The organism is Acidovorax facilis, from assembly GCF_050626955.1.
GTDB classification, from domain to species: domain Bacteria; phylum Pseudomonadota; class Gammaproteobacteria; order Burkholderiales; family Burkholderiaceae_C; genus Acidovorax; species Acidovorax facilis.
Genome location: NZ_CP192460.1, coordinates 4,651,585 through 4,706,286, shown reverse-complemented (window position 1 = coordinate 4,706,286; position 54,702 = coordinate 4,651,585). Strand labels below are relative to the sequence as shown.

Annotated in this window: 55 protein-coding genes and 3 pseudogenes (1 of these 58 only partly in view); 31 read left to right on the top strand and 27 right to left on the bottom strand. The window is 61.2% G+C overall.

Translation table 11 applies throughout. The features are described 5' to 3' along the window. Positions 1–66: 66 nt before the first annotated feature. From ACQ4MJ_RS21605 to ACQ4MJ_RS21590, 4 genes are all read left to right on the top strand, one after another. Complete coding sequence (locus ACQ4MJ_RS21605) at positions 67–360, top strand: DUF4148 domain-containing protein (RefSeq protein WP_431151314.1); 294 nt, start codon at positions 67–69, stop codon at positions 358–360. Positions 361–636: 276 nt separating this feature from the next. Continuing rightward, on the top strand, positions 637–1,440 hold the full coding sequence (locus tag ACQ4MJ_RS21600; protein ID WP_431151315.1) for a DNA/RNA non-specific endonuclease: 804 nt from the start codon (positions 637–639) through the stop codon (positions 1,438–1,440). A gap of 70 nt (positions 1,441–1,510) precedes the next feature. Beyond that, positions 1,511–1,822, top strand: coding sequence for an HU family DNA-binding protein (locus ACQ4MJ_RS21595; protein ID WP_056057356.1), 312 nt, complete (start codon positions 1,511–1,513; stop codon positions 1,820–1,822). Between the two features lie 147 nt (positions 1,823–1,969). Continuing rightward, complete coding sequence (locus tag ACQ4MJ_RS21590) at positions 1,970–2,422, top strand: helix-turn-helix domain-containing protein (RefSeq protein ID WP_431151316.1); 453 nt, start codon at positions 1,970–1,972, stop codon at positions 2,420–2,422. A 36-nt stretch (positions 2,423–2,458) separates the two neighbouring features. On the opposite strand, the gene ACQ4MJ_RS21585 is transcribed toward ACQ4MJ_RS21590, so the two are convergent. Both ACQ4MJ_RS21585 and ACQ4MJ_RS21580 read right to left on the bottom strand, forming a co-directional pair. Then, positions 2,459–3,652 carry a hypothetical protein gene (locus tag ACQ4MJ_RS21585; RefSeq protein WP_431151317.1) on the bottom strand — a complete coding sequence of 398 codons (1,194 nt, stop codon included), beginning with the start codon at positions 3,650–3,652 and terminating at the stop codon, positions 2,459–2,461. Positions 3,653–4,272: 620 nt separating this feature from the next. Further along, positions 4,273–4,665 carry an S-adenosylmethionine decarboxylase family protein gene (locus ACQ4MJ_RS21580; RefSeq protein ID WP_431151318.1) on the bottom strand — a complete coding sequence of 131 codons (393 nt, stop codon included), beginning with the start codon at positions 4,663–4,665 and terminating at the stop codon, positions 4,273–4,275. Between the two features lie 175 nt (positions 4,666–4,840). Here ACQ4MJ_RS21580 and ACQ4MJ_RS21575 point away from each other — a divergent pair, with 175 nt between their 5' ends. Then, positions 4,841–5,836, top strand: coding sequence for a Bug family tripartite tricarboxylate transporter substrate binding protein (locus ACQ4MJ_RS21575; RefSeq protein WP_431151319.1), 996 nt, complete (start codon positions 4,841–4,843; stop codon positions 5,834–5,836). On the opposite strand, the gene ACQ4MJ_RS21570 is transcribed toward ACQ4MJ_RS21575, so the two are convergent. Both ACQ4MJ_RS21570 and ACQ4MJ_RS21565 read right to left on the bottom strand, forming a co-directional pair. Next, on the bottom strand, positions 5,821–6,885 hold the full coding sequence (locus ACQ4MJ_RS21570; protein ID WP_431151320.1) for an AMP-binding protein: 1,065 nt from the start codon (positions 6,883–6,885) through the stop codon (positions 5,821–5,823). The genes ACQ4MJ_RS21575 and ACQ4MJ_RS21570 overlap by 16 nt on opposite strands. Positions 6,886–6,898: 13 nt before the next feature. After that, positions 6,899–7,777: a hypothetical protein gene (locus tag ACQ4MJ_RS21565; RefSeq protein WP_431151321.1), complete on the bottom strand. Its 879-nt coding sequence runs from the start codon at positions 7,775–7,777 to the stop codon at positions 6,899–6,901. 132 nt (positions 7,778–7,909) lie between these two features. Here ACQ4MJ_RS21565 and ACQ4MJ_RS21560 point away from each other — a divergent pair, with 132 nt between their 5' ends. The 3 genes from ACQ4MJ_RS21560 to ACQ4MJ_RS21550 all read left to right on the top strand — a co-directional run bounded on the left by ACQ4MJ_RS21560 (position 7,910) and on the right by ACQ4MJ_RS21550 (position 11,629). Then, the gene (locus tag ACQ4MJ_RS21560; RefSeq protein ID WP_431151322.1) at positions 7,910–8,893 is read left to right on the top strand and encodes a hypothetical protein; all 984 of its coding nucleotides are present in this window, start codon (positions 7,910–7,912) and stop codon (positions 8,891–8,893) included. A gap of 12 nt (positions 8,894–8,905) precedes the next feature. Then, positions 8,906–9,940, top strand: coding sequence for a formylglycine-generating enzyme family protein (locus tag ACQ4MJ_RS21555; RefSeq protein ID WP_431173676.1), 1,035 nt, complete (start codon positions 8,906–8,908; stop codon positions 9,938–9,940). 339 nt (positions 9,941–10,279) lie between these two features. Next, the gene (locus ACQ4MJ_RS21550) at positions 10,280–11,629 is read left to right on the top strand and encodes a coproporphyrinogen-III oxidase family protein (protein ID WP_431151324.1); all 1,350 of its coding nucleotides are present in this window, start codon (positions 10,280–10,282) and stop codon (positions 11,627–11,629) included. 689 nt (positions 11,630–12,318) lie between these two features. Here the strand turns inward: ACQ4MJ_RS21550 and ACQ4MJ_RS21545 are convergent. From ACQ4MJ_RS21545 to ACQ4MJ_RS21515, 7 genes and pseudogenes are all read right to left on the bottom strand, one after another. Then, positions 12,319–12,648, bottom strand: a pseudogene (locus tag ACQ4MJ_RS21545) (DUF1428 domain-containing protein). A gap of 815 nt (positions 12,649–13,463) precedes the next feature. Next, positions 13,464–14,633, bottom strand: a complete 1,170-nt coding sequence (locus ACQ4MJ_RS21540; protein WP_431153159.1) for a potassium channel family protein — start codon at positions 14,631–14,633, stop codon at positions 13,464–13,466. Positions 14,634–15,479: 846 nt separating this feature from the next. After that, positions 15,480–15,809, bottom strand: coding sequence for a helix-turn-helix domain-containing protein (locus ACQ4MJ_RS21535; protein WP_431151326.1), 330 nt, complete (start codon positions 15,807–15,809; stop codon positions 15,480–15,482). A 414-nt stretch (positions 15,810–16,223) separates the two neighbouring features. Beyond that, on the bottom strand, positions 16,224–16,538 hold the full coding sequence (locus tag ACQ4MJ_RS21530; RefSeq protein ID WP_431173675.1) for a hypothetical protein: 315 nt from the start codon (positions 16,536–16,538) through the stop codon (positions 16,224–16,226). Positions 16,539–16,684: 146 nt separating this feature from the next. Further along, positions 16,685–16,987, bottom strand: coding sequence for a hypothetical protein (locus ACQ4MJ_RS21525; RefSeq protein ID WP_431153166.1), 303 nt, complete (start codon positions 16,985–16,987; stop codon positions 16,685–16,687). A gap of 28 nt (positions 16,988–17,015) precedes the next feature. Continuing rightward, the gene (locus tag ACQ4MJ_RS21520) at positions 17,016–17,591 is read right to left on the bottom strand and encodes an HAD domain-containing protein (protein ID WP_431173674.1); all 576 of its coding nucleotides are present in this window, start codon (positions 17,589–17,591) and stop codon (positions 17,016–17,018) included. 430 nt (positions 17,592–18,021) lie between these two features. Beyond that, the gene (locus ACQ4MJ_RS21515) at positions 18,022–18,693 is read right to left on the bottom strand and encodes a helix-turn-helix transcriptional regulator (RefSeq protein ID WP_431173714.1); all 672 of its coding nucleotides are present in this window, start codon (positions 18,691–18,693) and stop codon (positions 18,022–18,024) included. 229 nt (positions 18,694–18,922) lie between these two features. Between ACQ4MJ_RS21515 and ACQ4MJ_RS21510 the strand changes: the two genes are divergently transcribed. From ACQ4MJ_RS21510 to ACQ4MJ_RS21490, 5 genes and pseudogenes are all read left to right on the top strand, one after another. After that, complete coding sequence (locus ACQ4MJ_RS21510) at positions 18,923–20,017, top strand: hypothetical protein (protein WP_431151329.1); 1,095 nt, start codon at positions 18,923–18,925, stop codon at positions 20,015–20,017. Between the two features lie 136 nt (positions 20,018–20,153). Beyond that, a pseudogene (locus tag ACQ4MJ_RS21505) lies at positions 20,154–20,735 on the top strand (DUF6988 family protein). An 832-nt stretch (positions 20,736–21,567) separates the two neighbouring features. After that, positions 21,568–23,130 carry a recombinase family protein gene (locus ACQ4MJ_RS21500; RefSeq protein WP_431151330.1) on the top strand — a complete coding sequence of 521 codons (1,563 nt, stop codon included), beginning with the start codon at positions 21,568–21,570 and terminating at the stop codon, positions 23,128–23,130. Continuing rightward, the gene (locus ACQ4MJ_RS21495) at positions 23,127–24,029 is read left to right on the top strand and encodes a ParB/RepB/Spo0J family partition protein (protein WP_431151331.1); all 903 of its coding nucleotides are present in this window, start codon (positions 23,127–23,129) and stop codon (positions 24,027–24,029) included. The genes ACQ4MJ_RS21500 and ACQ4MJ_RS21495 overlap by 4 nt, the downstream gene beginning before the upstream one ends. Further along, positions 24,026–24,907, top strand: coding sequence for a plasmid partitioning protein RepB C-terminal domain-containing protein (locus ACQ4MJ_RS21490; RefSeq protein ID WP_431151332.1), 882 nt, complete (start codon positions 24,026–24,028; stop codon positions 24,905–24,907). Before ACQ4MJ_RS21495 ends, ACQ4MJ_RS21490 begins: the two co-directional genes overlap by 4 nt. A 55-nt stretch (positions 24,908–24,962) precedes the next feature. Here the strand turns inward: ACQ4MJ_RS21490 and ACQ4MJ_RS21485 are convergent, their stop codons facing one another. Genes ACQ4MJ_RS21485 through ACQ4MJ_RS21470 form a run of 4 tightly spaced genes read right to left on the bottom strand, consistent with a single transcriptional unit; the run spans position 24,963 to position 27,237 of the window. Next, positions 24,963–25,250 carry a hypothetical protein gene (locus ACQ4MJ_RS21485; protein ID WP_431151333.1) on the bottom strand — a complete coding sequence of 96 codons (288 nt, stop codon included), beginning with the start codon at positions 25,248–25,250 and terminating at the stop codon, positions 24,963–24,965. Positions 25,251–25,298: 48 nt separating this feature from the next. Next, a complete protein-coding gene (locus tag ACQ4MJ_RS21480; protein ID WP_431151334.1) occupies positions 25,299–25,784 on the bottom strand; it encodes a hypothetical protein in 486 nt (161 codons plus the stop codon). Positions 25,785–25,805: 21 nt separating this feature from the next. Further along, a complete protein-coding gene (locus ACQ4MJ_RS21475; RefSeq protein WP_431151335.1) occupies positions 25,806–26,924 on the bottom strand; it encodes a HigA family addiction module antitoxin in 1,119 nt (372 codons plus the stop codon). 16 nt (positions 26,925–26,940) lie between these two features. After that, a complete protein-coding gene (locus ACQ4MJ_RS21470) occupies positions 26,941–27,237 on the bottom strand; it encodes a type II toxin-antitoxin system RelE/ParE family toxin (RefSeq protein WP_431151336.1) in 297 nt (98 codons plus the stop codon). Between the two features lie 260 nt (positions 27,238–27,497). Here ACQ4MJ_RS21470 and ACQ4MJ_RS21465 point away from each other — a divergent pair, with 260 nt between their 5' ends. After that, positions 27,498–27,881 (top strand): TOTE conflict system archaeo-eukaryotic primase domain-containing protein, encoded by a 384-nt coding sequence (locus ACQ4MJ_RS21465; protein WP_431151337.1) that lies wholly within the window; start codon positions 27,498–27,500, stop codon positions 27,879–27,881. A gap of 166 nt (positions 27,882–28,047) precedes the next feature. Here the strand turns inward: ACQ4MJ_RS21465 and ACQ4MJ_RS21460 are convergent, their stop codons facing one another. Then, positions 28,048–29,028: a hypothetical protein gene (locus ACQ4MJ_RS21460; protein WP_431151338.1), complete on the bottom strand. Its 981-nt coding sequence runs from the start codon at positions 29,026–29,028 to the stop codon at positions 28,048–28,050. 849 nt (positions 29,029–29,877) lie between these two features. Here ACQ4MJ_RS21460 and ACQ4MJ_RS21455 point away from each other — a divergent pair. The 5 genes and pseudogenes from ACQ4MJ_RS21455 to ACQ4MJ_RS21435 all read left to right on the top strand — a co-directional run bounded on the left by ACQ4MJ_RS21455 (position 29,878) and on the right by ACQ4MJ_RS21435 (position 32,575). Further along, positions 29,878–30,735, top strand: coding sequence for a DUF3800 domain-containing protein (locus ACQ4MJ_RS21455; RefSeq protein WP_431151339.1), 858 nt, complete (start codon positions 29,878–29,880; stop codon positions 30,733–30,735). A 204-nt stretch (positions 30,736–30,939) separates the two neighbouring features. Continuing rightward, positions 30,940–31,353, top strand: coding sequence for a YkgJ family cysteine cluster protein (locus ACQ4MJ_RS21450; protein WP_431151340.1), 414 nt, complete (start codon positions 30,940–30,942; stop codon positions 31,351–31,353). Between the two features lie 141 nt (positions 31,354–31,494). Further along, complete coding sequence (locus ACQ4MJ_RS21445; protein ID WP_228897090.1) at positions 31,495–31,707, top strand: hypothetical protein; 213 nt, start codon at positions 31,495–31,497, stop codon at positions 31,705–31,707. A gap of 47 nt (positions 31,708–31,754) precedes the next feature. Next, positions 31,755–31,841, top strand: a pseudogene (locus ACQ4MJ_RS21440) (4Fe-4S binding protein); the annotation flags it as partial. Positions 31,842–32,137: 296 nt separating this feature from the next. Then, a complete protein-coding gene (locus ACQ4MJ_RS21435) occupies positions 32,138–32,575 on the top strand; it encodes an OsmC family protein (protein WP_055401254.1) in 438 nt (145 codons plus the stop codon). A gap of 55 nt (positions 32,576–32,630) precedes the next feature. Here the strand turns inward: ACQ4MJ_RS21435 and ACQ4MJ_RS21430 are convergent, their stop codons facing one another. The 4 genes from ACQ4MJ_RS21430 to ACQ4MJ_RS21415 form a co-directional block, all read right to left on the bottom strand. Beyond that, the gene (locus tag ACQ4MJ_RS21430) at positions 32,631–33,953 is read right to left on the bottom strand and encodes a serine hydrolase domain-containing protein (RefSeq protein WP_431151341.1); all 1,323 of its coding nucleotides are present in this window, start codon (positions 33,951–33,953) and stop codon (positions 32,631–32,633) included. Between the two features lie 82 nt (positions 33,954–34,035). After that, a complete protein-coding gene (locus ACQ4MJ_RS21425; protein ID WP_431151342.1) occupies positions 34,036–34,617 on the bottom strand; it encodes a thioredoxin family protein in 582 nt (193 codons plus the stop codon). A 25-nt stretch (positions 34,618–34,642) separates the two neighbouring features. Further along, entirely contained in the window at positions 34,643–35,356 is a 714-nt protein-coding gene (locus ACQ4MJ_RS21420) for a cytochrome c biogenesis CcdA family protein (RefSeq protein WP_431151343.1), read from the bottom strand. Between the two features lie 2 nt (positions 35,357–35,358). Continuing rightward, complete coding sequence (locus ACQ4MJ_RS21415) at positions 35,359–35,886, bottom strand: DUF2147 domain-containing protein (protein ID WP_431151344.1); 528 nt, start codon at positions 35,884–35,886, stop codon at positions 35,359–35,361. Between the two features lie 178 nt (positions 35,887–36,064). Between ACQ4MJ_RS21415 and ACQ4MJ_RS21410 the strand changes: the two genes are divergently transcribed. The 3 genes from ACQ4MJ_RS21410 to ACQ4MJ_RS21400 all read left to right on the top strand — a co-directional run bounded on the left by ACQ4MJ_RS21410 (position 36,065) and on the right by ACQ4MJ_RS21400 (position 39,022). Next, positions 36,065–36,838, top strand: coding sequence for a response regulator (locus tag ACQ4MJ_RS21410; protein WP_176887632.1), 774 nt, complete (start codon positions 36,065–36,067; stop codon positions 36,836–36,838). Next, positions 36,835–38,148 carry an ATP-binding protein gene (locus tag ACQ4MJ_RS21405; RefSeq protein WP_431151345.1) on the top strand — a complete coding sequence of 438 codons (1,314 nt, stop codon included), beginning with the start codon at positions 36,835–36,837 and terminating at the stop codon, positions 38,146–38,148. Before ACQ4MJ_RS21410 ends, ACQ4MJ_RS21405 begins: the two co-directional genes overlap by 4 nt. A gap of 76 nt (positions 38,149–38,224) precedes the next feature. Continuing rightward, positions 38,225–39,022 (top strand): DUF72 domain-containing protein, encoded by a 798-nt coding sequence (locus tag ACQ4MJ_RS21400; protein WP_431151346.1) that lies wholly within the window; start codon positions 38,225–38,227, stop codon positions 39,020–39,022. An 11-nt stretch (positions 39,023–39,033) separates the two neighbouring features. On the opposite strand, the gene ACQ4MJ_RS21395 is transcribed toward ACQ4MJ_RS21400, so the two are convergent. Then, a complete protein-coding gene (locus ACQ4MJ_RS21395; RefSeq protein WP_431151347.1) occupies positions 39,034–39,336 on the bottom strand; it encodes an acylphosphatase in 303 nt (100 codons plus the stop codon). 70 nt (positions 39,337–39,406) lie between these two features. Between ACQ4MJ_RS21395 and ACQ4MJ_RS21390 the strand changes: the two genes are divergently transcribed. The 3 genes from ACQ4MJ_RS21390 (at position 39,407) to ACQ4MJ_RS21380 (ending at position 41,388) form a co-directional block, all read left to right on the top strand. Next, entirely contained in the window at positions 39,407–39,652 is a 246-nt protein-coding gene (locus ACQ4MJ_RS21390; protein ID WP_121421715.1) for an ATP-binding protein, read from the top strand. A gap of 71 nt (positions 39,653–39,723) precedes the next feature. Then, complete coding sequence (locus ACQ4MJ_RS21385) at positions 39,724–39,870, top strand: hypothetical protein (protein ID WP_158603283.1); 147 nt, start codon at positions 39,724–39,726, stop codon at positions 39,868–39,870. 126 nt (positions 39,871–39,996) lie between these two features. Continuing rightward, positions 39,997–41,388, top strand: coding sequence for a homoserine dehydrogenase (locus tag ACQ4MJ_RS21380; protein WP_431151348.1), 1,392 nt, complete (start codon positions 39,997–39,999; stop codon positions 41,386–41,388). Between the two features lie 180 nt (positions 41,389–41,568). Here ACQ4MJ_RS21380 and ACQ4MJ_RS21375 read toward each other — a convergent pair whose 3' ends face one another. Further along, complete coding sequence (locus ACQ4MJ_RS21375) at positions 41,569–42,195, bottom strand: FMN-binding negative transcriptional regulator (protein WP_431151349.1); 627 nt, start codon at positions 42,193–42,195, stop codon at positions 41,569–41,571. A 1-nt stretch (position 42,196) separates the two neighbouring features. Next, entirely contained in the window at positions 42,197–42,676 is a 480-nt protein-coding gene (locus tag ACQ4MJ_RS21370; RefSeq protein WP_431151350.1) for an OsmC family protein, read from the bottom strand. Between the two features lie 108 nt (positions 42,677–42,784). Here ACQ4MJ_RS21370 and ACQ4MJ_RS21365 point away from each other — a divergent pair, with 108 nt between their 5' ends. After that, complete coding sequence (locus tag ACQ4MJ_RS21365; RefSeq protein WP_121508069.1) at positions 42,785–44,245, top strand: PLP-dependent aminotransferase family protein; 1,461 nt, start codon at positions 42,785–42,787, stop codon at positions 44,243–44,245. A gap of 1 nt (position 44,246) precedes the next feature. Here the strand turns inward: ACQ4MJ_RS21365 and ACQ4MJ_RS21360 are convergent, their stop codons facing one another. Beyond that, positions 44,247–45,356 carry an MBL fold metallo-hydrolase gene (locus ACQ4MJ_RS21360; RefSeq protein ID WP_431151351.1) on the bottom strand — a complete coding sequence of 370 codons (1,110 nt, stop codon included), beginning with the start codon at positions 45,354–45,356 and terminating at the stop codon, positions 44,247–44,249. A gap of 152 nt (positions 45,357–45,508) precedes the next feature. Here ACQ4MJ_RS21360 and ACQ4MJ_RS21355 point away from each other — a divergent pair, with 152 nt between their 5' ends. The 3 genes from ACQ4MJ_RS21355 to ACQ4MJ_RS21345 all read left to right on the top strand — a co-directional run bounded on the left by ACQ4MJ_RS21355 (position 45,509) and on the right by ACQ4MJ_RS21345 (position 48,919). Then, positions 45,509–46,246 carry a TetR/AcrR family transcriptional regulator gene (locus tag ACQ4MJ_RS21355; RefSeq protein ID WP_431151352.1) on the top strand — a complete coding sequence of 246 codons (738 nt, stop codon included), beginning with the start codon at positions 45,509–45,511 and terminating at the stop codon, positions 46,244–46,246. An 87-nt stretch (positions 46,247–46,333) separates the two neighbouring features. After that, positions 46,334–46,861: a gamma carbonic anhydrase family protein gene (locus ACQ4MJ_RS21350; protein WP_055401191.1), complete on the top strand. Its 528-nt coding sequence runs from the start codon at positions 46,334–46,336 to the stop codon at positions 46,859–46,861. A 189-nt stretch (positions 46,862–47,050) separates the two neighbouring features. Further along, complete coding sequence (locus tag ACQ4MJ_RS21345; protein WP_431153160.1) at positions 47,051–48,919, top strand: B12-binding domain-containing radical SAM protein; 1,869 nt, start codon at positions 47,051–47,053, stop codon at positions 48,917–48,919. 15 nt (positions 48,920–48,934) lie between these two features. On the opposite strand, the gene ACQ4MJ_RS21340 is transcribed toward ACQ4MJ_RS21345, so the two are convergent. Beyond that, positions 48,935–50,014: an ankyrin repeat domain-containing protein gene (locus ACQ4MJ_RS21340; protein ID WP_431151353.1), complete on the bottom strand. Its 1,080-nt coding sequence runs from the start codon at positions 50,012–50,014 to the stop codon at positions 48,935–48,937. Positions 50,015–50,063: 49 nt separating this feature from the next. Here ACQ4MJ_RS21340 and ACQ4MJ_RS21335 point away from each other — a divergent pair, with 49 nt between their 5' ends. After that, on the top strand, positions 50,064–50,753 hold the full coding sequence (locus ACQ4MJ_RS21335) for an HAD family hydrolase (protein ID WP_431151354.1): 690 nt from the start codon (positions 50,064–50,066) through the stop codon (positions 50,751–50,753). A gap of 64 nt (positions 50,754–50,817) precedes the next feature. On the opposite strand, the gene ACQ4MJ_RS21330 is transcribed toward ACQ4MJ_RS21335, so the two are convergent. Together ACQ4MJ_RS21330 and ACQ4MJ_RS21325 are read right to left on the bottom strand one after the other, a co-directional pair. Further along, positions 50,818–51,117: a hypothetical protein gene (locus ACQ4MJ_RS21330; RefSeq protein WP_121508061.1), complete on the bottom strand. Its 300-nt coding sequence runs from the start codon at positions 51,115–51,117 to the stop codon at positions 50,818–50,820. A 105-nt stretch (positions 51,118–51,222) separates the two neighbouring features. Beyond that, positions 51,223–52,593, bottom strand: a complete 1,371-nt coding sequence (locus ACQ4MJ_RS21325) for a hypothetical protein (protein WP_431151355.1) — start codon at positions 52,591–52,593, stop codon at positions 51,223–51,225. A 228-nt stretch (positions 52,594–52,821) separates the two neighbouring features. On the opposite strand from ACQ4MJ_RS21325, the gene dinG reads away from it, so the two are divergent. Beyond that, a protein-coding gene (gene dinG / locus ACQ4MJ_RS21320) for an ATP-dependent DNA helicase DinG (RefSeq protein WP_431151356.1) crosses the window boundary here: on the top strand, positions 52,822–54,702 show its 5' portion. The gene runs 282 nt beyond the window's last position; only the first 1,881 of its 2,163 coding nucleotides appear in the window; it begins with the start codon at positions 52,822–52,824; its stop codon lies beyond the right edge, outside the window.

The following is a 54,702-nucleotide window of genomic DNA, read 5'->3' as shown; positions in this document are numbered from 1 at the left end:
CGGTTCAGGAATGGTTTTTTGACCCGGCTTTTTTGAGACGCTTTTTAACTTCCAAGGATTTCCATCATGAACAAGACCGCCCGTTTCCTCTCCGTCGCTGCTGTTGCCGCTTTCGCTTCTTTTGGCGCCTACGCTGACGAAGCCGATGCTTCGCAATTCGCCACCAAGTTTGAAACGAACCGCACCCGCGCTGAAGTGCAAGCCGAAGCCGCTACCGTGGCCCAGACCCGCAGCATCGAGCCAGCTGGTTCGCGCGTCGTGACCTACAAGAGCACCGCTGACCGCGCTGCCGTGCGTGCCCAGGCTGCGGAAGCCCTGCGCACCGGCCAGATCCCCCACGGCGAATTCAGCGCCATGTAATTGGTAGACCAACTGCTTGAGTTGGATAGAAGCAGTTGCGGGACTTCCCATGGCGGTGGCACTTTGCATTTGCGGGTGCTGCTGCCATGGGGAGTGTTAACTGAACCGCAGGGGCGGGCAGGAAGATCGGGCTCCCTTTGGGAGCCCTTTCTGTTTGTGGGCCCCATCTCTGCAAGCAGCTGTAAAACCCTGCGGGATCCGAGCATTCGGGCCAGAGGCGAGAGATGAACGGTGCTCCAATCGGGCTCCGTTTTGTTCCACTCGCTCGTCTCTTCTGTGAATCGTTTCTTCTCTTGGCCAGGCCGTGTGCGCCTGGCGGCTGTGCTGGCCCTGACTCTTGCCAGCGTTGCTCTCCCGAATCTTTCCTGGGCCCGGTCTCCGCAGTTCGACAGCGCAGCCCTGCTCACGCCCGAGCCCACTTCCTTTGCGCAATGCCCGCAGTTCTTTGCGAATGGCACACCACCGGCCATCACACCCCGGCCGCAGCTGCGCGAGCTTTGTTATGAGGCCTTTGCGGTGCTGCACTCCGGCACCACCAAGACACCGGTGTTTGTGGCCCAGCGGTTGAACCGCAGGCTCATCGAGGATGCGGACGAGAAGCGGGCCAAGCGCTTCTTTGCAGATGCACGTTTGCCCAGTGGCGAGCGGGCGGAGCTGGAGGACTACAAGAACTCCGGATACAGCCGTGGGCATATGGCACCTGCGGGAGACATGCCGACGCCCACGGCGATGGCGCAGAGCTTCAGTCTCGCGAACATGGTTCCCCAGAATGCCCAGCACAACGGGGGCGCCTGGAACAAGATCGAGCAGGACACGCGGCACTATGTGAAGCGGGCCAAGGGGGATGTGTTTGTGATCACCGGGCCGGTGTTCACGGATGCGGGGCCACGCATTGGGGCCAATGGGGTGAAGGTTCCGACCTATCTGTACAAGCTGGTCTATGACGCCACAACCAACAAGGCTTGGGCGCACTGGCAACAGAATCGGGAAGGAGAGACGGTGGGGCGGCCGATCAGCTATCAGGAGCTGGTCAAACGCACGGGCGTGGAGTTTTTGCCAAGAAGTGCACTGCAGCAGTGAGTGGTCGCAAGGGCTGTGTCTGCGGTGGCGTTATAAATCGGTCCTTTCCAACCTCTACACGTGAGCATCTATGAACCGCGCAGAACTCGTTGAAATCCTGGCTTCCAAGAATGATCTGTCCAAGACCGCAGCCAATGCGGTGCTGGAAACGCTGATCGATACCATCCAGACCGCCGTCAAGAAGGGCGATGCCGTGCAGCTCGTGGGCTTTGGGACCTTCAAGTCGGCAAAGCGTGCAGCACGCACGGGCAAGAACCCTTCGACCGGTGCCGCGCTGAAGATCCCTGCAAGCACGGTGCCCAAGTTTGTGGCCGGAGCCAAGTTCAAGGCCGTGGTGGATCCCAAGGCTGCCAAGCGCAAGGCGGACAAGGCTGGGAAGTAAGTACCGCTCGTTCGACCTCCACCGGAACAAACCGCCACGGGATCAGGCCTCTGGCGGTTTTGTTTTTGGGGACGAAGAACGTTTGCGATTCGGCGATGCGTCTGCCCCCCAAGTGCGCGATGAGGCGGCAAAGTTACCATTGGGCCTATGAATACGTTTTCTAATGCCTTTCGCGCTGAAGTTGTTCGCATGGCCCGCAAGGAGCTCAAACCTGAACTTCAGGGCATGCGCAAGGCAATCACTGGCCACCGCTCGGAGATCGCGGCACTGAAACGTGAGGTCAAGGCGCTGACCTCACAGCTCAAAGCGACTCAACGGCAGGTCAAAGCAACGGATGCACCCAAAGCCAGTGTGATCGTTGAAAAGGCCACTCCCAAGAAGTCAAAGCAGATCCAGTTCGATGCTCAGGTGTTGATCGACAAACGCGCGGCGCTCGGTATCACACAGAAGCAGATGGCCCACCTGCTGGGTGCTTCCTCGCTGTCCGTCTACAAGTGGGAGACGGGTCATGTTCATCCACGGTCAGCGCAACTGGAGCGCATTGCTGAAGTGCTCAAGCTGGGTAAGCGCAAGGCGCTCGCACTGCTCAATCCGCAGTAAGCAGTGGACGGTGGTCTGGTCTGCCCCACCATGCACTCAGCGGCGGCGGTACTGCTCTCCTGGTGACGAGTCATTGCGCTCGTCCGCCAGTTCGAACAGACACTGCATGTAGGGCTGGACTTCGCTCCATTGGGCGCGGACTTCATAGAAGCGCGATAGATTGCGCGTGGCCTCCACCGCATCTGGCCACCTGTCTGCAGCGCTTACGCGCGTCATGGCTTCCCGGCTGTCTTGCTCGTCATGCAGGCTTCCGTCTTGAGCGCCATAGGTGTGGAATTCCACGATCCGCCTGGGCTGCGTAAGGTCAGTGCCCTGACACATGCCACTTGGCTGTGAGTTCTCTCGCGAGGCATGGGCTCCGGCGAACGAGTCCTGGACCGTGTGGAGCACTGAGCCGAATGCCACGTGGTGCAAGTACGGAAGCAGCTTGTCTTGCCGCCCGAGGATGTAGAGGTCCGAGACCCGCCACTGTGTGCATCCGAAGTGCTCCTTCAGGGTGGCGTTGTCGATGTCTCGAAGAAAGGCATCGGGCTTGATTTCGCGCGAGGACACTTTCCAGGCGAACTCCAGCCAATCCAGCACTTTGGCGCGGGTCGCACCAGGGTGAACACCCTCTTCACTGGCCATGGCATGCAGGAACTGCAAGTCGCCGAAGTGCGAGCGGGTCATCACATTGCCGTGAAGACTACCCTTGGTCTTGCTGCACCCAACGATCGGCTGGGTCTGGGCTTTCTTCTCCGCATCCTTGAAGAGGCAGTACCAACACAGCGGCTGCGTGGAGAACCGTATGGTCTGGGACACGTTGCAGGACTTGCCCAGGTAGGTGCAGTTGCCCTCATCGGGTGAAAGCTTGAACGGGGGGAGATCGTTCCAACGAACACCGTAGATGACATAAGGCGTGGCAAAGGGCAGATCCCGGGAGCTGCAGCTGACGTCTTGCGCAAGGGTGCCGGACTCTATCGGGCAGCCCATCCCAATCTGGGTGATCTCTTCATGGACGCGGCCCTTGATGAGGACACCCAGGCGCTCAGCCACCTTCGCCAGAGAGTCCTCTTTTTCGTTGGTCAACTTGGATTCAAAGGCTGAGCCCATGGGGGCGATCTGGAAGGCCATGGCCGAATTCGAGAGAACCAGAACACCCGCAGCGACTGAAACAAGACGCGCGATAGAACGCACTGAAAGCGATGACTCGTGACTATGCACGGCTGTCGTGTCGATTGCGGCGTGCATATTCCCTCCTAAGGCCGCACTCTAGATGGAGGACAGTTTTAGGCAACAGAAAATGTGCATGGCGACTTTGTGATCGCAAGGCTAGTCTGAGAGGCTCTTTCTGCTTCAGGCTGATTGATGTCACCCAGAATCCCTGCCCAATGGCTGCTGCCGGCGGCAACGGTCATTGAACGGTTCGCCGGCTGAGCGACTGCTGGACCGCCGGGAACTGCCATTCGCCGACACTCGGGCCTGGGACGACCACACTCCCGGAACAGTGGGTTGGCAAGGACAGCTCTTGCGAGCGACGAGCTGGCGGTCTCGGCCCAAAGTTGACTATCGGTCGGCGGCAAAGTGGACACACGGCAGCAACATTGCACACTTGTCGAGCTCATTCCGACAGCCAGAATGCTCGCGAATCCACATCGCCAATCGATTTACAACCTATGGGTTGTGAGAGGATTACAGACTTGCCCATTGTGGTCAAAGCGGATCGACAGTACGCTGCTACGTCAGCTGCATTGCGGACTGAGGAAGAACGGGCTTTGCGGAGTTCGGCTACAAGCAGGCGCTGCCGCCGATCACCTATCGACTGCAGGCGCTCACATGGCTCAGGAGTATTGGCCAGCCAAAGACTGGCGCTACCACCCATTTTGGGTTCCCGGAAATCTCAGCCCGCGCTTCAACACGGTCACATCGTGAGTGGTTGTCCCGAAGCTTGAAGAAAGAATGTGTCGAAGAAGGTCCGCATCTATCCCGTTCTTGCATGTGTACACGTCCGCCGATACGAAGCCCTGGGCTGAGAACGTGTGAATGCTGATATGACTTTCTTGAAGGACAACAAAGCCCGTCCATCCACCGCTATCCTTCATGCCGGTTGGGCTGGCGAAGTAGACCTCCGGCCCTCCGAGTACGGTCATGCCAAGCGCCTCCACTAAGGTGACGATCGCATCGCGTACTATTGACTCGCTTCCCAGGAGTTCCGGGTCGCCGCCGTAGCCATCGAAAGTTAGATGTTCGCCGAAATGAGGCATGTTTTCCCAAGGTTACTAACCACCCATGGTGCGAGCCTACCGCACGATCATGCTTGATTTCTTGGTCGGTCGGATTGCTTGGTGCCTATTAACCACGCATAGAATCTAGTAGCAGCCGCAACCCAAGTTTGGTGAGTCGCCTGTAGCCACTCACTTGGCTGTCCTTGAGGGCGTCATGTTCGAGCCATTGACACGCAGAACGTATCTCAGGCAGAGCCTGGCTCTAGTTGTCCCGTCCATTGCCTCATTACCGGTGAGGGCACAGGCGTACCCGGAGCATCCAATTCGGGTGATCGTTGCCTACCCTCCCGGTGGCCCGGTGGACTTCGTTGCAAGGTTGCTCAGCGCGGGAATATCTAAGCGCCTGTCTCAGCCAGTGACGGTTGAGAACAGGCCAGGCGGTAATGGCCTTGTAGCAGCACAGCATGTGGCGTCGGCGAAACCTGACGGCTGCACATTGCATCTCTGCTTGTCGACGCCTTATTCGATGCTTCAATCGCTGTATAGACGGCCGCTTCCCTACGATCCGAATGCTAGGAGCGACATCGTGCTCGCCGCAGCGGTTCAATCGATACTTGTCGTGAACCCAAGGACCGGAATCAAGACGATGAGGGACTACATGACCAAGGCGGCTCAAAGTCCAGGCGTCTTGACCTATGCATCTCCAGGTACAGCTCAGATCTTCACCCTGGCGAAGGAACTGTTGAAGGCCGAGTTGAGCCTGGATGTACGACAGATCCCATACCAAGGAGTCGCGCCTGCACTGCAGGCCGTCTTGGCAGGAACGGTCGATGCCGCACTGCTGGACGTCGGCACAATCGCACCCCATGTTTCGGGTGGACGACTGACACCGCTCTGTGTGCTTGGCAAGCAGCGCGCTCGCGCTATGCCAGACGTGCCTACCTTAGAGGAGGTTGGCATTAGAGTTCCAGTCATGCCGCTGATATGGATGGGTTTCGCTGGACCTCGCGATATTCCCACAGGGATTGTCCAGAACCTGAATGTGGAGATCAACAGAGAACTCCAGGAACCCTCAGTGACTGCGACGCTGGCTCAACAGTCTCTTGATCCCCTTGGAGGCTCCTCGGATCAGATGAAGAGAAGCATCGAGGATGACGCGCGTGTCTGGGGCTCGCTAATTCGTAGACTCGGAATTCACGCCGACGAATGAGAACCAGGCGTCGACATTCGAGTGACAATGTCAGGCGTCTTGCTTCGCTCTGTATCCCAGAAATCCGAGGAGTCGTCTGCTAGTCTTACAGTGAAGGCTTTGATGCATCCAGCCTGAAGCGCATCGGCGAAGTCTGTGCACAGGTCAAGGAACTGTCGTTCAATCGCTTGCGCGTCTGACAGACCTGTCCCCAACGAACACATAAGGACGACTGAGTCACCCTTTGGGGATCTCGTAACTTGAAGTTGAGCCTTCGAAAGCCCAGCCGTGGTAGTGAGTTCCAGCAATTGCCGCTGGCCGACAGCGCATCCATCGCCAAAAGCGACCACAAGGTCAGTTCGACCCTCAATGCGGATGTTAGGGGTACCCCAAGGGTTGTCGGAGCATTCAGGAGCAAGAATCATCACCTGATCTCCAGTGTTGTGCCACTCCCTGCCGCGTTGCTGGTCGCAGACCTCCAACTGCCCGCAACGTCCAACCACAAGGGCTTCCGTTGTTCCATCCACAAGCAATCGGTACTGGTAGTCAGGAACCAGATGCATGATGCCGGCTGAAGCTCCCTCGATTGCTAGTGCATCGAGTTCTGCGCACCCGTATATATCGCGCACATCGCATTCAAGCAGGCGTCGCAGCTCTGCTCGAACGTCCTGCTCAAGCAATTCCCCGGCCGTCAAGACCAATTCGACGCAACGCGCCAGCTCCTGCTGCGACCTCAACTCAAGCGATTGCAGAACGCGAGCGAGGTTACGGCCACCTGCACAGATTACGGTCGGCGCAAAATCATCGAGAAGTCGAGACAGCGTAGCCGCCCGAAGAGAAAGTCCCACGGGGAAGACTTGCGCCCCGAGTGTCGCTGCCCCTTCAAAAAAAACTTGGCCAATTGACCACGGGGCCATCGGATGCATGACCAGCACCCGGCTAGAAGGGCCTATTCCAGCTTCAACGAGCATTCGCGCTTTGACGTCTACAACGCGAAGCCAACGCTCCTTCGTATATCGGACGAACTTCGGAAACCCCGAGGTTCCTCCGGTTATGAACGACAGAGTCAAGGACGCCCAATCTCTAAAGGAACTGATCTAGGATCTTGAACTTCGGAAGATCGCGCTGCAGGCTCAGCAGGCGACTTGCAGTGGCGCGCGCTGCAACCGATCGCGTATGTACCGGATAGTAGGAAACAACAGTATCTGGGTAGATTTCAGTTGACTCAATATGCTTCTTTAGCACATCAAGGTCCCCTTTTCCGATGAGTAAACCTTCAGATCGTCCGACAGGGTTGTAGTCGATGAACTCAATGTCTGAGTTCAAGTGAGCTACCTGCGATCGAAGCGCACGCATCCACATCTCCTGCAGTTGCTCAACTGGAACTGACGCAGACGTGCCCTTCGAAGCCTTCGCAACGACCGTGTAGACGCCATTCTCGTCCATTGGCTCTTCGTCTGCCGACATCAACTCCACGTAACCACTTCCGGCCCGCTTCTTGATCTCATCCGTGTGGTCCGCGGTCAATATGCCCCTGGCCTGATATCGACCAAGAGCCTCTTCAAAGAAGAGGTTCGCGTCGATCTTTAGATAACTGGTTAGCTCTCTGACCATATCCCCGGTCTTGGTGACCGGAACTACCTCATGCGAGCAATATGGCCACTGGGGATTTGCCTTCAGCCGCGCGTCAAGCTCTAGCAGGTCGTCAGCACGATGGAGTTCGTAGCTTGTTGCGCCGTCGGGACTTCGGAAAAAGAACCCCAACTTCTTGTCCGCATACAAGGAGGAAAGATGGTCGAGGGCCAGCAATCGGTGCTGCAGCATGGCCGCGATGTCGAAGTGCGACATGCTCGGCGTCTCGACGGACTTGACAAAGAAGTGCATCATTCCAGCGTCCTCCACCAGTGCCTGTGGGAGGCGTTCTATCACGTTTTCTCTAGGCTGTGAAGTTACCAATCTCATGGAGGAGTCCCGGTGAAAGCCACTGCAAAGTCGGTTCAACGAGTGATGAAGCTGGTGCGGGCGAAGCATTTCGCTCGAACGGACCCGCGGCCAAACCCTCGGGTTCCCGTAATCTATTTTGAGGAGACATCCATGTCCGGAAGGCCCTACATGGTGCCTCTGGTCATCCTGCGCACGCGACCTTGTCGATGGTTCAGCGCAGGGGGCTGCGTGATGTGTAACTATGAATTGCTAGCAATCGATGAAGGCGTCAGCGACGACGACGTACTTGAACAAGCGCGGGCCGCGATAGCGCAGTTAGGAGATTTATCGAACTACCCATATTTGCTCCTGACTTCGCAGGGCTCATTCCTTGACGACGAAGAAGTTCCCTCTGCACTTCGCACAGAGATTCTTCAAATGTTCTGGCGTGCGGGCCTACGGGCAGTGTCAACGGAGAGCGAGGCTAGGTATTGCCTTGATCGACAAAGGTTATCAGCCATCAAGGATGCCTTTCCCGGCCGCTTCTCCGTCGGAATCGGCCTTGAGGCGGCAGACGACTACATTCGCAACGTTGTAATCAACAAAGGGCTTCCTGAGCACATGTTCGTCGCTGCGGCTGAGTCCCTGGGCTACTCAGGCATCGGCTTCTATACCTATGTGAGCCTCGGGAAGCCTTTTCTCTCCCACGAAGAGGACCTGCGCGATGCTGTCAATGCCATAGAGATGACGTTCAAGCACGGTGGGTTTATGGCGGTCGTTGAGATGATCAATATCCAGCCGCACACGCTCACTCATCGGCTATGGGAAGCGGGCGAGTACAAGCCGTGTAATCTCCGTCTAGGCATCGACGTCCTAAGAGCACTAGATCCAGAACTTCGCGCGGCCGTTTCGATAAAGGGATTTGATGCCGATATCAGTCCAATTCCAGTCGCGCTACCTTCGAGCTGCAGCGCGTGTGATGCAGGTGTTCGGAAGGCTCTTAACGAGTGGAATCTCAATCGTGACTTTGATGCGCTAGTCGCTGCTGCGGGAAAATGCTTCTGCCATCCTGCGGCGGTGGAGAGTCCCGCATCCTCGAACATTGGACAGAGGGTTTCAGAGACGCTAAAGCGGTTGTTCCCAGAACTGATCTAGTTGGTGATGAATATGCTTGCACAAACACTCGGTATGCGGTTCATCGAGATGACACCTGGTCGGTTTTTGATGGGTTCACCGCCAGATGAGATCGGCCGCGAGGCCGATGAGCAGCAGCATGAGGTAATGCTGACACGGAGCTTCTGGATTGCGGATGCCCCGGTAACTGTGGCCCAGTATCGAGTCAAGGATCCGAGCCACAAATGCCCACCTCTCTTTGGTATCGCCTTGGATGACGATCGGTATCCGTGTACGTGGATCTCGATCGAGGAAGCCAAAGCGTATTGCGATTGGCTAAGCGCACAGGACACCGAATGGACCTATGAGTTGCCCACCGAAGCGGAGTGGGAGTACGCCGCTCGCGCAGGCACGGCGGGGCGATTCTTTTGGGGAGACACAGAGGCAGATGCGTCGAGGTTTGCGAACACCTTCGACCGCTCCGCAATGAAAGCACTGGGGAACTTACCCAAGGATGGGTTTGATGTAGATGACGGATTTGTCGGCCCATCGCCCATCCGCAGCTTTCAACCCAATCGATACGGACTCTATGACGTCATCGGAAACGCGTGGCAGTATTGTCGCAACGTAGCCTACAAGTACCCGGCAACGTCCGTCACAGATCCTCTTGGGCCACCGACTGGAACCCTGTACTGCGTTCGAGGTGGAGATTGGCTGTCCATCCCGTTCTTTGCGCGCCTTGCAAACCGAACTTTCATGCGGGCGGGCGAAAGATCAGAGACTGTGGGCTTTCGCGTGATCGCTCGGCCTCGCGCGCAGCTGCCTGCCGACCCGATTGACCCAGCACCTCCAAGTTGGGTAGACATTAGGGGACTGTTCACAGATATCGATGTGGCCCATATGAAGGCGGCATCTGCGAATTGGAAGCCTCCACTTGAACTCGATAGCTATGAGTCTGTGAAACACTATTCGATGAAAGTCTATAGCTCGGTACGTGATGATCGGATGCCTCTTCCCCCGGTTGACAAGTGGAATACCTTTCAGAAAGATCTTTTAAGGCGCTGGATTTACGCACGTCACCCATATTAGGCGGAGGTTTGCTGTGAAACCGATATTCGAGGTCGTCTCTGGTCAAATTTTGCTATCCAAGAAGAGGGAGTTCTTTAATCTACACAGCAATATACTTTTGCCTGTGATGATCGAATACAGGATCAGACCGCAGATGCTTTTAATAACAGAAATAGGGCGGTTTGGTCGATTTCTCGATATCTATCGATATGTCGACCTTGCACAGTACGAAGAGTTAACGGATCGACTCATTGCGGATGCTCGGCTCGCACCCTACTACGAGAAGATTGGCTCGTGCGTTCACGGTTCAATTTCAGTGGAAATCATGCGAGAGCTCCCTTACGCCGCGGAGTGGACAAAATGACGAATAGCTCCAAATCCATTCGACAGAGTAATTTGTATAGCGGGCTGGTGCAGCACAATCGATTCGAGAGCCGGGAGAGTGAGTACATCAGGTGGTACCCGAAAAGCCTCACCCCCCATTTTGATACTGCCTCGCTGCGCCCCAATCCGAACGGAATATACATTCACGTCCCATTTTGCGATCGCCTCTGCAGATTCTGCCCATTCAACAAGCAAGTCACGAAGGCGCATGACGTTGCTCTCTATGTCGAGGCGCTGACTTGCGAGATTGATATCTACGCGTCCTTGTCTCTGAATAGTTCCATTGAATTCATTTACTTCGGCGGTGGAACGCCATCTGCTCTTGGGGTGAGTAGTTTGAGCCGGATTCTTGAGCACATAAGGACGCGGTTCAGGGTCAGCTCAGACGCAGAGGTGACCCTCGAAGCCCATCCGAGCCATCTTGATCGGGCATTTGCGAAGTCCATACGTGGCCTGGGCGTTACCCGGGTGAGTTCAGGTGTGCAGTCATTTGATGACGGCAACCTGGAGCGACTAGGAGCAACACATCGAACTGCCGAAAGCCTTAAGGCCATCGAAGCTGTGGGAGCAGTCCTCGGAGGCGTGTCCATCGACTTACTCTTTCGAAGTCCGGGGCAGTCACTGGGAGACTGGGAGCGCGATCTCTCGGCCGCCTTGTCGATGCCTGAGGTTGATCACCTGAGCTTGTATTCGTTAATCCTGAAGGACTCGACCACTCAGCCCGCTGCCGAGTCCGAGGCGGCAATGACTGTACTTGCTCATGAATTAATTGCTCCTACCGGTATGCTGCACTATGCTTCGTGCGCAAGTGGTGGCTTCGACTTCGCAAGGCCATCGCATGAATGCGTGTATGAAGTTCGGCACTGGGGAGCACCGCAGGCAGAGTTTTTGGGCTTGGGCCCTGGCGCTCTTGGATTTGTTGGAAGTTCTACGTCGGTCAACGGGCTGGGCCTGAAGGAGTACTTCTCGGCATTGCAAGCTAGGAGGCTCCCACTTGTATCCCTAACTCCCGCGTTTGGTGATGAAGCGATGCGCCGCTACTTTGTTCTTGGCGTCAAGACGTTGAAGGTGGGGCTTGCCGAATTCAGAGCAAAGTTCGCCGTAGATCCATTGACCTACTTCGAATCCGAAATCAGTCGCCTAGCCGATGACGGCTTCGCGGTTGTCGAGAATGACAACCTTGTGCTCACGCCGTTGGGACGGCTCTTCGTCGACTCCGTCAGCACGACGTTCTTCAGCAAGGGGGAGGCATTGGTGCCTCATCCCGAAGAGCCGGAGATTCGCCGCGCAGAGATTGAGTCGCGACGCGTTCGCGCGCGCATGTGAAGCGTCCGGTCACAGCACCTTGCGATCGTCACTATGAAGCACGCTGGCGTTGAAGCATTGAAGCGTATCGAGCCTCTCTTGGCTCAAGTGCGGGCATTTAGCGCACTCGTGGAGAGGAGGCCAGGGGTGTTCTACCTCCGATCACGGGCCTTCCTGCACTTTCATGAAGACTCGACAGGCATCTTTGCCGATGTACGGATCCACGATTCATTCGAGCGATTCGATGTCAGCGACAGGGTGGGCGAGATGACCCTTACTGAACATATTCGCTCCGCGCTGGCGAAACTGTAGCTGCAGCCACATTTCATCGCCTCCTTCTCGGAGAATGTGACTGGCGAAGCGGCTTACTTCGCGAGGCTGCTGAGGCAGAGCTTACGCAATGCCCATGGGCATCACGGCGACGGAACATGCAGTGCAGTCGTCGACCGACCGTCTGCCAGTGCTGAGTGACCGCTTTGCGACGCTCGGTCGGGTGGCGGGTTATGGCCGCGAGTGTGAAACGATGTAGCCTCCCGTGAGCCGACAGACGGGGACGGCAACAGGGAGGTGCGCGGCGCGCTTGCCAGTCCTCGAAGCGGGTGCCTCAGGTGATTTCCCAGAGCCGCCGCATGCAGGCCCACAGCTTCGTCAGGAGCCCTACGTGATGCGGTGGCCTGTCCTGGGGCTGCGTCGGCCCACGCTGCTCAAGCCTACACTTCGACTACCTTTTCAAAGCCGCCGAAGACCATGCGTTTGCCGTCGAAGGGCATGGGCGGGTTGCCGGGTGCGCCCGGATCCACGCGCGGGGCTTACATCATTTTCTTCGTGCCTGCGTCGCGCGTGGCCTTGTCCGGCCACTCGACGCACGAAAGAGCCACCGTATCCTCGGCCGTGGCCCGGACTGCGCGGCGGAAGTCAGTGACTTTGCCGTCGGGGTCGTCGTCGCCCCAACCTTCGATCACACGGATTGGGCCAAGCTCGATGAACTTCTGCTTGTTAGCAGTGGGGACCGCAATCATAAAACCATCGATGTACGACATGTCTTCACTCCTGTTGTTGACCAGTCGGCATGCCCACTTTAGTGCGCCTCGTACCCGATCGAAGAACGACGGGAAACCAAATCAACACGACATGCATAGCAGGAGGACATGCGCCCCGTGACAGCGCTGGAACAGCTCTGCTGCAAAGTATTCGCCCGGATTAGCCGCCGCTGCGCCCTAAGCGTAGGCGCTTTGGCCTCACAGGTCATGCTGGAGCAACCCGGGCGGCTCCTTTTCACCGGGCGGGCAGCATGAGCCGAAATGCTGACGATGGAACATGGAGGCGTGTGCGGACATACACGCCTAACCAGCAGTTAAGGGTCGGCTGCGTAAGCTCGACCCCGCGAGCCGCGGACAGCCATAGCGAGGTTGACGGACACGACCTGCCGTCAACCAGGCCGGATGACCGCAGTGCCCTGGCGGATTCAACCGGTCATTGCATCTGCCGAGTTACCAGATAAACCTATGCCTGCTTCAAGCCACGCACCTTGAACCCGGCTCCGGCCTGCAAACGACGGCTACCGCTGCACAACCGACCACTGGCGCGGCAGTTTTAGGCTGAGAGCGGCTATCAAGTCTTGCATGCCCAATGAGTGCTGAACCGGTACCGGACATTGGGTTGCTATAGCTATGAGCTTCCGCTCCACATCTCAAAGCTGATGCTCGGCGGAGCGCCTAGCTTGTTGCGCTCTCAACGTGCGCTTTTTTTTTCCAAAACCGAATTGGTGCTTTCGACCCAGAGTCAAGGATTGCACTATTACATTCGTCGTCGCCAAGCAAACGCGAGAGGCTGGATCAACTAGCAGAGGCTGCGTTCAGGTCTTAGGAAGCCGATTTTGTTGTCGGAGTATCTTGATACATCGACGCGCCAAAGCGTTCGTGATTTGCAGTTTCTCTCCGATTTGGGCGTTGAGATCCTTGGGCCACCCCATTGGCTGCCCCGGAGGCACCAGTTTCAGAACCTTGGATAGCATCGCAGGTGTCACTGTTCTCTGAACCCAATAATTCAGATCGGAGGCAACCAAGTTCATCTTCCTGCAGACTTCAACGTGCACGCCCGCATCCACCTCGGCCACAAACGATTCGAGATTGAGGATCATTTTTCTGATTTTCTTCTTGAACATCAGTTTCCTGCTGCCCTCGAGTGTCCGTCTGTGCTTCCCCAAGGCATACATGCGCGCGAGGCATCGGAGGCAAGAATGCAAAAGGGCATTTCGTATTTTTCCAATAGCCATTGATGCATAGGAGCCCGGCATCTTTCGGTGGAATCTCCTCATGACGTTCATTAAACCGGAGAGCCGTAGGGCAAGATCTAGCGCGCAATCGCTCGCTGCAACGTCGTAGATAGCGCACTTATGTATCGATGCGCACGTCGCCTGAACATCTGCTAGTTCCCGATACAGAGATTTCAATGCGCTTGCGTTACCGAACTCCACTAGGCGAGCCTGATTTGCATTAAATATGACGTAGCTGAAAGTCGCCTCGATCAAGTTTTCTAGTGACTGAAGCGTATCGTGTAGGCGAACACCGTTGCGGCTGCCAGAGACCCAGTATTCCAACTGAGTACGCTGCCCTTCAATTTGGTCTGTAAAGCTCTCGAGGCGTCTTTGGGCATCACTTGTGTAAAGAAGGAGCAGCGTCGATTGCTGGCGTTCCGAAGCGAATTTCCCGATGAGCAGTGCGGCCAACGCCAAGCCCGACATGACAATCAGCGTAGCAACCAGCCTTCCTGTCCCGATGGGCGAAAGATCACCATATCCGAGCGTCGTGAAAGTAACGATGCAGAAATAGAGTGCCTCAATGAAGTCTGGGGAAATCGCCTTCCCGTTACTTGCGAGTCCATGCCCCATGGGTATCCAAAGGTAGTAAAAAGATCCCAGCAGTAGTACGCAGCCCGTTGCGAAAAAAAGGTCGATATATGAGGCTCTTTCCATGATCCGCCCCCCTCTCGACGTTAAGACGCCCTTGCCGTGCGGTTCGGACATGTCCACGAAAGTACTAGTCGGTGCGGTGTCTTTACTCGGTGGCATCGTCTTGCTGTGATGGATGGATTGTAGGAAGACAGGCGGCTCGGCATAGCTTGTAGTACGACGCATTTGTCATGCGGAGCCCGCTAAGGGCGCAGTGCGCCATCTCGCAACTATGGAAGTCGGCGTTTAGGATGCAGCCTTAGCGCGGCGAGTGTACGACTGTCAGCTGCGCATCTCAAACCGGCCTTGGAGCCGAAGAAAATGCTCCCTCAACGACGATCGCTACGGACCACCAAACGTGAATTCGCAACACTGACCCGCGTGACTGCTATCGTTGCGTAGCAGTCGCCCGGCGTGCAATTGTTCAAAACGCGAGCAACGACGGCTCCTTCGCCAAGCAGCAGAGCCGAGCGCTCGTTGGCTGGCTTAGCAGTACGGATGAGCCAGCGGGCCGCGCTTCAAGATTGCAATCACTCTCTGCACTCCGAATTCAGGAGTGGATCTCCATATCGCGTACATCGATTTTTCCCTGCGCTAGCACATGGCGATAGGTCGCCACGCGGCAGTAGCCGTAAATTGATTCGAGCGAGGTAAGGAGGAAGGGATGAATCGACGATTACAGCGAAGCGCAAAACCACCGTACTGACAGAAATTCGGCGCGCCATTGGTGTAGTCCCCGGTACTCGGCTTGTCTGGCGAGTCCTTGCAGTCGGACTGCTGTCAGTGCGCGTAAAGAGTAAGAAAGACGCTGATGTGAAAGGCATTATCGAGGCGCCCATGGACCAGCGGCTGTATGCTAAAGAAATGCGACCCTGATGATCGCGGCATCTATCAGAACCAATGTTCTAGTGAGCTTGGCGCTCAGGATGAGCAGCGGAACTCCAGCTCAATCTTCCCCGGCCGTTGCCGCGTTGTTTTGGTCACCAGGATCGTCACATCGTGGCCGAGCATCGCAATCCATTCAAGCATCTTTGCTTCACTCGTGCCGCGAAACTGCCCACGAACAATCTTCACGATGTCTGCTTGATCTATCCCAAGTAATTCTGCAGCTGCCTCATGGGTCAGATGTCGCGCCTTGATCGTCCAAGCGATATGTGACGCCAACGAAGCCTTTCGCTGCAACGCCTCAGCGTCTGGGTATCCAAGGTCGGCATATACATTGGTGCTTCCAACTTCAACTGCGTCTTTCATTTCTGAGCCCTTGGTGTCTACAGATCCCAATCGCAGGTTCCGACGACACGGTGATTGTTCCCGCCACGAGCTCCCGACAAGGCCTGCCTGGGCGATGTGTCGGATTCCACTGGAGCTTTCATTATGGAATGGCTTTCCACTCACTATCTCAGAAGAAACTCATCAGGCTTCACGACGACAGATCGCCGCGTAAATACGGTTTAAGGGCGTTCAGCAAGGTAGGCAACCGGCTGACCGGCATTGTCAAATCGCCGTGAAAGCAGATTCGATTGAGGCAACAGGAGTAGCCGTGTCCCTATCTTCACCGTGCCCACAGGGGCGCTCGAATGCTGAACGCTGAAAAGAAGCTGCGGAACTAGGAGCTAGAAGTAAGGGATGTACTGAAGATCTGCGAGATTCATGGGTCGTAGGGGGTCAATAACCCTCAGCACGCGCCACTTCAATTACACGGGCCAGATGACCCTGCTCTATCGCCTGGCGCGGTGTCCGGCCGCCCAAAGCGCCCGATGGTGTCTCCAAGAAGGCGAGTAGTGCACAGCCCTCAGTCGTTCCCAAGGCTTTTGAAAGCTTGGGCACTGCATCCCATAGGGCAGGTTCAAACTGCCAACTGGGCAACTTGAATCCACGCCGGGCTTGGGTCAATCCGATCGCCCGCCCTTTGGCGATCCACGCATTGATCGTCACTGGGGTGGTACCGACCAGATCCGCAGCCATGTCTGTGCTGAGCATGTCATTGGCTTCCAAGCGAGCCGTCCGGGCGGCTAGGCTGCCAGCCAGAAGAGCCTTTGTCTGAGCAGCAGACGCGTAGGGCGACGGATGTTCATCTGCGCTTGGGCTGTTACTTGTGAGGCGACTCGTTGAGGTTGAGTGTGTTTTCATGGGGACCTCATCAATGGCGCCTTGCCGTTGACCTTGCTACTGAAATACGAAGTGCGGGGCGAGTTCAATGCAACAGCCTGCTTGAGCCTGGCCATCGAACGTGAGAGCAAGGCGAAGACCTCAGCGCTGTGGCGAGCTCGTGCTTTGAGAACCAACGGGCCGATATCCAGATCCATGAAGCCGATACTGGCTGTCCGACGGCTGAGCACATTGGCCAAGATCGAGAGTGTGTGGCGACGCTTCACGATGCCAGCGACAGATTGCAAGACCGCGAGGATGTCGGAGTGGCGTCGCATCATCGGTTGGTTGTTTTCAGAAACTACGGGGTTAGGCGGGCAACCCCGCATGGCAGCCGCGCAGTTTTTCCCTCAGCTCGTGTTGAACTACAGGGTTGGACAAGCCGGTAGTTCCTTCGCACGCAACCAGATTTTCCCGACAGGAGTCGGGCCATCCCTCCACATCATCATCAAGTGCCAGCCACTGCCGGGGCTTTCGGCGACGAGCGTCATCTTGAACTTGCACACCCCGGGGCGTGGTACGAAACATGGACAGATTCCAGGGATCCACGCCATGGACACGCTTGTGGTACGTCCCACCAATGAACCGGGCACGCATAGAGACCGGAAGCCGTTTGAGGGTTGCGCTGTATCCGGGGCGGATGCACCAGGTGCTACTCAGTACCAGAGCGACTGTCGGGTACGGTTCAAGCACTGATTCCAGGATAGGAATCCATTCGAAAAGAGAGTGTCCTGCAGCCTCATACGGGCTCATGTAGATGCCCTTGCGAGGATGCCAGAGCACTTTTTCATGGTGGACAACACCATCGAGGTCTAGGTACAGAACTACGTCAGCGCTGCGGGGAGTAGACGCTGGGAGATACGGAGCGTTCTGGCTAGAGGGCATAGCCGTAGGCATTCTGCATGGTGTCAATTGGTCAGCGGGGATAGCGACTAGTCCAGACCTGACTCAAGACCAGCCCACTCCCTGCCCATGCCCACGAGTAGGCACCGGATTGGGCTCGCAAGAGCAAGCTCTTCACAACTTCCAGGCCGTCCGGCTCATTGAGCACATCGATGGGTCTCCGATTTCCCAATGCTGGGACCACACCAGTAAGCCCACCGTCCAACCACACCTTTGCATGAAAACCAGTTTGGTCTCCTGACTCATCGAGCATGCTCTGTACGAGCACTATGAGAGTGGCGATGTCGTCTGAAATGGCCATGGCTTGCTCCGTGGAAATGGCTGGGGATCAGTGCGCAACACTGATAGTGCAATTCTTGTGATTGAGCGTCAAATTTCGGCCTCTGTCAGAGGCTTGTCCGAATGGCACTTGTCATTGACGAACCCTACCGGCAATTTCAAGAACGACGCCTTCCTTCAGTTCACGGACCTCTTGGAGGATGCTTTTTCGGACCTCTGGCGGCAGAACAGCGGTCATCGGGGACGCCTGCCTCAGTTCCTGCGCTCTGTGGGTTCTCCCCAGTGCCTTACGCCACTTGCGATGCTCCAGGATGTCTTTCCACTCAACCCACAGGCTGACCGAGCGCTGGTCCCCAGCATCCACCCACTTTTGAAGAACTGCCTGGGCCTGCTGGATCAACTCAGGCTCAGCGCGAACGCGTCGCACCGCTTCTTCATGCAGGGCGAGACTTTGTAGATCCTGGATCCGGTGGCGCGTGAGGTCCGCGGAAACGACGATTCGAGCCAACGGCGCATCACGGCTTGTCCCAGCCGCCGCTGTATTTGACGTGGCCGGTCGCATGACGCCATCCGCCAACAACGCGAAGTCGCCCTGGATGCCCAAAGCGGATACGACTTTCAAGTAGGTGCCCATGGACGGCGTGGGATCTCCCGCTTCGACTGCTCGCAGTGTCCCGCGCGAGATTCCCGCGCGGCTCGCCATCTCCACCGTGCTCAGGCTTTGGGACTTTCTTAGACGTCCGAGTCTGTCGCCCAATTGGAGGAGCAAGTGGAGCTGTAGCAGTGAAGAGTTGCTTGAGGCCATCTGTTCGGCATTACTTGGCAATGCGAGTATTCTGCAAAGCAAACTGAAGGTACAGCGAAACTCGGACGCATGGCTTTCAATTGCAGTTGTGCATCAACTGGGGCATGACAGATTCACCGCTGGAATCGAACCTGCCGTCAACCCCGAAACTTGCAGCCGAGCAATACTGAATTCGAGTCCACTTGACCTTTGCAAGACTCCATAATTGCGGCCAAAGGGAGGGAATGAAATGCCGGTTGAACTTGGTGTTTGGCGAATTGATCAGGGGTTGCAAGCTGTCTTGCATCAGCCCATGGCTAACGAAAAGAAGCTAGAAGACCTGATTGAGGCGAACATCGCAGTAGTTGCGCCCCATCTCATGGTCATCGGCCGGCAAGTCCAGACCAGCTATGGGAAGTATGTCGATCTTTTGGCAATTGACCGGGCCGGAAACCTGGCAATCATTGAATTAAAGCGCGACATGACACCGCGCGATGTAGTAGCCCAGGTGTTGGACTACGGCTCTTGGGTCATTGGCCTGCAGAGCGATCAGATCGCATCCATCTGGGGTAACTACGTCGAGAAGTACCGCCCCAGCGATAAAGGCATGAGCCTGGATCAGGCGTTTTGCAAACGGTTCGGCTTGAAGGAAATGCTTGATGAGCTGAACACTGAGCATGAGCTGATCATTGTCGCCAGTGCCTTGGATGACAGTACCGAAAGAATCGTGGAGTACCTTGCTGGCTACCACGGCATCAACATCAATGCTGTTTTCTTTCGGATGTTCAAGGATGGGGATCGCGAGTACCTCACGCGTGCCTGGCTTCGTGACCCGACGGAAGATGCGTCCGATTCGCCCGATGCGCCAGCCAACAGTCATTGGAACGGTGAGTACTACGTTTCCTATGCCGGCGAGAATCGCGAGTGGAATGAGGCCCAGAAGTACGGCTTCATTGCGGGCGGAGGCGGGACCTGGTACAGCAACACCCTACAGATGCTATCTCCCGGAAATCGTGTCTGGGTAAACATCCCGGGCACAGGATATGTCGGAGTCGGAGAAGTGACAGGTCTCCGGGTGCCTGTAGATGACTTCACGTTTAACGAGAACGGGCACACCAAAAAGATCACGGACACCGATGCCGTCATCGCCACCCGGACCAAGTACGCGGAAAGTCCGGAGAACGCGGAGTACCTGGTGCCTGTGAAGTGGATCGAGACTGTGCCTGTCGCCAACGCGATCAAAGAAAAGGGCTTCTTCGGGAACCAGAACACCGTCGCGAGACCAACGTCACCCAAATGGGTACATACCGTGGCGCGGCTCAAAGAACGTTTCCAGATCGACTAGCCCCCTGAGAGACTGCACCTTGACTGGATCTTCATCAGCTCCACAAGACTCTCGTAGCGACGATCCCGTACTGGCGCTCGCAGATCGATCCGACGAGTTCGAGGACGCCATACTGGCCTGCTTTCCTTCGACAGGTGTGGTCCTAGCCATTGAATCTGAACAAAACCAATTGGCCTTGAGCGCATGCCACCTGTGCATTGAGCATTCCAAGGTAGTAAGAACTGCATTTGCCATTGACGCCCCGAGCTCTGCATGCGGAGTTCTTCGCCTTCAATATGAGGCTCTGCTGCGGGCCTCATAGCTCCTCTTCGCGGCAACTCCAGCACAGATCGAAAAGCTAAGCAGGGAACTGACGCCGGAAGCCGAGCTTGCAGCCAAAAATCTCCCGACTGCTGGTGAGATGCTCTCAAAGGTGTTGACAGCAGCCCCTGCAGGGTTGACTGCGCATCTGGCGGAGTTCAACGAGTATTCACGACACGCCTTGAACTCGTATGTCCACAGCGGAATTCACCCGCTTCGCCGTGTGCGTGAGGGTTTCCCGGTGGAAATGGCGCTGAATCTGATTCGAATCTCCAATGGGCTCATGCACATGGCTTACCGAATGCTTGCCATGTTGATGGGATCACAGCGCCGAATGGATAAGGTGACGCACTTGTATAAACAATTCACCGATTGCTGCCCAATGGCCCCGTCGGGTCAAGCGACCGGAAAAAGCTAGTTCCCGGGAGTTAGATTTTCCCGGCGGTATGTGGATAGGGCTCAGGGCTTGCCTGCAACCCTTATGCAGTCACTTATCCAGTGTCCACTCCGCTCGTCGAGAACAGGCATCAACCGCATGCCCTACAGCGTTAAGTTCAGTTCAGAAATGGCCTTCACCCCCTGACTGCCAGCTTTACGTGGAAATTGACACTCAAGGCATCCGTCCTGAAATTAAATCTCCCTTCCTGTTCCGACTGGAGATTCACCATGGAAAAGCGCTGGTGCAATGCATGCGGAGAGTCGTTTGAACCCCGGCCTCAAACCCCTCACCAGTTGTACTGCGCAAAGCCAGAGTGTCAGCAGTCACGCAAACGCTTATGGCAAAAGACAAAGCGCAAGACTGACGACGACTACCACGAGAACCAGGCTCAGGCCCAGTCTAGTTGGCGCAGGGATCATCCAGATTACTGGCGCCGTTACCGTGAATCACACCCCGAGTACACCGCAGCCAATCGGCAACGTCAGAAGCAACGCAACGCTCGGCGCTCCGCTTCTTTGCACGCGTCCCCAATTGCAAACAGTGACGCGTCACCACAAGCCTTGCCCGTATTGGGCATCTTCAAACTCATTGCAATCGCCCCAGCTATGTTGGCAGGACAGCAGGAATGGATTGTCCAGATCAGCTTGGCGCCTTGAACCTGTTCGGAGACGTGTGATTGCAAAGAGAGGACTTCATCGCCAACAGATGATGACGCTGGTAGTGTGGTGTTGCCGTTGCTGACCCGGGAGATGTTTCCAGGTAGCCGATGACCTCGTGGCGCAGCACCACGAGTCTGTTGAGGAGCTGCACGATGGATAAAGGCGAACTTCCATTGCCACAGAATGGGCAATCGAACTTCCGCGCTGCGGAGTACGTGCGGATGTCGACCGAGCACCAGCAATACTCCACGCACAACCAAGTCGCCCGCATTCGGGAGTACGCCCAACAACGCGGCATCGAGGTGGTGAAAACCTATGCCGACGAAGGTAAGAGCGGGCTTCGGATTGCCGGACGGCTTGCCTTGCAACAGCTCATTGAGGACGTGGAATCGGGTGCTGTGGACTTCTCCATGGTGCTCGTCTACGACGTTAGCCGTTGGGGTCGCTTCCAAGATGCGGATGAGAGCGCGTACTACGAATATCGGTGCAAGCGCGCGGGTATTCAGGTGGTCTACTGCGCGGAGCAGTTTGAGAACGATGGCTCGCCCATCTCAACCATCGTCAAGGGCGTGAAGCGAACCATGGCTGGCGAGTACAGCCGGGAGTTGTCGACGAAAGTGTTTGCAGGCCAGTGCCGGCTGATCGAGCTAGGTTATCGGCAAGGAGGGCCTGCGGGCTTTGGATTGCGCCGACTACTGGTTGATCAGACGGGGGCGAGCAAGGCCGAATTGGCACGTGGTGAGCACAAAAGCTTGCAGACCGACCGAGTCGTTTTGGTGCCTGGCCCCCAGGAAGAGGTGCAGGTGGTTCAAAGCATCTACCGTTGGTTCGTCAATGACGGCTTGTCTGAGACGGAGATCGCCTCGCGACTGAACTGCTCGGGCATGCGCACCGATCTGGGTCGCGAATGGAACAGAGCCACTGTTCACGAGGTCCTCATCAACGAAAAGTACATCGGCAGCAACGTCTACAACCGGGTGTCCTTCAAGCTGCGCAAGCTGAGAGTGCTCAATCCTTCAGACATGTGGATTCGCAAGGAGGACGCCTTCCCCGCCATCGTCGCTAAGGAGGACTTCTACACGGCACAAGGCATCATCCGCGCGCGCTCGCGCCGCTATTCAGACGAAGAATTGATTGAGCGACTTCGCAACCTCTATCAGCACCGCCAGGCGCTGTCTGGGCTCATCATCAATTCAACCGAGGGCATGCCATCCTCTTCGGTCTACGCCCATCGCTTCGGCAGCTTGGTACGTGCTTACCAACTTGTTGGCTTCGTCCCATCGCGCGATTTCCAATACGTCGAAATTAACCGGCATCTGCGCCGGATGCATCCCGCCATCGTCGTGCAGACCGAGGAGAAGATGGCGGCGCTAGGCGGTAGCGTAAGACGCGATCCGCTCACCGATCTCTTGTATGTCAACGAGGAGTTCAGCGTCTCTATCGTTCTGGCTCGTTGTCGGCGCCGCGAGTCAGGACAATTGTTCTGGAAGATGCGGTTCGACACTGGCCTTGCGCCCGATCTCACGGTAGCGGTACGTCTGGATCTCTCCAACCAGTCTGCTCTGGACTACTACTTGTGGCCAAGACTGGACTTCGGCAATCCTCGCATCAGTTTGGGAGAACGCAATCCGGTGGAACTGGAGAACTACCGGTTCGACAACCTGGACTACTTCTATGGAATGGCAGCACGGACCCGGCTACGGAGAGCGGCATGACCGAGCCGCTTTCTCTGCCCGAACTGCGCATGATCCCGATGGACCGTATAGAGATCCTGAATCCGCGCGAGCGCAACCAGCGCAAATTCAGCGCGATCGTGGAAAACATCGGAGCAGTTGGTCTGAAGAAGCCTGTCACCGTCACACCGCGTCCAGGTGAGGACGGTGCAGAGCGCTACGTACTTGTGTGCGGCGAAGGACGATTCAAGGCATTCCAGCAGCTGGGAGAGAAGCGCATTCCAGCGCTTGTGGTCATGGTCTCCGACGAGGACGCGTTTGTCATGAGCCTTGCTGAGAACGTCGCGCGGAGACGGCATCAGCCACTGGAACTGCTGCGCGGCATCACGTTGCTGCGCGACAAAGGAAATTCCGTCCAAGACATCGCGCGCAAAACCAACCTGCACGAGTCCTATGTGCGTCACATTCTTGAATTGGTCGACAAAGGGGAGGAACGACTGCTGGTCGCCGTCGAGCGCGGCAAGATGCCGATTACCGTGGCCATTCTTATCGTCGGCGCTGGCAACGATGACAAGGCAGTGCAGATGGCAATGCAAGAAGCCTACGAATCTGGCGAATTACGTGGCCCGCAGCTGATGTACGCCAAGAAGCTGGTGGAGCGGCGCCAGTTTCTAGGACGCTCCATCGCACGTTCCACGCCTAGGAAGCCTGTTGACATCACTTCGTCTAGCCTGGTGCGCGCCTACAAGACAGAGGTTGAGCGCCAACGCATCATGATCCGCAAGTCGTCTCTCGTCCAGCAGCGACTCTTCTTTGTATACGGCGCACTGAGAAAGATGTTGGGCGACGAGAACCTGGTCAACATCCTTCGACTGGAGGGGCTGGACAACTTGCCCAAGTACCTCGCGGAACGCGTTTCCCGCGGTGGAGGCTCTGTATGACATCCACGACCCTTGGATTCCTGCCCAAACCGCTCATGATTGAGGTCGACCGAATTCTTCCGTCGGTCAAACTCGACCAAAAGATCGCAGCGACGCACAAGTTCCGGCAGATCAAGGAATCCATCGCCGAGATCGGTCTCATTGAGCCCCTGGTGGTCACAGCGGTCGACCGCAAGACCTCACGGCATCTCATCCTGGACGGGCATTTGCGCTTAATGGCCATGAAAGAGCTGGAGCTCAACGAGATTCCCTGCCTGGTCTCCACCGACGACGAGTCTTTCACGTACAACAACCAGCTGAACCGCCTGTCGACCATCCAGGAGCACATCATGATCCGCCGCGCTATGGATCGTGGCATTTCTGCAGCGAAGTTAGCCAAAGGTCTGTGTATTGACGTGAGCTTGCTGCAAAAGAAGCGCAGCCTGCTCGACGGCATTTGTGATGAGGTGGCCAGGATTCTGAAAGACCACCAATTCTCGACAGAAGTCACGGCAGTGTTACGACGCATGAAGCCCACTCGCCAGGTCGAGTGCGCCGAACTCATGGTGGCCGCCAACACGGTGACTGCCAGCTACGCCCGTGCGATGCTCGCGGCGACACCAGAAGAAATGCTGGTCGGCGGCAAGAAGACGATTCGCAGCGCCGCCATGTCGCAAGAGCAGGTGGCGCGGATGGAAAACGAGATGACCAACCTGCTGGGGCAGTACAAACTGGCCGAGCAATCGCACAGCGAGGACATGCTGAACTTGATGATCGCCCGAGGCTACATCGTCAAGCTCGTAGACAACGCGCGCGTGCTGCGGTACATGCAGACCCACTTCCCAGAGGTCTTGGAAGAATTCTCCAAGATCGTGGAGATGACGACCGTGGAGGCTTGAGTATTTGAGCTCCATCGGGAGCGCGTCAGCACTGCCGCGCGCCTAATACATCGCTTCAAAGTTGCGCTTCGATGCGCGCAAACAGTTGGTCCACGCGGTTGTAACCGGGGCGCGGTCCTTGGAAAGAATGGGGAAGTACCGCGAGGCCCTTCATGTCACGCTCATGGAAAATTTTCCAGCCTATACGCTCACCGGACTCACTGCCGCCCCCCACCTGATAGGCCCGTAGAGCGCGGTTCCCTTTCCGGTCAGTGCCATACGTGTGTGGCTCGACTGTGCGCATGTACCCGCCGTAGTTGAAAGTCAACAGATGCTGAGTCCGGATCGCTTCGGCAATCGGCATGTCTTGTCCTCCATGTGTGCAGGTCAGAGCAAAGTCGTTGAAACGTCTTCAGGCGGCCTTCTTGCCTTTAAGCGGGAGCTGCAGCTCCTCGACGTCAAGGGTGAAATTCAGGGGAACCTGAATCGGGTCTTTGTCCTGGTTTTTGCCGTTGTAGACATCCACATCGGTTTTGAGCTGGAAACAGTCGCCGACGATTTGCTGCCGTCGTTGTCCGAAGGACTTGACGAAATGTGACCGAGGCGCTTTCTCGTCGTCCATGTCCGCCCACAGTGACATCGTGCGGTCGCCCTTCTTGAATCGCACCGCATGCTTGGCCCGATAACGCTGCCCGTTTTCATCGGTGCGGTACTCTTCACGGAAGTATTGTGAGACGTCTGAAGCAATCGCATCGACCACGGTGCGCACGCTTGGCTTGTGCAGGCCGTTTCTGTACGCCCACTCTGCGACAGCATGAGGATCGAGCAAACCGTCGCCTCCGATCTCGGACTGATAGCGCTCAATGTATGCCTTGACCTGATTTCCATACGCGGACATGTGAATCTCCAATGGCGGTGGTTACTCGGTGAACGATCCCCAGCCGTCAACGTCGGCTGAGGGCAGTATGAATGCACGTACCTTCACTTGGTGCTTGCGCAGGAAGTCGTGGCGGTCGAGGCGACGCTGTAGCTGGCCGACCACCAGCCCCGGATGGACCTGGATGCGTTGGGCAAACCGAAGCACTCTTTCTTCAGAGAAGTAGGGCTGCACTCGCGCAACGAAGTCATCTAGCTCGGCCTTTGGGACACAGAAGTCGGCCCCTGCGGCGTTTGCCAAACGCTCACACTCGGGCAGGTCGGCTTTCGAGTCCCCAACGTCAGTGTCGATGACCGCGCGGTTCTCTGCCTTGCCATCCTCGCGCAGAACATGCTCAAGCTCGTGACGAAGTACAAACCAGAAGTTGTCGATACGATCAAACCGCAGCGTCATGCCAACTACTGGCGCATTGCTGTCCAGCCAGAAGCAAGCACCGTCCATCTTCGACCCCACCAACGGCTCGACAAAGACCAGCCGTACGCCAGCTTCTGCAAGGATGCGCGGGACGTTGCGAATCTCTTCCGGAGCGAGGATCAGTGCTCTTAGCTTCTCGATAGCTGACAGCAACTTTGCCTTCGAATATGTCGGCACAACTTGCTGACTTGCGATGGCGCGCACCCGAAACAGCCATGCGAGCTGCAGCGGCGTGGTGTCTGCCATGGCATGCGTCTTCTTCGCCGCGTGGCTCAACTGAGGAGTCGCCGTGACATCCGCAATGTCGAAGAACTCGCAAAAACGCTGCTCCAGGACCTCGATGCTCTCGCTGGCCCGCACCCATCCACGGCGCAGCATCTCGCGTACCGGAAACTGGGTGTACAGGCGGGCTTTGCGCGCTACGTTGTCGTTGGGCACAGTCACCTTGGAAAGCTGGTACTGGCTCTCCAGGTTCATCCAATATTCCGGCGACGTGCCAAAGGCCTCCCCGAGACCTTTGGCCGTTTCCGGCGTGATGGCTCGCTTGCCTGCTATGAGCTCGCTCACAAGCCGTGGCGGGCGATCCAAGATGTCTGCCAGCTCCTGCTGGCTCCAGTCCCGCGCCTCCAGTTCCTCTCGCAGGAACTCGCCTGGCGGGAACACTTCGGCGGGTACTCGTGCGTTCATAGGCTCTCCAAAACTTCTAGTGGTAGTCAACGATTTCGACGATGCCGATGACCTTGCAAGGGTGATCTCCACGAATTTCCAAGACCAAGCGCCACTGCAAGTTCAGCCGCACTGAGTGCTGCCCCTGACGATCCCCTTTTAGCTTCTCGAAGTGCAACGACTTCAAGGCCATCAAATCACGCTCATCTCGAAACGCTCGAATTTGCTGCATCCGTTTTCGGTACGCCCGAACGATCTCCTGCGAGAAGCCGGCAGTGAACTGCGGGTCGGTCTCGAGGCGGTCCAGGTTGTCATCGTCGAACTCCACATCCATAGAGAAAGTCTATGCAAAATAGACCTAGTCGTCAACACCATCTTTACACGTGGTGTAAAGATGGTGTTTTTAGACAATCGAACAGGGTTTGGAATACCGCCGAAGCACAGGTGAGGCAGCGCAGCAGAATCCGCGTGGCAAGGTGAAGATGGGCCTTGGTCCATCCCCACCTGCATGGCCGACCAAAAGTTGGACTCCGTCGCGGCGTTGCAGGTTGAGAACACCCGTCTCATCGCACTTCTATATGCGCTCGGCGTCGGGTGACGCACGCACGAGCCGCTCACCGAGCGCTCTCCAACACCCGCTTCCACCAAGCTGTCGCCGGGCGAGAAAGTCGCCTTGTTGCGCAGCCCTTTTTTGCGGGGCGAACGGATGTCTTGCCAACCCTCTGGGAGAGCAAGACCACCGGCAAGTCAGGCTACGCGATATTTTTAAACGAATGGTGGCCCGCATCTGCCATAAGTCCAGGATCAAGTGCGGACTGCGCGCATCTTTCACTCACGTCTATCACCGACCCGGTGATCTACGCCCATCTGAAGGGCAAGCACATGGTCGGCTTCCAGCTGACAAAATTAGTCTCGAATCTGATACCCGGCAACGTAGCGGTCAAAGTGCTCACCGCAGAGGGGTCCAGATGCGGTTGAGGCGCTGGCAGGCGCCTCGCAGAACTCGCAGGTTGCGCCCTCCAGGTCTGCCGCGTCCTGACAGTCGGGGCACAACGGCCTCGCAGAGTTGAACTCAAGGTCGACATCCTTGAAGGCGGCAGGCCCGGTCTTGTCGCGGCAGCGTCTGCATTTGAAGCGCAGGGCGTCAGACATGGTTGTTGCCCCCACGTTGGCGAGCAAACATCGCAGCAAGCACCTCTTCATGAGTCTTCGGTCGCCATTCGGGCCGCTGCTCCATCAGCAGCTCTCGAACGCCGGGGTCGATTTCCTGCTCAACCAGGTACTGGAAGAAGCCCACCATCCCTCGTGGCGTTTCCAGTAGCGCATGAGCGGTTGCACGGCCGACATCGTCGATGACGGAACGCGCTTCGGCATATCCGCCAGCGACCGCGATGGCAGCGCATTGCAGTGCGTCCGAGAAGTAGCGTTCGGCGAGCAGCCTCTCAGCAAGGGCTGGCAGTGCCTGCGGCAGGCCCTGATCGTGTGCTTCCAGAAAGAACTGGACCGCTCGACTTGTGAGGATGTCGTCCTTGGAGGCAGCCAGGAGCCCGCTGAGGAATTGCGAGTAAGCGTGCCCTTGACTGGCAAGGCGCGCCAGCGTGGCGACAACCGACTGTTCAGCGGCGATGTTGTAGCCGAAGATGAACTCGCGGGCACCTGGCTCGGTGGGATCGTATAGGCGAATACCGTCAAACGCTGCGAAGAACTGTTCGATGACCTGCGCTCGCAGCTTCTCAATCAATGGCGAGTGGGTAAAGCCTGTCAAGGCTTTGCTGATTTCGTCGCGTCGTCGGGCCTGACCCTTTACGGTCCCGGTTGCCTCCGCATGCCGCCGAAGGTCTTCGACGGTCCGAATTTCTGGGTGGTCGGGAATGCTGACTTTAAGCCGCTTCTTGTCTAGCTGTTGCGCGGCCAGTTCTAGGTCTTGCTGCTTCTCAGGAAACCATGTGAGTTCATGCCCGCTGCTTGGCAAGTGGCGACAGTGGTGCCACGCCTTGCTTTTTGGATCGTTGGAAGCCGCCGGAATGACGTCGACGAAATTAATCGAGTTTTGGTTCTTGAACAGAAATTTGCGCTTAACTGTGAGCGCAGCTCCATCGATGCGGAGCGTGAATGTGGCTGCCATTGGGGCCTCATGTTTGATATGCGTCGAACGGTGACCAGGCTCCGCTCGGCTCAAACTGAGGAGACCGATGCAGACATACAAACTCTCTATACGCGTTTTATTACGCTCCCTGGTCAAAGGCGGTGATGAATACACCGTGAGCGTCGTGGCTGCGGGGGCCACGGTGCCGGGTCTGATGGATCGGCAACCTTGGAATTATAACAGCGGGCTTGGGGAAGTCTGCGGAAATCGTGTTGTGAAGTGCTGATCGGCGCAGAGGCCCGCTGACAGGCGGCGCCATGAAGCAAGCTCATTAGGGGGTGGACCTGGCGACCAAAGCGCACGCGCAAGGGCGAGTTCCTTAGCTAAGATGGAGCACGTGGTGCCTTGGGCCTGAGTTCAGGAAACCACCTGGAAATAGTGGCTGTTTCGCGGTACAAATTAGTATCCGCGCCAGACAGAATCACGCGGCGGAGTGTCGTCATTGGGCATGGAGCGAGCCGCAATGGCAGCGCCATGGAGCAGGTGCGTAAGTCATTGATCCAGCAGGTCGATTTCGCATCCTATAGGTGGCTCAACAAAGGTGCAGTTAGCCGCTCATCATGCGTTGGGGCTACTCATGACGCATCATCACCATCGCCGAATATCCCAGAAAAGGTATTGACCACATGACTTGCGAAAGCTTTAAATTTGGAAGGAAAGCACGTCCAGCGGGGCCATTTCCCTGGTGTCAGCGACGGCTTGTAGGATGTTTGCAGGTTTGTGGGAATGTTTTCTAGAGCCGCTCCCACTGGAACTGCAAATATCATTGATTTCCGAGGCCCTGGGTTTGCAGGTTCAGTGAGAACCTACACATCGAGCTCAGCCTCCATGTCTCGTGAACTAGTTCTTTACTGCGACGAGTCAGATTCTTCTGGAAGACATTTCGCCAATTTTTACGGCGGAGCTTTGGTTGAGTCTGCTCACTTGGCCGAAGTCGTCCAGCGTCTAGCTGCACGTAAAAACTCATTAAATCTGCTTGGTGAAGTCAAGTGGCAAAAAATCACGGAACCGTACGCGCAAAAGTACATGGACCTTGCCACCGAGATCTTTGCTCTTGTGCGGGAGGGGAAGCTCAAGCTGCGGATCATGTTCACTCAGAACTATTTTTCTGCACATCGGCTAACCACTGCGCAACGAGAAAACGGTTTCTTCCTTTTGTACTATCAATTCATTAAGCACGCTTTCGGACTGAAGTTTGCAGGGCTACCAGAGCTACCGCAAGTCGGAATCAGGGTGTACTTTGACAAGCTACCAGACACCGCAGAAAAGTGTTTAGCTTTTAAGGGATTTGTCTCGGGGCTTAACCAAAACAGAGAATGGCGCCGCGCAGGAGTTTTCATCCGGCAAGATCAACTCGCAGAGATCGACTCCAAAGAGCACGACATCCTGCAAGCCTTGGACTTGGTGCTTGGAGCTATGCAGTTCCGCCTGAATGACAAGCACAAGGAAAAGCCTGAAGGTAGCTTACGTAGAGGGAAGCGGACAATTGCCAAAGAGCGCGTCTACAAGCACATCTTGGCTGAGATTCGCGAAACTTACGATGGCAAGGCCTTCAATATCGGAACGAACACCGGAAGACCTTCTGGCATGCATCATTTGTGGACAGACCCTTACAGACATTGGCTGTTTAAGCCAGCAGATGGGGTCGTAAGGCCAGAGTTCGCAAAAAAACGAAGCCAAAAATAAAAAGGCCCCGCGTTCACTACATAGCGTCCCAAGTGGAACTTGGGCGTTCGTGAAACGAAGGGCCACCGATATGTTAGCACAAGCTAACCAAATAAGTCCGAGTGAGCGGTCATTGAATCGCTGCCTCATCTATTGACGTCAACGACATTTCAGTCAGGCACTCGATGTGATGTCAGGTAGTGACACTAAGTCTCAATTCTTCCCATGCGCTCCCCTATCGCCATCGTCGACGTCGACCGCCTCGACACCTGGACCCGCTACCGCGCAGGCCTGTGCGACACCTGCGCGGCCAACTGCTGCACGATGCCGCTGGAAGTGCTGTTGCCCGACCTGGTGCGGCTTGAGCTGGTAGACCCGTTCGAGGCCGAGCATGAAGAGCTGCGGCACATTGCCAAGCGGCTGCTCAAGGCGCGGTTGATTGACCACTTCAATCACAAGAACGCGATCTTCACGATGGCGCGGCGGGCCAGCGGGGACTGCAATTTTCTGGACCCGAAGACCCGGCTGTGCACGGTGTATGACAAGCGGCCCGAGACGTGCCGGCTGCACCCACAAAAGAAGAGCCCCAAGCCTGGGTACTGTGCTTATGGGGCTCGGGACTTGCAGCGCAAGGGCTGAACGGTCACCAAGACCAATCCGTCGGTTGGTGCAGCAGCGCGGCACCCGACACGGTGCAAGCTGACCAACCTCCCTGCTCCTACACCGTGTCCCTCTGTACAAGGCCTGCCCAAGGCTCCGCAGGCTCTGCCATCACGGCACTTGCACACCGCGCTGCTGGGCAGCCAGCATCATGGACCAGCGGTAGCTGACGCCCTGGACGTGTCCATGGATGTGAAGGTGCCGGATGATGCTGGAGGCACTGTTGCTGCTGCAGGGGCGTGCACGCACGGTATCGCCAGCGCACCCGCCTTCGATGGTGGTTACAGCCCGCCCACCACGGCAGCGCTCGACCAGCGGTGCTGCGTGCGCTGAGCTGCAATGCTGTCGTGGTCGCCTGGCTCTATCCTGCTGCTGCGATCTGCACGGGGTGCGCCTTGTGCGCGGTGCGGTGTCCGTTTGATGCGATCCGCATGGTGCGGACCCAGCCCCTCATTGAAGACGTTTAGTGTGGTGTTGGACGCTATCCGGCACTTCTAACCGGGTCTTTTCGGCCAGGGCGGCGTTGCAAATCCGCGCGATACCTACGGGTGTCGCTGTGGCTTGCGCCTTGCCCTGACCAAAAATCCATCGGCTTTCAATGTGCCGTCAAGCATGCAACACCACACTAGCGCTGCAACGGGCACCCATGCCCGCCACGATGCACGTTCAAGATGGACAGCACGACGCGACGGTGTCCCACACGCCCGAGCGGCGGGGCGTGGTGACATGGGCGGTTCACCCCATTCACCACAAGGAGCACACCATGTCTGAAAAGAAAGCCAGCGTTCACTGGGAAGGTGCCGGCAAGTCCGGCCAGGGCCAGATCAGCACCGAGACCGGCGCACTGGACAAGTACCCCTACGGCTTTGCCAGCCGCTTCGGCGACGACCGCAAGGGCACCAATCCCGAGGAGATCGTGGGCGCTGCCCATGCAGCCTGCTTCACCATGGCGTTTTCTTTTGCCGCCGAGAAGGCTGGCATCGCCACCGAGACCGTCGACACCACGGCCAGCGTGCGGCTCAGCAAGGAAGGCGATGGTTTTGTGATTGACCGCATCGCCCTCACGCTCACGGCCAAGGTGCCGGGCATGGACGACGCGGCCTTTCAGAAGCTAGCGGCCGATGCCAAGGCCAACTGCCCGCTGTCGAAGGCGCTGGCCTCGGTGCCAGAGATCACGCTGACCGCCACGCTCGTGAAGTAGCTATCGGTACAGGCGCAGCGCCGGGGGCGCCGCCTTGGCCGATTCTTCTTCACCCTCAGCGAGCCCGCACCGCCGCTGCCAGCGCAGCAAACGCCTGCCGGTCCAATGCGTGCGTGAAGGCTGTGTTGGGCACCGGGTGTGTTGATAGCTTCACCACCACCAGTTCTGCCGCCGGGTTGATGTGGATGTGCTGGCCCATCAGTCCCTTCGCTTCGTAGGTGCCGTCCGCATCGTGCGGCACCCACCACTGGTTGTGGTACGAGTAGCCCGCGCGCATGGCTGTGCCGGGGGCCATGCTGAATTTCGTGGGATCGGCACCCTTGCGCAGCTCGGCAATGGTGGCGGCCGAGATGATCTGCTGGCCGTTGAAGCTGCCATTGGCACGAAGCATTTCTCCAAAGCGCCCCAGGTCGCGCAGCGTGGCGTTCACGCCCACGCTGGTGGACTGGCCACCGTTCGCATCGGCAAACACATAGGCATCCTCCTGTGCGCCCAGGCGCGACCAGATGCGCTCGGACAGCAGTGTGGCGTAGCTCTTGCCCGTCACGCGCTGCAGCAGCCAGCCCAGTACTTCCGTGTCCACCGACTTGTACGCAAACGCGGTGCCGTGCTCCCCTTCTTTCTTCAACGTGGGCAGGAACTCGGCCATGCTTTTGGCGGCGTTGCTGCCGGGCGGCGCGGGCTGCAGGCCTGCGGCGGCCAGGTACTGGAAAACGCCGGACGCAGGGTCGGCAAAGTTCTCGGCGTATTGCACGCCGGTCGTCATGTCCAGGGTCTGCTGCACGGTGGCATCGGCCCAGGCGCTGGTGGCCAGCTCGGGCAGGTAGCGGGGAATCAGCGCTTTCGGGTCGATCACGCCTTCCTGGATGAGTTCAGTGGCCAGCAGGCCGGTGAGCGATTTGCTCATGGACCACAGCACGTGGGGCTGGTGCGGCTGCATGCCGATGTGGTGGCGCTCGTACACGACACGGCCTCGGTGCAGCACCAGCAGGCCATCGGTGTAGGTGGCCTTTTGCCAGTCAGCCAGCGTGGTGGTGCCGCCCTTGCCGTCGGGCACCGGCAGTGCATCGTCCAGCGCGCGGGCTGCGGTGGGCAGCGCACTGGGTGCCCCTGCGCCGCGCCACACGGCCGCCGTGGGCCCCAGCTCGCGCAGGTGGTGCGCGGCCCAGCGCACGTTGGGGTATTTGAGGATGTTGGCCAGGCGCACGACCTTGTCGGGCGGCGGCGGAAAGCCCTGCATCAGTTGCAGTGTGGCGGGGTAGGTGGCGTCCGGTGGTGGCAGTTGCGGTGCCTGCGCATGGCTGGCAGCGGCCATGCAGAGGGCGGCAGCGGCCGCGGCGAGTGTGACCAGGGCAAATTGAAGGCGGGGGTACGGCATGGTGCAAAAGTCCTGCAAAGGTGAGTGGAGAGCGGGCAGAGAAATGACGGGATAAAAATGGGTGAACGGTGGAGCCAGACGCCTAGCTCCGCGCCGCCAGCAGCGCGCGGATCACGGCCTCGGTGCGGTCGTATTCGCCTTCGCCGAAGTGCTTGTAGCGAATGCGGCCCTGCGCATCGATGAGGTAGGCTGCGGGCCAGTACTGGTTGCTGTAGGCCTTCCAGGTGCCGTAGCGGTTGTCCTGCGCGACGGGGTGCTTCACGCCGTGGCGGCGCATGGCCACCTCGACGTTGCTGGTGGTGCGCTCAAACGGAAACTCCGGCGTGTGCACACCCACCACGGTGAGGCCCTGGGGCGTGTACAGCTCGGCCCAGCGGTTCACGTGGGGCAGCGTGCGGATGCAGTTGATGCAGGCATACGTCCAGAAGTCCACCAGCACCACGCGGCCGCGCAGCTGGGCTAGGCTGAGCGGCTCGGAGTTGAGCCAGCGCTCGATGCCTGTGAACTCGGGTGCCGCGCCAAAGTCGGGCAGCGTGGCCGCCTGGACGGCGGGCCCTGCTGCGTGGGTGAGGGCGGGTGCCGCTACGGCGGCAGCCACAGATGCTGCAGACGCCAGGAACGTGCGGCGCTGAAACGAGATGGGTGAAGAAATGCGCGATGTCATGGTGAAACTCCTTGCTGAGGGCCGCTTACAGCCCTCCAAAACTTGAGGGATAGAACTGCGACAGCCACGCTGTGACCTGGCCATCCACCTCCAGCAGCATGGCCAGCGCGACGGCGATGACCACCACCCCAAAAACCTGCTGCACGCGGTGTGCATGGCGCGAGATGCGGCGCACATGACTGGCCGCGGCCTGACCGCCGTAGGCGATGGCCAGCATGGGCAGCGCGGCGCCGGTGGAATAGGCCAGCAACAGCACCGCCGTGCTGACCCCGGGCGGCTCCGTGGCGATGAGCGCGAGGATGGAGGCCAGCACCGGCCCGGCGCAGGGCGTCCACACCGCACCCAGGCTCAGACCCAGCAGCAGCCCGCCCCAGTTGCCCGCCGATGCGCCCATCCCCAGGCTGGCCGCTCGGTTGAGCACGCCACCCGCCTGTTGGCTCAGCCACTGGAATGGCTTGGGCCACACCGTGAGCATGCCAAACACCAGCAGCAATACGGCGGCGAACCGGCGCAAGCCCTCGGGCGACACGCCCAGCACATGCGTGAAGCTGCTGAACAGCAGCGCCACGGCTGCAAACGACAGCGCAAACCCCAGCGCGATGAACAGCGGACGCGTGCGCTGCGCTGGGCCGCCCGCCACCGACGCCCCCAGCACCACCGGCAACATGGGCAGCACGCAGGGCGCGCCCACAGTCAGCATGCCAGCGGCCACGGCCAGCCAGGGAGAGGTGGCGGCCATGCTCATTGCATGCCCCCACGCTCTGCGGCCGGGCGACGCCACACCTGCGTCTTGCCGAACAGCGGGATACCGACATACGCGCGCACCAGCAGCTGGTCGGGCTCAGCGGGGGTGAGGGTGGAGCGGTAGGTCTTGGCGTTCTCGCGGTTGTAAATCTCGCCTTGGTACTCGCCGCTGCCGCTGTCGCGCAGGCCGGACAGCATCGTCATGCCCAGCGCGGGCCGCGCGTCGGCCGCGGCCATCTCGGTGCCGGGTGCACTCATCGACCGGTTGGCCAGCACGCGCACCACCTTGCCGCAGAGGGTGATGGTGCCGCTGCTGCCACCGGTGTTCGCACTGGCAGTGCCATTGGCGTTAGTGGGGCAGGGAGCAATCTCCACCTCCAGGTTTCCGCTTTCGGTGATCCAGCGGCCCAGCGGGGCCTTGGGGTGCGGCGCCGTGGCGGGCTGGGTGGCAGCCTCTTGCGCGCTGGCGGTGTGCGCCAGGCCCAGGGCCAGCGCAGCGGCGGCCAGGGCGAAGGATGGTTTCATGGCAAGTCCTCGTGAAGTTCAGGAAGACTGCATTGAAGCCAGCGTACGTATCGGCGGTTTGTCCTGCACAGGCCTTTTGGTATGCGCGCGTGTCGGCGGCACCGGCAGACAAGTTCAGATACATGCGGGCCCGTACTGGCCTCACCGCAAGGCGCCAAAGCCTGGACAATCAGCGCCCATGACGACGACGACCCCGCCCGACCACATCCTGATCGTCGATGACGACGCCGGCATCCGCGAGCTGGCGGCCGAGTACCTGCAGCGCCAGGGCCTGCAGGTGAGCGTGGCAGCCGACGGCAGGCAGATGCGCGAGGTGCTGGCCACGCAACGCATCGACCTCTTGGTACTGGACTTGATGCTGCCGGGCACCGACGGCATCGCGCTGTGCCGCGAGCTGCGCAGCCCCGGCACGCCGCCGCTGCCCATCATCATGCTCACCGCGCGCAGCGACGAGGCGGATCGCATCCTGGGCCTGGAGCTGGGCGCGGACGACTACCTGACCAAGCCCTTTGCCGCGCGCGAGCTGCTCGCGCGCATCCACGCCGTGCTGCGGCGCACGCGCATGCTGCCGCCCAACCTGGCCGTGGCCGAGCCCGCGCGCCATCTTGCGTTCGGCGACTGGCGGCTGGACACCACGGCGCGGCACCTGCTCGATGCCACGGGCGCAGTGGTGGCGCTGTCGGGCGCCGAATACCGGCTGCTGCGCGTGCTGCTGGACCACCCCCAGCGCATCCTCACACGCGACCAGCTGCTGCAGCTCACGCAGGGTCGCGATGCCGATGTGTTCGACCGCTCCATCGACCTCTTGGTCAGCCGCGTGCGCCAGCGGCTGGGCGACGGGGTACGCGGCTCGCGCTATATCAAGACCGTGCGCAACGAGGGCTATGTGTTCTGCGCCGGCGTGTTGCCCGCACCGGCAACCGCACCCGCGCCGGGAGGAGCCGCCGCATGACGCTGCGCTGGTGGCCCCGCTCGTTGTTCGGTCGCATCCTGCTGGTGCTGGCACTGGGCCTGGCGCTGGCGCATGCGCTGACCTTCGTGCTGGCGATCACCGAGCGCAGCATGACCATGCGCCGCGCCATGGTGTCGTACCTGGCGAGCGATGTGGCCAGCTCCATGGCCATGCTGGACCGCCTGCCCGCCGCGGAGCGTGCGCAGTGGGTGGACCGGCTGGCGCGTCGAAACTACCGGTTTGCGCTGACCGCGCCGCTGGACGCACCCGAAGACCCGTCCGACCTGGCCCGCCTGATTGCAGGCGCCGTGGGCGCGACGCTGCCCCCCGGCCAGACGGTGCGGGTGGTCGACCCCCTCGTGCCCGGCACCGAGCTGCGCCTGCAGCTCCAGTTGAGCGACGGCACGCCGCTGGCCGTGGACATGGACGAGCCCCGGCTGCAGGTCTCGCCCTGGGTGCTGGGCGCGCTGGCGCTACAGCTGGCGCTGCTGGTAGGCCTGTGCGCCTGGGCCGTACGCGCGGCCACGCGGCCCTTGCGAACGCTGGCCGACGCGGCCGATGCGCTGGGCGCCGACCGCCCCGCCGTGCCCCTGGCCGAGGACGGCCCGCGCGAGGTGCAGCGCGCTGCCCAAGCTTTCAACCGCATGCAGCACCGCATCCAGGCGCACCTGGAGGAGCGCATGCGCATCCTGGCCGCCGTCTCGCACGATCTGCAAACGCCCATCACCCGCTTGCGCCTGCGCGCCGACCTGCTGGACGACACCGCGCTGCAGGGCAAGCTGCACGCAGACCTGGCCGAGATGCAGTCGCTGGTGGAAGAGGGCATCGCCTACGCGCGCTCGTCCCAGGCGGCCCAGGAGCCCCCACAGCGCGTGGACCTGCGCGCGCTGCTGCAGAGCATTGCGTTCGACTACGCCGATGCGGGCCTGCCCGTGACGCTGCTGCACGCAGACCCGGGCGCCTGCGACACGCGCCCCCAGGCCCTGCGCCGGCTGGTGTGCAACCTGGTGGACAACGCGCTCAAGTTCGCGGGCGCGGCTGAGGTGAGTCTGGAGGCTGGAGATCACGGCCAGTGGCTGCTGCGCGTGCTGGACCGGGGGCCGGGCATACCGGAAGCTGACCTGGCCGCCGTGCTCCAACCCTATGTGCGGCTGGAAGACTCGCGCAACCGCGGCACAGGCGGCACGGGGCTAGGCCTGGCCATTGCGAACGAGCTGGCGCAGGCGCTGGGCGGCCGGCTGGTGCTGGGGCCGCGTGAGGATGGTGCGGGGCTGGAGGCGCGGGTCGAGCTGCCCGGTCCGCAGCCATAGCACCGATCTGTAGGCTCTCCAGGCGCAGCAGGCCGCTGCTACAGTGGCCCTTCCGTGGATTCATGAGGGGAACACCGTGGACAGCACTGGTAGCACCAACGCAGGCAGTAGCAGCAGAAGCCAAAACATCCGCATCGGCATCGGCGGCTGGACCTTCGAGCCCTGGCGCGACAACTTCTACCCCGCAGGCCTCGCGCACAGCAAGGAGCTGCAGTACGCCAGCCGCCAGCTCACCTCCATCGAGGTCAACGGCACGTACTACAGCACCTTCAAGCCGCCCACCTTCGCCAGGTGGCGGGATGAAACGCCCGAAGGTTTCCTGTTCTCGCTCAAAGCCAACCGTTTTGCCACGCACCGGCGCGTGCTGGCGCAGGCAGGCGAGTCGATCACGCGGTTTGTGGAGAGCGGCATCTCGGAACTCAAGCACAAGCTCGGGCCCATCGTGTGGCAGTTCATGCCGACCAAGGTGTTTGAGCCACGGGACTTTGAGGCCTTTCTGGCCCTGCTGCCACAACAGGTGGATGGCCTGCGGCTGCGCCACGCCCTGGATGTGCGCCACCCGAGTTTTGCCACGCCAGAGTTCGTGGCGCTGGCCCGCCAATACGGCTGCGTGCCTGTCTACACGGACTCCGAAAAGTTTCCCGCCATCGCAGATGCAGAGGCCGATTTTGCCTACCTGCGGCTGATGCGCAGCCAGGCCGATGTGCCCACCGGCTACACGCACGAGGCGATTGCACAGTGGGCCGATGGCGTGCGCACCTGGACCGGCGGCGAGCGGCCGCGCGATGTGTTCGTCTACTTCATCAACGGGGCGAAGGAGCGAGCGCCTGCGGGGGCGATGGAGTTGCTGAGGCAACTGGGCCTGCGCGCTTAGCAGCGGCGCAGCTACAGCGTCTCTCGCTGCACAAACCCCTGCGGGGCCTCGCCACCATCGGGCACATTGCCCACCACCACACGTTCCACCCGCGCATGCACAGGCCCCTGATGCGCCCAGTCGATGAGGGCCAGCACGGCCTGCTCGGTGCCCCATGCGCAGGCCTCCACGCGGCCATCCTGGCGGTTGCGCACCCAGCCCTTTACGCCCAGGCGTTCGGCGGCCTGCACCATGGACCCGCGGTAGCCCACGCCCTGCACATGGCCGGTGATCAACAGATGGCGGGTGATGGTGGAGTGGGGTTCTGCGTTCATGGGGGGCACTGTAGCGCGCTCCTTGTGGGGAGCCCGCTCCAGGGGCACACTGCCAGCAGCACCGCACCACATGACCACGACCCCCCCCAAGGCACTGCCCACCATCGACCCCCAGCGCTGCACCGGCTGCGGCTGGTGCATTGCGGTGTGCCCGCCGCATGTGCTGTCGCTGCAGGTGCAAGGCACGGGGCCCTGGGGTCCCAAGTGTTCCACCCTGCACGATGCGCCGGGCTGCACCGGGTGCGCGCTGTGTGCGGTGCGCTGCCCGTTCGATGCGATCCGCATGGTGCGCGTGGCAGCCACCGAAGGTCGGTGAGTCCTTCGCGCCACAGGCCCACAGAAACGGGTTGACGGGCCCCGGCACGCATCCGGTACACTGCGCCCTTCATGTCGTACACCTCCATCCCCTTCACCGCACGCGCTGCTGCCTTCCAAGGCATGGGCATGATGCCGCCCGCACTCACGCGGGCCAACGGTGAACAGCGGGCACTGGATGCACGAATGATTACCACCATTACCACCGCGGCCACCTGAGCACGCGCAGGTGGCCGTTTCGGCAGCCACCTGGTGATCGCTCTCTTCTCCCCCAAGACGAATGCACGAAACCCAGCTCTGGCAGCTGGGTTTTTTTGTTTGTTCGTTCGTTAGCCGGAGAAGTCCATGTACCGAGATCCCGTCCAGTCCCTCGAAGCCCCGTCGTTGCAGTCGCCCACTGCGGCCATGCGCCCCCTGCGTGTGGGCATGATCGGCATTGGTACCGTGGGCGCGGGCACCTTTCGCGTGCTGGCACGCAACCAGGCGCTCATCGCAGGCCGCGCAGGGCGGGACATCAAGCTGGTGGTGGTCTGCGCCCGCAGCCTCGCCCGCGCCATGAGCGTGGTGGGCAAAGATGTGGCCCTGACCAACGACCCCATGCAGGTGGCCACACACCCCGATGTGGATGTGCTGGTGGAAGCCGCTGGCGGCACCGGCCCTGCGCGCGACTGGGTGCTGGCCGCCATCCGCGCGGGCAAGCATGTGGTCACGGCCAACAAGGCGCTGCTGGCCACGCACGGCAACGAGATCTTTGCCGCCGCCCGCCAGCACGGCGTGGCCGTGGCCTATGAAGGCGCGGTGGCGGTGAGCATCCCCATCGTGAAGGCGCTGCGCGAGGGCCTCACGGCCAACCGCATCGAGTGGGTGGCGGGCATCATCAACGGCACCACCAACTTCATCCTGAGCAAGATGCGCGATGAGGGTGTGGGCTTTGCCGAAGCGCTGGCGCAGGCCCAGGCGCTGGGCTATGCCGAGGCCGATCCGACATTTGACATCGAGGGCATCGACGCTGCGCACAAGATCTCGCTGCTGGCGGCCAATGCGTTCGGCATGCCGGTGCGCTTTGCCGATGCGCAAGTGGAGGGCATCACCCGCCTGCAGGGGCTGGACGTGGCCTGCGCCGAGCAGCTGGGCTTTCGCATCAAGCTGCTGGGCGTGGCCAAGCGGCGCAAAGAGAGCGATGTGGACGGCGTGGAGCTGCGCGTGCAACCTGCGCTGGTGCCTGCCGCGCATTTGCTGGCGCAGGTGAATGGCTCGATGAACGCGGTGATGGTCAAGGGCGATGCGGCGGGCGTGACGATGTTCTACGGCGCGGGTGCGGGGTCCGAGCAAACCGCATCGGCCGTGATTGCCGACCTGGTGGACGTGGCGCGCCTGGATGGCACCCGTGCACAGCAGCGCGTGCCGCACCTGGGGTTTCACCCCCAGGCGATGGACGAGCAACTGGCCGTGCTGCCCCGCGCAGCCGTGCACACCCGCCACTACCTGCGCGTGCCTGTGCACAGCGCCCAGCAGATCGAAGCCGTGGGTGCCTGGCTGGCGGCGCAGCACGTGCCAGTGCAGCGTGTGGAGCTGGCCTGCGACAAAGCGCTGCCCACGGGCAGCGAGCCCCAAGTGCTGGTGCTGACCGATGCCGTGGCCCAAGCCACGGTAGACCTGGCCGTGCACGCACTGGCCGCCCACCCTGCGGTGGCCGGGCCAGTGGTAGCGCTGCGGGTGGAGCTGCTGGAGGGATGATTCGTCCATAACCCGTTCACGCTGAGGCTGTCAAAGCGCCGCGCACGGCTTCGACAGGCTCAGCCCGAACGGTGATGAACGATTTCAGCCACCCAAAAAAATATGGTCAAAACAGGCTCTAGCGCTTATCTATCAAGCGCCAGAAGCTATCAATTTTGATGCTAGCGTGTACTCAAGGCATCAAGCCCCCCGCACCAGCGCGGCCATGTCTTGTGCTGCAGATGTGCCCTCGGCCATCAGGCCCTGCACCACGCCCGCGCGGTCGGTGTCGGTGCGGTTCTGGCTCACCTTCCAGACGCCTTCCCAACGCTCCACCGCCAGCTCGATGCCCACGATGGCGCCCAGCAGCTTGTGGATGTAGTCGGGCGGGGCATCGTCAATGCGCCAAGGGTCGGGGCGGTGCGCCTCGTGCCGCTCGCTCAGAATGTGCAGGATGGCGCGCAACTGCACTGGATCGTCCACCGCGCTGAGCGAGCCGTGGGCGTGCACGGTGGCGTAGTTCCAGGTGGGCACCTGCTTGCCGTCGATGGCCTTGGACGGGTACCACGAGGGCGACACATAGGCCTGGGGGCCGTGGAAGACCGCCACCGCTGTTTGCGGCAGCAGCGGCCACACGCCGTTGCCGCGCCCCACATGGCCCACCAGCGTGCCGTGCGGTCCGCGTGAGGGGTCCAGATACAAAGGCACATGGTTCACGTGCAGCGTGCCCTCGTGCGACACGACCAGGGTGGCCAGGGGCTGGGCCTGCACCAGTCCCTGCTGCGCGGCCGGGTCGGTGATTTGAAACTGGCGGTTGGCAATGGTCATGTCAGGCTCCATCCACTTCGAGCACGGGCGCGCAGTCGATCTGCGTCTTGACCGAGTTGGCCAGAAAGCACGATGTGTGGGCGCGGTGGTGCAGATCGTCCAGTTGTGCGGCACTGGGCGCGTGGGCCCCATCAAAGCGCGTGACGGGGCGCAACTGCACGTGGGTGACGACAAGCTGCCCCAGCGCGTTCTTGGCCATGGTGCCCACGGCGGCGTCGGTATAGCTGTTGAGCCGATAGCCCGCGCGGCTGGCGAAGTCCATGAACCACAGCATGTGGCAGCTCGACAGGGCCGCGACGTAGGCTTCTTCCGGGTCCACCGCTGCCGCGTCGGAATACGGCAGCGGCACGACATGGGGTGACGACGACGCGGCCACGGTGGCGCCGCCATCGAACTGCCAGGTGTGGGTGCGGTGGTAGCGCTTGTCCAGAAAGTCATCGTTGCCACGGGACCAGGTGATAGTGGCGGTGTGCTCGGCCATGGATAGGTCTTTCTTGCGGTGGCCGGGCCTTGGAGGAAACACAAGCCCGGGATTTCTAAAATGGCTCTTCAGTTTATGGTTGCATCACCACAACCAAGGAGCCAATTCATGCCAGTTGCCGGAGCCAATCCCAAGACCACAGCCCCCCGGGACGGGCGCCTGGGCCAGTTGCGCCAGCAGGTGTACGAGCAGCTGCGCAGCGCCATCGAACAGGGCCGCCTGCCGGCGGGCACGCGCCTGCCGCCGTCGCGCGAGCACGCAGCCAGCCTGGGCGTGTCACGCAACACCGTGCTGTGGGCCGTGCAGCGCCTGCAGGCCGAAGGGTATGTGGAGGCGCGTGTGGGCGACGGCACCTATGTCTCGCAGGCCGCAGGCGCACCGCCTCCGCAAGGGCTGGTGGCGCCGCCGCGTGGGCTCTCGCGGCGCGGGCAGCTCATTGCCGAGACGGCTGCCCGCTGGCGGCCGCCGCATGTGGCGGCACGCGCGTTCCGCATCGGCGCGCCCGAAGTGGACACGTTTCCGTTTGCCCTGTGGGACCGCCTGGCACGCCAGGCCAGCCCCCGTCAGCGCAGCGCCCGCGCGCAGTACCTAGACCCTGCCGGCGACCCCGACCTGCGCCAGGCCGTGGCCCTGTGGCTGTGGGCGTCGCGCGGCATCCGCTGCGATGCGGCGCAGGTGGTGGTGTGCTCGGGCTCACAGCAGGGCATCGACCTGATCGCGCGGCTGCTGCTGGACGTGGGCGACGAGGTGCTGGTGGAAGACCCCGGCTACCCGGGCATCCGCGCCAGCCTGCTGGGCCACGGTGTGCTGGCGCGGCCTGTAGCGCTGGATGCGCAGGGCCTGCGCATCGACGAGGGCGCGGCCCAGTGGCCCAGCGCGCGCATGGCCGTGGTCACGCCCACGCACCAGTTCCCCACCGGCGTGTGCATGGGCCTGGCGCGGCGGCAGGCGCTGCTGCAATGGGCGCGCACGCACGACGCCTGGGTGGTGGAAGACGACTACGACGGCGAGTTTCAGTACGGCGGCGCTGCCCAGCGCGTACCCGCCCTGTGCAGCCTGCCGGGCTCGGAGCGCGTGCTGTATGTAGGCACCTTCAGCAAGACACTACACCCCGGCCTGCGCCTGGGTTTTGTGGTGGTGCCGCCCGCACTGGTGGAGGCCTTTGCCATGGCCCGCGCCATCACCGACCGGCACGCGCCGGGCGACACCCAGGCGGTGCTGGCGCGCTTCATTGCAGAAGGCCACCTGCTGCGCCATCTGCGGCAGATGCGCGAGCTGTACCAGGCGCGCCAGCGGGTGCTGGTTGACGCGCTGGCCGATACGAGCGGTGGGGCCCTTCAGCTGGCGCCCAGCGACCGGGGCATGCACCTGCTGTACGAAGCCGCCCCAGGCAGTGACGACGAGACCCTGAGCCGCAAGGCGCTCACCGCCGGGGTGATGCTGGCGCCACTATCGCGCTATGCGATGCAGTCCACGCGGCGTGGCTGGCTGTTGGGGTATGCAGGCTATAGCGAAGCCGAGATCGTGGCCGCCGCGCGCGTGGTGGGCGGGCTGGCGCGCATGCGGTAAATCACCACGCGCCGGGCTGCGGGGCCAGGGCCACGCTGCGGTCCACTGCCGTGGCCTCGGCCTGCGGCACTACTTTGCGCCACCAGTGCGTGGACAGCGCGGGCGCGCGGATGTCCAGCCGCTCGCCCATGATGGGCGCCACCAGCGGCACCTGCTTTGCCGCTGCGAGCGCGGTGATGCGCTCGAACGGCTCCACCCAGGGGTGCAGCGACAGGTCGAACGTGCCGTTGTGGATGGGGAACAGATGGCGCCCCTTCACGTCCAGATGGGCTTGCAGGCTCTCCTCGGGGTGCATGTGGATGTCGGGCCAGTCGGCGTTGTAGGCGCCGGTTTCGATCAGCGTCAGATCGAACGGGCCAAACCGCTCGCCAATGGCCTTGAAGCCGTCGAAGTAGCCCGTGTCGCCACTGAAGAAGATGCGCGTTTGCTCGTCGCCGTGCCCTGCCATCAGCACCCATGACGCCCACAGGGTGCTGTTGCCGTCTTGCAAACCCCGACCCGAGAAATGCTGTGCCGGCGCGGCCACCAGCTGCAGCCCGCCGATGGTGGTGCCCTGCCACCAGTCCAACTGCTGCACCTTGGCCGTCGGCACGCCCCAGCCGATGAGCCGGTCGCCCACGCCCAGCGGCGTGATGAAGTGCTCCACCTTGGGCGCAAGCTTCTGGATGGCTGCGTAGTCCAGGTGGTCGTAGTGGTCGTGCGACAGGATCACGCCGGTAATGGGCGGCAGCTCGTCAATCGTGATGGGCGGCGCATGAAAACGCTTGGGGCCCAGGAACTGGAACGGCGAGGCGCGCTCGGAAAACACCGGGTCGGTCAGCCAGAACTGGCCGTTGATCTTAAAGAGCAGGGTGGAGTGCCCCAGGCGCCACAGGCTCAGGTCGGGCGCGGCCAGCAGGTCTGACCGCATCACCGCGTACACCGGCACGGGCTGGCGCGGCACCGAGTCGTCGGGCTTGCCGGTGGCAAAGCGCCACATCACCTCCAGCGTCTTGAGGGCGCCCAGCGCATGGCGGGGTGCCACGTTGCGAAACTTGCCACCCGCGAACTGCGGCGACTGTTCATAGGCGGCCACCGGCTGGGCGGCGCGGGAAAAGAGGCTGTAGGCCATGGCGATCAGTACAACGAAGGCGACACAAAGTGCCGGGAGCAGACGGCGGCGGGGGACGATGGAGAGTGACACCGGATCTGCGACATAGAAATTACACTGCACAGTGTAGTTCACTTTTTAGAAAAGTAAACTACCCGGTGTAAAATTTGCGCATGACTGCCTCCCAGCCCCCCCCTCGCCTGACCGACCGCAAGCGCGATGCCATCGTGCAGGCCGCCATCGGCGAGTTCCGCGAACACGGCTTCAACGGCACCAGCATGGACCGCGTGGCCGCAGCGGCGGATGTGTCCAAACGCACGGTGTACAACCACTTCCCAAGCAAGGAAGAACTGTTCGAAGCCATCCTGCTGCTGATGTGGGAGCGCAGCCAGTCACCCGACGAACTGGCCTACACCCCCACGCGCCCGCTGCGCGACCAGCTGCTGGAGCTGCTGGCGCAAAAGATGCGCCTGCTCAACGACGCGAGCTTCATCGACCTGAGCCGCGTGGCCATGGCCGACATGATGCACACCCCCGAGCGCGCGCGCGGCATCACCGCCAAGCTCTCGGCCAAGGAAGAGGGCCTGCCGCGCTGGCTGCGCGCGGCCCAGCAGGACGGCCGCCTGCGCGCCACCATGGATGTGCCCTATGCCGCGCAGCAACTGCAGGGCATGGTCAAGGCATTTGCGTTCTGGCCCCAGCTGGCCATGGGGCAGCCGCCCTTGAGCGCCGCACAGCAAGCGCAAGTGGTAGGGGATGCGGTGGACATGTTCCTGGGGTTCTACGCCGCGCCCACCCAGGAGGCCAAGGCCCCCGCAAAAAAAGCCCGGGTTGGAAGCACGGGCAAGGCAGCGGCAGCCCCTGTTGCAACCTCTGCGAAACCTGCCCCTCGCCGCGCCCCAGCGCGCTGACCCACGCCACCCCCCTGGCCAGCAAGCCGGCGTGAAGTGCGATTTGCACTACGCTCGCCCGTTCTTTCCACGCAGCCTGACACCAAGATGCCCCTCGCTCCCTACCTCGACACCGCCCCGGTCCTGGACACCGGCGTTTTCATCCACGACTCTGCCCAGGTCATCGGCGACGTCACGCTGGGCCGCGACAGCTCGGTGTGGTGCAACGCCGTGCTGCGCGGCGATGTGAACCGCATCACCGTGGGCGTGTGCAGCAACGTGCAGGACCTGACCATGGGCCATGTGTCGCACCGCAACGCCAGCAAGCCCGAAGGCTCGCCGCTGGTCATCGGCGACTACGTCACGGTGGGCCATTCGGTGATCCTGCACGGCTGCCGCATCGGCAACGAATGCCTCATCGGCATGGGTTCCATCGTGATGGATGACGCCATCATCGAAGACCGCGTGATGCTGGGCGCGGGCAGCCTGGTCTCGCCCGGCAAGGTGCTGGAGAGCGGGTACCTCTACATCGGCCGCCCGGCGGTGCGCCAGCGGGCGCTCACCGATGCGGAGATTGCTTATCTGAAGTATTCGGCCGAGCACTATGTGCGGGTGAAGAACAACTACCAGGGATGACCTGTGGCACACCCCACGCGGCTGCGGTGCCCCCGGCGCCCCCCGCCCACCAGGGATAAAGCCGGGCCGGGATAATCGGGGGTTCCACGACCCCTGCGGCGGCACCGCATCGCCCCATTGCCTGTTTCCACCATGTCTGCCGTCGCCCCCGCCTCACCCGCCCAGCGCGTCCTCTCCGTCATCCCCCCGATGACGCAGCTGAACACGCCATACCCCTCCACCGCCTACCTCACGGGCTTTCTGCGCTCGCGGGGGGTGACGGCGTTCCAGGAAGACCTGGCATTGGCGCTGGTGCTGCGCCTGCTCTCGCCCGAAGGGCTGCGCGCGGTGGCCGCCCAGGTGGATGCGCTGCCCGCCAAAAAGCAGAGCCCCGCCGTGCAAAGTTTTGCGGCGCAAAAGGACCGCTACCTCGCCACCATCGGCCCCGCAATTGCCTTCTTGCAAGGCCGCGACAGCACGCTGGCGCACCGCATCGTGGGACGGAACTACCTGCCCGAGGGCCCGCGCTTTGCCACACTGGATGTGTATGTGGATGACGAAGGCGGCGACCCGCTGGGCTGGGCTTTTGGCGCGCTCGGCCTGACGGACAAGGCCAAGCACCTGGCCACGCTGTACCTGAACGACCTGGCCGATGTGCTGCGCGACGCGGTGGACGAGCGCTTTGAGTTTGTGCGCTATGCCGAATCGCTCGCAGGCAGCCAGCCCACGTTTGACCCGCTGGCCAAAGCGCTGGCGACAACACCCACGCTGGTGGACACGCTGCTGGAGCAGCTCACGCACGAGGCGATTGCCAAGCACCAGCCCAGCGTGGTGCTGCTGTCCGTGCCGTTCCCGGGGTCCGTGTATGCGGCGTTCCGCATTGCCCAGGCCATCAAGGCGCGGCACCCGCACATCGCCACCGTGCTGGGCGGCGGCTTTGTGAACACCGAGCTGCGCGAACTGGCCGACCCGCGTGTGTTCGACTTCTTTGATTACGTGACGCTGGACGCGGGCGAGCGCCCATTGCTGGCGCTGCTGGAACACCTGCGTGGCGAGCGCGGCCGCCAGCGCTTGGTGCGCACCTTCGTGCGCGGTGACGATGGCGCGGTGCAGTACATCAACATGATGGAAGCCGACATCGCCTTTGCCGAGGTGGGAACACCCACCTGGGACGGCCTGCCGCTGGACCGGTATCTGTCGCTCCTGGACATGCTCAACCCCATGCACCGCCTGTGGAGCGATGGGCGCTGGAACAAGCTCACCGTGGCGCACGGCTGCTACTGGAAGAAGTGCAGCTTTTGCGACGTGAGCCTGGACTACATCAGCCGCTACGAGGGCGCCAGCGCCGCCGTGCTGGCCGACCGCATCGAAGCCATCGTGCGTGAGACGGGGCAGACGGGCTTTCACTTTGTGGATGAAGCCGCACCACCCAAGGCGCTCAAGGCGCTGGCCACCGAGCTGATCGCGCGCAACGTGGGCATCAGTTGGTGGGGCAATGTGCGGTTTGAAAAAACCTTCACGCCCGACCTGGCCGAGCTGATGGCCGACAGCGGCTGCATCGCGATCTCGGGCGGGCTCGAAGTGGCGTCAGACCGGCTGCTGCAGCTCATGAAAAAAGGCGTGTCGGTCGACCAAGTGGCTCGAGTGACGCGGGCGTTCACCGACGCGGGCATCCTGGTGCATGCGTACCTGATGTACGGCTTTCCCACGCAGACCGTGCAGGACACCGTGGACGCACTCGAATACGTGCGCCAGCTGTTCGCCAACGGCTGCATCCAGAGCGGGTTCTTTCACCGCTTTGCCTGCACCGTGCACTCGCCCGTGGGCAAGAACCCCGAGGAGTACGGCGTGACGCTGGCGCCGCTGCCGCCCGGTGACTTTGCCAAGAACGACGTGGCCTTCATCGACCCCACCGGCGTGGACCACGACGCGCTGGGTGGCGCGCTCAAGAAGGCCATCTACAACTACATGCACGGCATCGGGCTCGAGGAGGACGTACGCACGTGGTTCCCGTTCAAGGTGCCCAAGACGACGGTGCGACGTGACCGGATTGAGCGGGCGCTGCAGCAGCGCGGCTGAGCCCGCAGTATTTCTTCAAGCAGCCGCCATGAAATCCAGGATGTCGTCGAAGTCCTTGCGGTCCTTGGGCGTCTGGTACTTGTAGGCAGCGAACGACTGCTGGAGCATTCCGGTCAGCCGGTCACGGCGTTGCACGAGTTCGGCCTTCCACGCCGGGTCGCGCACCAGCAGTTTCAGGATAGCGAGCTTGCCGTCCAGGTTCTCATACATGGCGTCGAACGAGCGGGCCGTGAGCTCCAGCAAATTGGCCAGCTTGGGCAGGCCGCGGGTTGTGGCGCCCTTGTCCAGCAGCAACTGCACGATCTTGGCTTGGTGGTAGTAGATGGCGATCTCGATGGGGTAGCTGGTTTCCGATGCGCCCTGAGCGCGCCCATCGGGGTCGGCACCGTGCTGCAGCAGCAGGTCCACGATCTTGGGTGCAGAGACCCGACAGGCCTCGTACAGGTTGGGATAGCCCTTGTGCGGCAGGTTGGGGTCGGCGCCATGCTCCAGCATGAGCTGCACGACCTTCACGCGCTTGTCGGTGATGGCCTTGTTCAGGCAGGAGTAGCCGGAAGAGAATGTGCTGTTGGGGTCGGCCCCCTTCTCCAGCAGGGCCTGCACGGTGGCCTGGTTCTTGGAGAACCCGATGGCGCGGATGAAGGCATAGGTCGGGTCGTTCTGCTCGCGCTCGGCGGCCTCGATGATCTTTCCCACACGGCCGAGCTGGGCGGTCGGGGCCAGGGTCTTCATCAAGGCCACGACATCTACGGGCGGCTTTTTCTTGCCGTCGATGAAGCCATATTCAAGCTTGCGGGCGACCTCATCATCGACCAGTTCGGCATGCAGCGCATGGCAGACCTTGGACAAGGGCTTGATGAAATCACCAACATCGGCAGAGCCCGAGGTGAATGCCGCGTCGATCACCAGGCCCGAACGCTCGTAGTGGTCAAAGCCCAGGTGGTCCGTGGGGTGGATGCTGATCTTGCGGGCCGCGAAGAAGGCCCTGACTGCCGCTTCAAGCCCGGCACCACCGGGAGTGCTGAAAACCGCATGCAGTGTGCCGGCATCGGTATCGTGCTTGCAGACCAGCGTGAATCGCGTCGTGGTTTCCATGTTTCCTCGGATGGAATGAAGCAGTGGTTTTTGCAGGCATCATATTTCGATGCAGACACCCCGCCCGCCCTTCACCGCCGCCATCTTCGACATGGACGGACTGCTGGTCGACTCCGAGCGCGTGACCCTGCGCGCCTGGCTGGACGCCGCACGGGCGCGGGGCATTGCACTGGCAGAGGCCGACTACCTGCAGGTGGTGGGGCGCGCGTCCACCGACTCCGACACCATGCTCACGGCTTTGCTGGGTGGCCCGCAGATGTTCGAACAGGTGCATTCCGATGTGGCTGCGCGCCTGTGGGACGCGGGGCCAGAGCCCCTGTTTCCCCTCAAACCCGGCGCCGCATCGCTGCTGCACGCCTTGCGGCAAGCAGGCGTGCCCTGCGCGGTGGCCTCATCGTCGCGGCGCGACGAGATCGAGCACCGCCTGGGCAGGGTGGGCGTGTTGCAGCACTTTCACGCCTGGGCTGGCGGCAACGAGGTGCCGCGCGGCAAACCCGACCCCGCCCTGTACCAGCTGGCGGCTGTGCGTCTGGGCGTGGACCCCGCACAGTGCCTGGCGTTTGAAGACAGCGAGAACGGCGCACGCGCAGCGCAAGCCGCAGGGGTCGCGGTAGTGATCGTGCCGGACCTCAGAGCGCCGGGCATCGAGGTGGTGGAGCGCAGCCACGGCGTGCTCGAATCGCTGGTGCACGCCCATGACCACCTGCCGCGCTGGTTCAGGGCGGCGCGGGTGCCGTAAAACTGACAAGAATTGGCCTCTAGCGCTTATCCATCAAGCGCATATAGCTATCAAATTAGCAGCATTACCGTTTCTGCTTCTGGTAAGCCTTGTCGGCCGGTGGCCCCCGGTCCGTGTCCTGCAGTCCACGTTTCACATCACGGTAGGCCTGCTCCATCATTGCGTCGGGTTCGCCGTCGGTCATGTTGACCGCCTCGTCGCGCTCGTGGGGCAGGCGGGGTTCGGGCCCGCTCAGGTCTTCGGGTCCGCTGCCGGGGTGCGGCTGGGGCTGGGTGGTGTTCACGCGCCGCTCGGTGCGGGCGGGCACAGGAGCGGAGGGGATGATCTCCTCTTCCTTGCGGGGGGCTGTGGGGGTCGTTTTCATGCGGGGCCTTGGTATGCAACGTGGAGTCCCTCCACCCTAGCGCCGCTGGCCGCGCCGCGCTGTAGGCCCAGGCCCTGCGCCGCTGCGGGCGTGCGGAGCCTGCTGTCACCAGAACAACCACCGCTCCAGCGCATTGAGCACGATGACCACGATCACGCCGAGCAAAAAGAGGATCGCCTTGCGGCGCGCCCGCGCGCTCACCACCAGCTTGTAGACCGTGTACGCGGCGAGCGTTCCCACAAAAGGCGCCGCGATGGCTGCACCTGACAGGACGATGGCCACGAGCTTGCCCCAGCCATCGGTCCCGCCCATGGTCCAGATCGAACGCAAGTAGATCGCGCTCGGAATGGCCAGGCCCAACCACAGCACCCCGGACGCCACTGCCACGCTGACGTGGTGCGCGAGCAGGCCATAGAGCACCAATGCGCCCACCACCCCGCCCAAGAACAGCAGGCGCTTGAGCCAGAGCGGCAGCGACTCGCCAGAGCTGCGCACTGGCGTGGCGTCACGGGCCTTCTTGGTGGCTGCGGCCGCTGCGGCCTCCGCCTGGGCTCGTTCTTTTTGCAGTTGTTGCTGCTTCTCGGCGGATTCACGGGCACCACGCAGGAAGTCGTCCACCGCCGGGTTGTCCACCTGGCCCAGGATCCGGCCCGTGCGCGACAAGGCCTGGTCGTGCTGGGGCAGTTCGGTCTGCAGGGACGCCCCCTGGCTGAACCACTCACCCATCTGCGCCAGCCACCCCACGCCGGGCGGCGGCAGCCCAAGGCCACCCTCGCCCGCGCGGCACAGGTAATGCTGCGTGCTTTGCGGCGGGATGAGCTGCCGCGTGCTGTAGCGGGGCAAATAGCATTGCATCAACGGCGCAGCCGCCTGCTGGCCGGGGCGGCCCAGGCGCAGCGCAAACTCCGGCAAAGGCACGGGCTCGCCCAGCCCATTGCGCACGCCCAGCCAAAGGTAAAGGCCCCGAGGCCGGCCATCTTTGGCCCGGTGCACCCAGAGGCCAGGGCCTTCTTGGGCAATGCTGTCCGCGCCCAGGGCATCCAGCTCGGACGGCAGCGGAACATCGGGGCCGTCCATGTCCCATAGCGGCCGCAGCTGGGCTCTGAGGAGAGAGGGCCAGACCGCACGCGCCCGGCGCTGCAGATCGTCCGCATCGACCTCGCGCCCGTGAGCGATGGCAACTTCGATGGTGCGACTGGCCTGCGCCGGCCGCCCTTCCAGGGCGAGCAGCCATTCGTCGAGCAATGCAAGCCGCAGATAGAGCGCATCGGCCCCTTGCCCCTGGGCCTCTGCCGCACGCATCCATGCGTACCGGGCAGGGTGCTGCGGCACCAGCTCCTGCGCCAGCAACCGCTGGCGCGCAGGGCTGCCTGCCTGGGCAGCCGACGATGCGGGTTGTTGTGCCCATGCGCCCGATGCACCCACCATGCACAGCAGCACCGCAAACCACAGCACCCGCAGCAGGATGCGTTGCACACTTTTCGCCCCACCCGGAATACAGCTTGCGCTTGCCATTGCCCATGGCCTGCAGCGCAGCAGCGGACCGCAGTTCAGCGCAAATCCCCACGCATTTCCCCCCTGCATCTTTGCTCTCCTGTAGCTGTGCGGGGATTTTCTTTCAAGGCAGCTGCGGGGGGACAGCCCGCTCATCCGCCACAAGGCACTGCCCAGCGTCAACCTGTCTTCGGCATGCGACACTACTGTATGTCTCAACAGGTGTGGGCCGCGCAGGCCCTTGAATCTTTCGATGCGGTGGTGTCAGCCACCGAGGGTTTTCGCAGCCGCGCTGGCCAGCGGCTGATGGCCGAGCAGGTGGCGCGCACGTTCAGCAGCGCCACCTTGGGCAAGGTGGATGAAGAAAGTGGCGAGGCCGCGCCCACGCGCTCCATTGCGGTCATCCAGGCGGGCACGGGTGTGGGCAAGTCGCTGGCCTACTGCGCGCCCGCCATTGCGCTGGCGCTGTCGCGCGGCACGCGGGTGCTGATCTCCACGGCCACGGTGGCGCTGCAAGAGCAGCTGGTCAACAAGGACCTGCCTGCACTGGCCGCGCTGCTGCCGCAACCTTTCAAGTTTGCGCTGGCCAAGGGGCGCGGGCGCTATGTGTGCAAGCTCAAGCTCGACCGCCTGGCGGGCACGGGCGAGGCCGAGGAAGAGGCCGACGACGACCTGTTTGCCGAAGAAGAAGCCGCCGCCCGCGCCAAGCGCCCCCGGCATGAAACCGAGGCGCGCATGCAGTTCTACAGCTCCATGGCGCAAACCTTGTCGAAAGGCGCCTGGGACGGCGACCGCGACAGCCTGGACACGCCCCCCGAGCCCGAGGTGTGGAGCCCCGTGGCAGCCGAGGGCGCGTCGTGCACCGGCAAACACTGCCCGGCCTTCAGCCAGTGCACCTACTACGACAAGCGCAAGGAGCTGGTGGGCGCGCAGGTGATCGTGGCCAACCACGATTTGCTGCTGTCATCGCTGGGCGCGCGCGTGCTGCCCGAGTTGGACAACTGCCTGCTGGTGCTGGACGAAGCCCACCACCTGCCCGCCACGGCATTGGATCAATTCGCGTGCAGCATGGACCTGTCGCGCATCACCTGGATCGAGCGCCTGTCCAGCCGGGGCCTGCGCATTGGTGCGCTGCTGGAGGTCGAAGAGATTGCCGACATCCCCAAACACTCGGCCCAGCTGCGGCAGACACTGCAGGACCTGGCGCGCATCGTGATGGATGTGTACGGCGCCCAGCTCAAGAGCCAGCCCAGCGCCTGGGGGCCGGCGCGCGTGCGGGTGCCACGGGGCGAATTGCCCGAACAGCTCATTGCCCCGCTGGGCCTGCTGGCCGCCAGTGCCGAAGGCTTCCTCGATGCCCTGCGCGCCATCAGCAAAGCCCTGCGCGCCGAGATGCGCGACAAGCCCGACGAGGCCAAGCGCCTGTCCACGCTGTACGCACAAATCGGCATGCTGGCCCCGCGCCTGGAAGAGCTGCATGCCACCGCGCAACTGCTGCTGCAGGATGCGCCCGAAGGCGCGGTGCCGGCCGCCAAATGGTTCACGCTGGAGGTCGATGGCGACTTCATCGTGGTCAAGGCGCACGCCAGCCCCATCCTGCCTGGCACCACGCTGCGCAACCACCTGTGGAGCGCCGTGCGCGGCGCGGTGCTGACCTCGGCCACGCTCACCAGCTGCGGGCACTTTGATTTCTTCCTGCGCGAGGCAGGCCTGCATGGCGATGAAGCCACCACCACGCTCGAAGTGCCCAGCCCCTTCAACTACGCCGCGCAGGGCACGCTGATTGCCGCCGAAACCCGCGCCGACCCCAAGAACGCCGCGCAGTTCACCACCGAGATGGTCGATGCGCTGCTGCACGACATTGCCCGCGTGGAATACGGCGCGCTGGTGCTGTTCACCTCGCGCGAGCAGATGCGACAGGCGGTGGACGCATTGCCCACCGCCATGCGCAGCGTGGTGCTGGTGCAGAACGCACTGCCGCGCACCCAGCTGCTCAAGCGCCACCGCGAGCGGGTGGAAAACGGCGAGCCCTCGGTCATCTTTGGCATGCAGTCGTTTGGCGAAGGGCTGGATTTGCCGGGGCGCCTGTGC

Bases quoted from the DNA above. Each gene is read 5' to 3' on its own strand.
- ACQ4MJ_RS21605 (WP_431151314.1), top strand. From the start codon at position 67: ATGAACAAGACCGCCCGTTTCCTCTCCGTCGCTGCTGTTGCCGCTTTC.
- ACQ4MJ_RS21595 (WP_056057356.1), top strand. From the start codon at position 1,511: ATGAACCGCGCAGAACTCGTTGAAATCCTGGCTTCCAAGAATGATCTG.
- ACQ4MJ_RS21590 (WP_431151316.1), top strand. From the start codon at position 1,970: ATGAATACGTTTTCTAATGCCTTTCGCGCTGAAGTTGTTCGCATGGCC.
- ACQ4MJ_RS21585 (WP_431151317.1), bottom strand. From the start codon at position 3,652: ATGCACGCCGCAATCGACACGACAGCCGTGCATAGTCACGAGTCATCG.
- ACQ4MJ_RS21580 (WP_431151318.1), bottom strand. From the start codon at position 4,665: ATGCCTCATTTCGGCGAACATCTAACTTTCGATGGCTACGGCGGCGAC.
- ACQ4MJ_RS21575 (WP_431151319.1), top strand. From the start codon at position 4,841: ATGTTCGAGCCATTGACACGCAGAACGTATCTCAGGCAGAGCCTGGCT.
- ACQ4MJ_RS21565 (WP_431151321.1), bottom strand. From the start codon at position 7,777: ATGAGATTGGTAACTTCACAGCCTAGAGAAAACGTGATAGAACGCCTC.
- ACQ4MJ_RS21560 (WP_431151322.1), top strand. From the start codon at position 7,910: ATGTCCGGAAGGCCCTACATGGTGCCTCTGGTCATCCTGCGCACGCGA.
- ACQ4MJ_RS21555 (WP_431173676.1), top strand. From the start codon at position 8,906: ATGCTTGCACAAACACTCGGTATGCGGTTCATCGAGATGACACCTGGT.
- ACQ4MJ_RS21550 (WP_431151324.1), top strand. From the start codon at position 10,280: ATGACGAATAGCTCCAAATCCATTCGACAGAGTAATTTGTATAGCGGG.
- ACQ4MJ_RS21540 (WP_431153159.1), bottom strand. From the start codon at position 14,633: ATGTCCGAACCGCACGGCAAGGGCGTCTTAACGTCGAGAGGGGGGCGG.
- ACQ4MJ_RS21535 (WP_431151326.1), bottom strand. From the start codon at position 15,809: ATGAAAGACGCAGTTGAAGTTGGAAGCACCAATGTATATGCCGACCTT.
- ACQ4MJ_RS21530 (WP_431173675.1), bottom strand. From the start codon at position 16,538: ATGCTCAGCACAGACATGGCTGCGGATCTGGTCGGTACCACCCCAGTG.
- ACQ4MJ_RS21525 (WP_431153166.1), bottom strand. From the start codon at position 16,987: ATGATGCGACGCCACTCCGACATCCTCGCGGTCTTGCAATCTGTCGCT.
- ACQ4MJ_RS21520 (WP_431173674.1), bottom strand. From the start codon at position 17,591: ATGCCCTCTAGCCAGAACGCTCCGTATCTCCCAGCGTCTACTCCCCGC.
- ACQ4MJ_RS21515 (WP_431173714.1), bottom strand. From the start codon at position 18,693: ATGGCCTCAAGCAACTCTTCACTGCTACAGCTCCACTTGCTCCTCCAA.
- ACQ4MJ_RS21510 (WP_431151329.1), top strand. From the start codon at position 18,923: ATGCCGGTTGAACTTGGTGTTTGGCGAATTGATCAGGGGTTGCAAGCT.
- ACQ4MJ_RS21500 (WP_431151330.1), top strand. From the start codon at position 21,568: ATGGATAAAGGCGAACTTCCATTGCCACAGAATGGGCAATCGAACTTC.
- ACQ4MJ_RS21495 (WP_431151331.1), top strand. From the start codon at position 23,127: ATGACCGAGCCGCTTTCTCTGCCCGAACTGCGCATGATCCCGATGGAC.
- ACQ4MJ_RS21490 (WP_431151332.1), top strand. From the start codon at position 24,026: ATGACATCCACGACCCTTGGATTCCTGCCCAAACCGCTCATGATTGAG.
- ACQ4MJ_RS21485 (WP_431151333.1), bottom strand. From the start codon at position 25,250: ATGCCGATTGCCGAAGCGATCCGGACTCAGCATCTGTTGACTTTCAAC.
- ACQ4MJ_RS21480 (WP_431151334.1), bottom strand. From the start codon at position 25,784: ATGTCCGCGTATGGAAATCAGGTCAAGGCATACATTGAGCGCTATCAG.
- ACQ4MJ_RS21475 (WP_431151335.1), bottom strand. From the start codon at position 26,924: ATGAACGCACGAGTACCCGCCGAAGTGTTCCCGCCAGGCGAGTTCCTG.
- ACQ4MJ_RS21470 (WP_431151336.1), bottom strand. From the start codon at position 27,237: ATGGATGTGGAGTTCGACGATGACAACCTGGACCGCCTCGAGACCGAC.
- ACQ4MJ_RS21460 (WP_431151338.1), bottom strand. From the start codon at position 29,028: ATGGCAGCCACATTCACGCTCCGCATCGATGGAGCTGCGCTCACAGTT.
- ACQ4MJ_RS21455 (WP_431151339.1), top strand. From the start codon at position 29,878: ATGTCTCGTGAACTAGTTCTTTACTGCGACGAGTCAGATTCTTCTGGA.
- ACQ4MJ_RS21450 (WP_431151340.1), top strand. From the start codon at position 30,940: ATGCGCTCCCCTATCGCCATCGTCGACGTCGACCGCCTCGACACCTGG.
- ACQ4MJ_RS21435 (WP_055401254.1), top strand. From the start codon at position 32,138: ATGTCTGAAAAGAAAGCCAGCGTTCACTGGGAAGGTGCCGGCAAGTCC.
- ACQ4MJ_RS21430 (WP_431151341.1), bottom strand. From the start codon at position 33,953: ATGCCGTACCCCCGCCTTCAATTTGCCCTGGTCACACTCGCCGCGGCC.
- ACQ4MJ_RS21425 (WP_431151342.1), bottom strand. From the start codon at position 34,617: ATGACATCGCGCATTTCTTCACCCATCTCGTTTCAGCGCCGCACGTTC.
- ACQ4MJ_RS21420 (WP_431151343.1), bottom strand. From the start codon at position 35,356: ATGGCCGCCACCTCTCCCTGGCTGGCCGTGGCCGCTGGCATGCTGACT.
- ACQ4MJ_RS21415 (WP_431151344.1), bottom strand. From the start codon at position 35,886: ATGAAACCATCCTTCGCCCTGGCCGCCGCTGCGCTGGCCCTGGGCCTG.
- ACQ4MJ_RS21410 (WP_176887632.1), top strand. From the start codon at position 36,065: ATGACGACGACGACCCCGCCCGACCACATCCTGATCGTCGATGACGAC.
- ACQ4MJ_RS21405 (WP_431151345.1), top strand. From the start codon at position 36,835: ATGACGCTGCGCTGGTGGCCCCGCTCGTTGTTCGGTCGCATCCTGCTG.
- ACQ4MJ_RS21395 (WP_431151347.1), bottom strand. From the start codon at position 39,336: ATGAACGCAGAACCCCACTCCACCATCACCCGCCATCTGTTGATCACC.
- ACQ4MJ_RS21390 (WP_121421715.1), top strand. From the start codon at position 39,407: ATGACCACGACCCCCCCCAAGGCACTGCCCACCATCGACCCCCAGCGC.
- ACQ4MJ_RS21385 (WP_158603283.1), top strand. From the start codon at position 39,724: ATGTCGTACACCTCCATCCCCTTCACCGCACGCGCTGCTGCCTTCCAA.
- ACQ4MJ_RS21380 (WP_431151348.1), top strand. From the start codon at position 39,997: ATGTACCGAGATCCCGTCCAGTCCCTCGAAGCCCCGTCGTTGCAGTCG.
- ACQ4MJ_RS21375 (WP_431151349.1), bottom strand. From the start codon at position 42,195: ATGACCATTGCCAACCGCCAGTTTCAAATCACCGACCCGGCCGCGCAG.
- ACQ4MJ_RS21370 (WP_431151350.1), bottom strand. From the start codon at position 42,676: ATGGCCGAGCACACCGCCACTATCACCTGGTCCCGTGGCAACGATGAC.
- ACQ4MJ_RS21365 (WP_121508069.1), top strand. From the start codon at position 42,785: ATGCCAGTTGCCGGAGCCAATCCCAAGACCACAGCCCCCCGGGACGGG.
- ACQ4MJ_RS21360 (WP_431151351.1), bottom strand. From the start codon at position 45,356: ATGGCCTACAGCCTCTTTTCCCGCGCCGCCCAGCCGGTGGCCGCCTAT.
- ACQ4MJ_RS21355 (WP_431151352.1), top strand. From the start codon at position 45,509: ATGACTGCCTCCCAGCCCCCCCCTCGCCTGACCGACCGCAAGCGCGAT.
- ACQ4MJ_RS21350 (WP_055401191.1), top strand. From the start codon at position 46,334: ATGCCCCTCGCTCCCTACCTCGACACCGCCCCGGTCCTGGACACCGGC.
- ACQ4MJ_RS21345 (WP_431153160.1), top strand. From the start codon at position 47,051: ATGACGCAGCTGAACACGCCATACCCCTCCACCGCCTACCTCACGGGC.
- ACQ4MJ_RS21340 (WP_431151353.1), bottom strand. From the start codon at position 50,014: ATGGAAACCACGACGCGATTCACGCTGGTCTGCAAGCACGATACCGAT.
- ACQ4MJ_RS21335 (WP_431151354.1), top strand. From the start codon at position 50,064: ATGCAGACACCCCGCCCGCCCTTCACCGCCGCCATCTTCGACATGGAC.
- ACQ4MJ_RS21330 (WP_121508061.1), bottom strand. From the start codon at position 51,117: ATGAAAACGACCCCCACAGCCCCCCGCAAGGAAGAGGAGATCATCCCC.